Annotated in this window: 43 protein-coding genes (1 of these 43 only partly in view); 24 read left to right on the top strand and 19 right to left on the bottom strand. The window is 50.6% G+C overall.

Annotation, left to right across the window (positions count from 1 at the left end):
• The 7 genes from recJ to nhaC all read right to left on the bottom strand — a co-directional run.
• Nucleotides 1–441, bottom strand: the beginning of a protein-coding gene (gene recJ, locus ACO6VE_RS08670) for a single-stranded-DNA-specific exonuclease RecJ (RefSeq protein WP_422460842.1). 1,296 nt of this gene lie to the left of the window's left edge; the window shows 441 of its 1,737 coding nt (coding positions 1–441); the start codon lies at nucleotides 439–441; its stop codon lies beyond the left edge, outside the window.
• A gap of 381 nt (nucleotides 442–822) precedes the next feature.
• The gene (gene thrC / locus ACO6VE_RS08665; RefSeq protein ID WP_422460840.1) at nucleotides 823–2,211 is read right to left on the bottom strand and encodes a threonine synthase; all 1,389 of its coding nucleotides are present in this window, start codon (nucleotides 2,209–2,211) and stop codon (nucleotides 823–825) included.
• 77 nt (nucleotides 2,212–2,288) lie between these two features.
• A complete protein-coding gene (locus ACO6VE_RS08660) occupies nucleotides 2,289–3,593 on the bottom strand; it encodes a homoserine dehydrogenase (protein ID WP_422448400.1) in 1,305 nt (434 codons plus the stop codon).
• Nucleotides 3,594–3,684: 91 nt separating this feature from the next.
• Nucleotides 3,685–3,942, bottom strand: coding sequence for a hypothetical protein (locus tag ACO6VE_RS08655; protein WP_422448398.1), 258 nt, complete (start codon nucleotides 3,940–3,942; stop codon nucleotides 3,685–3,687).
• A gap of 396 nt (nucleotides 3,943–4,338) precedes the next feature.
• Complete coding sequence (locus ACO6VE_RS08650) at nucleotides 4,339–4,509, bottom strand: hypothetical protein (RefSeq protein WP_422448396.1); 171 nt, start codon at nucleotides 4,507–4,509, stop codon at nucleotides 4,339–4,341.
• A 642-nt stretch (nucleotides 4,510–5,151) separates the two neighbouring features.
• Nucleotides 5,152–6,165: an asparaginase gene (ansA, locus tag ACO6VE_RS08645; RefSeq protein ID WP_422448394.1), complete on the bottom strand. Its 1,014-nt coding sequence runs from the start codon at nucleotides 6,163–6,165 to the stop codon at nucleotides 5,152–5,154.
• A 175-nt stretch (nucleotides 6,166–6,340) separates the two neighbouring features.
• On the bottom strand, nucleotides 6,341–7,771 hold the full coding sequence (gene nhaC, locus ACO6VE_RS08640; RefSeq protein ID WP_422448392.1) for a Na+/H+ antiporter NhaC: 1,431 nt from the start codon (nucleotides 7,769–7,771) through the stop codon (nucleotides 6,341–6,343).
• A gap of 281 nt (nucleotides 7,772–8,052) precedes the next feature.
• On the opposite strand from nhaC, the gene ACO6VE_RS08635 reads away from it, so the two are divergent.
• Nucleotides 8,053–9,282 (top strand): cation:dicarboxylate symporter family transporter, encoded by a 1,230-nt coding sequence (locus ACO6VE_RS08635; protein ID WP_422460838.1) that lies wholly within the window; start codon nucleotides 8,053–8,055, stop codon nucleotides 9,280–9,282.
• Between the two features lie 82 nt (nucleotides 9,283–9,364).
• Here the strand turns inward: ACO6VE_RS08635 and recD are convergent, their stop codons facing one another.
• From recD to ACO6VE_RS08615, 4 genes are all read right to left on the bottom strand, one after another.
• Nucleotides 9,365–11,368 (bottom strand): exodeoxyribonuclease V subunit alpha, encoded by a 2,004-nt coding sequence (recD, locus tag ACO6VE_RS08630; protein ID WP_422460836.1) that lies wholly within the window; start codon nucleotides 11,366–11,368, stop codon nucleotides 9,365–9,367.
• The gene (gene recB / locus ACO6VE_RS08625; protein ID WP_422460834.1) at nucleotides 11,362–15,099 is read right to left on the bottom strand and encodes an exodeoxyribonuclease V subunit beta; all 3,738 of its coding nucleotides are present in this window, start codon (nucleotides 15,097–15,099) and stop codon (nucleotides 11,362–11,364) included. The genes recD and recB overlap by 7 nt, the downstream gene beginning before the upstream one ends.
• Nucleotides 15,096–18,407: an exodeoxyribonuclease V subunit gamma gene (recC, locus tag ACO6VE_RS08620; protein ID WP_422460832.1), complete on the bottom strand. Its 3,312-nt coding sequence runs from the start codon at nucleotides 18,405–18,407 to the stop codon at nucleotides 15,096–15,098. Before recC ends, recB begins: the two co-directional genes overlap by 4 nt.
• A 79-nt stretch (nucleotides 18,408–18,486) precedes the next feature.
• On the bottom strand, nucleotides 18,487–18,774 hold the full coding sequence (locus ACO6VE_RS08615; RefSeq protein WP_422448382.1) for a hypothetical protein: 288 nt from the start codon (nucleotides 18,772–18,774) through the stop codon (nucleotides 18,487–18,489).
• 133 nt (nucleotides 18,775–18,907) lie between these two features.
• Here ACO6VE_RS08615 and ACO6VE_RS08610 point away from each other — a divergent pair, with 133 nt between their 5' ends.
• Nucleotides 18,908–24,715 (top strand): response regulator, encoded by a 5,808-nt coding sequence (locus ACO6VE_RS08610; RefSeq protein ID WP_422460830.1) that lies wholly within the window; start codon nucleotides 18,908–18,910, stop codon nucleotides 24,713–24,715.
• A 56-nt stretch (nucleotides 24,716–24,771) separates the two neighbouring features.
• Here the strand turns inward: ACO6VE_RS08610 and ACO6VE_RS08605 are convergent, their stop codons facing one another.
• The gene (locus tag ACO6VE_RS08605; protein ID WP_422460829.1) at nucleotides 24,772–25,818 is read right to left on the bottom strand and encodes a YgfZ/GcvT domain-containing protein; all 1,047 of its coding nucleotides are present in this window, start codon (nucleotides 25,816–25,818) and stop codon (nucleotides 24,772–24,774) included.
• A 122-nt stretch (nucleotides 25,819–25,940) separates the two neighbouring features.
• On the opposite strand from ACO6VE_RS08605, the gene ACO6VE_RS08600 reads away from it, so the two are divergent.
• Together ACO6VE_RS08600 and ACO6VE_RS08595 are read left to right on the top strand one after the other, a co-directional pair.
• Nucleotides 25,941–26,207, top strand: a complete 267-nt coding sequence (locus tag ACO6VE_RS08600) for a succinate dehydrogenase assembly factor 2 (protein ID WP_422448376.1) — start codon at nucleotides 25,941–25,943, stop codon at nucleotides 26,205–26,207.
• Complete coding sequence (locus ACO6VE_RS08595) at nucleotides 26,179–26,646, top strand: protein YgfX (RefSeq protein WP_422460827.1); 468 nt, start codon at nucleotides 26,179–26,181, stop codon at nucleotides 26,644–26,646. Before ACO6VE_RS08600 ends, ACO6VE_RS08595 begins: the two co-directional genes overlap by 29 nt.
• Nucleotides 26,647–26,768: 122 nt before the next feature.
• On the opposite strand, the gene nadB is transcribed toward ACO6VE_RS08595, so the two are convergent.
• The gene (gene nadB / locus ACO6VE_RS08590; RefSeq protein WP_422460825.1) at nucleotides 26,769–28,394 is read right to left on the bottom strand and encodes an L-aspartate oxidase; all 1,626 of its coding nucleotides are present in this window, start codon (nucleotides 28,392–28,394) and stop codon (nucleotides 26,769–26,771) included.
• A 581-nt stretch (nucleotides 28,395–28,975) separates the two neighbouring features.
• Here nadB and rpoE point away from each other — a divergent pair.
• The 13 genes from rpoE to acpS all read left to right on the top strand — a co-directional run bounded on the left by rpoE (nucleotide 28,976) and on the right by acpS (nucleotide 40,379).
• Nucleotides 28,976–29,563, top strand: coding sequence for an RNA polymerase sigma factor RpoE (gene rpoE / locus ACO6VE_RS08585; RefSeq protein ID WP_101746214.1), 588 nt, complete (start codon nucleotides 28,976–28,978; stop codon nucleotides 29,561–29,563).
• Between the two features lie 59 nt (nucleotides 29,564–29,622).
• The gene (locus ACO6VE_RS08580; RefSeq protein WP_422460823.1) at nucleotides 29,623–30,327 is read left to right on the top strand and encodes a sigma-E factor negative regulatory protein; all 705 of its coding nucleotides are present in this window, start codon (nucleotides 29,623–29,625) and stop codon (nucleotides 30,325–30,327) included.
• On the top strand, nucleotides 30,314–31,333 hold the full coding sequence (locus ACO6VE_RS08575) for a MucB/RseB C-terminal domain-containing protein (RefSeq protein ID WP_422460821.1): 1,020 nt from the start codon (nucleotides 30,314–30,316) through the stop codon (nucleotides 31,331–31,333). Before ACO6VE_RS08580 ends, ACO6VE_RS08575 begins: the two co-directional genes overlap by 14 nt.
• A gap of 86 nt (nucleotides 31,334–31,419) precedes the next feature.
• On the top strand, nucleotides 31,420–31,908 hold the full coding sequence (locus tag ACO6VE_RS08570) for a SoxR reducing system RseC family protein (protein ID WP_422460819.1): 489 nt from the start codon (nucleotides 31,420–31,422) through the stop codon (nucleotides 31,906–31,908).
• Between the two features lie 123 nt (nucleotides 31,909–32,031).
• Complete coding sequence (locus ACO6VE_RS08565) at nucleotides 32,032–33,474, top strand: DegQ family serine endoprotease (RefSeq protein ID WP_422448364.1); 1,443 nt, start codon at nucleotides 32,032–32,034, stop codon at nucleotides 33,472–33,474.
• A gap of 252 nt (nucleotides 33,475–33,726) precedes the next feature.
• Complete coding sequence (gene lepA / locus ACO6VE_RS08560) at nucleotides 33,727–35,526, top strand: translation elongation factor 4 (RefSeq protein WP_422460817.1); 1,800 nt, start codon at nucleotides 33,727–33,729, stop codon at nucleotides 35,524–35,526.
• A gap of 32 nt (nucleotides 35,527–35,558) precedes the next feature.
• Nucleotides 35,559–36,368, top strand: coding sequence for a signal peptidase I (gene lepB, locus ACO6VE_RS08555; protein WP_422448360.1), 810 nt, complete (start codon nucleotides 35,559–35,561; stop codon nucleotides 36,366–36,368).
• Between the two features lie 21 nt (nucleotides 36,369–36,389).
• Nucleotides 36,390–36,764, top strand: a complete 375-nt coding sequence (locus ACO6VE_RS08550; RefSeq protein WP_422448358.1) for a DUF4845 domain-containing protein — start codon at nucleotides 36,390–36,392, stop codon at nucleotides 36,762–36,764.
• On the top strand, nucleotides 36,761–37,447 hold the full coding sequence (gene rnc / locus ACO6VE_RS08545) for a ribonuclease III (protein ID WP_422448356.1): 687 nt from the start codon (nucleotides 36,761–36,763) through the stop codon (nucleotides 37,445–37,447). The genes ACO6VE_RS08550 and rnc overlap by 4 nt, the downstream gene beginning before the upstream one ends.
• A gap of 15 nt (nucleotides 37,448–37,462) precedes the next feature.
• Nucleotides 37,463–38,434, top strand: coding sequence for a GTPase Era (gene era, locus ACO6VE_RS08540; RefSeq protein ID WP_422460815.1), 972 nt, complete (start codon nucleotides 37,463–37,465; stop codon nucleotides 38,432–38,434).
• Complete coding sequence (recO, locus tag ACO6VE_RS08535) at nucleotides 38,431–39,201, top strand: DNA repair protein RecO (RefSeq protein ID WP_422460813.1); 771 nt, start codon at nucleotides 38,431–38,433, stop codon at nucleotides 39,199–39,201. Before era ends, recO begins: the two co-directional genes overlap by 4 nt.
• A 53-nt stretch (nucleotides 39,202–39,254) precedes the next feature.
• Entirely contained in the window at nucleotides 39,255–40,004 is a 750-nt protein-coding gene (gene pdxJ / locus ACO6VE_RS08530; protein ID WP_422460811.1) for a pyridoxine 5'-phosphate synthase, read from the top strand.
• Nucleotides 40,005–40,379, top strand: a complete 375-nt coding sequence (gene acpS, locus ACO6VE_RS08525; protein ID WP_422460809.1) for a holo-ACP synthase — start codon at nucleotides 40,005–40,007, stop codon at nucleotides 40,377–40,379.
• 67 nt (nucleotides 40,380–40,446) lie between these two features.
• On the opposite strand, the gene ACO6VE_RS08520 is transcribed toward acpS, so the two are convergent.
• Nucleotides 40,447–43,245: a response regulator gene (locus ACO6VE_RS08520; protein WP_422460807.1), complete on the bottom strand. Its 2,799-nt coding sequence runs from the start codon at nucleotides 43,243–43,245 to the stop codon at nucleotides 40,447–40,449.
• Nucleotides 43,246–43,313: 68 nt separating this feature from the next.
• Here ACO6VE_RS08520 and cysM point away from each other — a divergent pair, with 68 nt between their 5' ends.
• The 4 genes from cysM to mazG all read left to right on the top strand — a co-directional run bounded on the left by cysM (nucleotide 43,314) and on the right by mazG (nucleotide 48,931).
• Entirely contained in the window at nucleotides 43,314–44,204 is an 891-nt protein-coding gene (gene cysM, locus ACO6VE_RS08515; RefSeq protein WP_422448344.1) for a cysteine synthase CysM, read from the top strand.
• A gap of 135 nt (nucleotides 44,205–44,339) precedes the next feature.
• Entirely contained in the window at nucleotides 44,340–45,677 is a 1,338-nt protein-coding gene (gene rlmD / locus ACO6VE_RS08510; RefSeq protein ID WP_422460806.1) for a 23S rRNA (uracil(1939)-C(5))-methyltransferase RlmD, read from the top strand.
• Nucleotides 45,678–45,794: 117 nt separating this feature from the next.
• Nucleotides 45,795–48,047 carry a GTP diphosphokinase gene (gene relA / locus ACO6VE_RS08505; protein WP_422460804.1) on the top strand — a complete coding sequence of 751 codons (2,253 nt, stop codon included), beginning with the start codon at nucleotides 45,795–45,797 and terminating at the stop codon, nucleotides 48,045–48,047.
• 77 nt (nucleotides 48,048–48,124) lie between these two features.
• Nucleotides 48,125–48,931 carry a nucleoside triphosphate pyrophosphohydrolase gene (gene mazG / locus ACO6VE_RS08500; RefSeq protein ID WP_422460802.1) on the top strand — a complete coding sequence of 269 codons (807 nt, stop codon included), beginning with the start codon at nucleotides 48,125–48,127 and terminating at the stop codon, nucleotides 48,929–48,931.
• Between the two features lie 48 nt (nucleotides 48,932–48,979).
• Here the strand turns inward: mazG and ACO6VE_RS08495 are convergent, their stop codons facing one another.
• Complete coding sequence (locus ACO6VE_RS08495) at nucleotides 48,980–49,780, bottom strand: type IV pili methyl-accepting chemotaxis transducer N-terminal domain-containing protein (protein WP_422460800.1); 801 nt, start codon at nucleotides 49,778–49,780, stop codon at nucleotides 48,980–48,982.
• A gap of 57 nt (nucleotides 49,781–49,837) precedes the next feature.
• Here ACO6VE_RS08495 and ACO6VE_RS08490 point away from each other — a divergent pair, with 57 nt between their 5' ends.
• Nucleotides 49,838–50,098, top strand: coding sequence for a S4 domain-containing protein (locus tag ACO6VE_RS08490; protein WP_422448334.1), 261 nt, complete (start codon nucleotides 49,838–49,840; stop codon nucleotides 50,096–50,098).
• Here ACO6VE_RS08490 and ACO6VE_RS08485 read toward each other — a convergent pair.
• Complete coding sequence (locus tag ACO6VE_RS08485; RefSeq protein ID WP_422460798.1) at nucleotides 49,989–50,435, bottom strand: GNAT family N-acetyltransferase; 447 nt, start codon at nucleotides 50,433–50,435, stop codon at nucleotides 49,989–49,991. The two genes, ACO6VE_RS08490 and ACO6VE_RS08485, sit on opposite strands and share 110 nt — an antisense overlap.
• On the bottom strand, nucleotides 50,428–51,168 hold the full coding sequence (trmJ, locus tag ACO6VE_RS08480; protein WP_422460796.1) for a tRNA (cytosine(32)/uridine(32)-2'-O)-methyltransferase TrmJ: 741 nt from the start codon (nucleotides 51,166–51,168) through the stop codon (nucleotides 50,428–50,430). The genes ACO6VE_RS08485 and trmJ overlap by 8 nt, the downstream gene beginning before the upstream one ends.
• A gap of 181 nt (nucleotides 51,169–51,349) precedes the next feature.
• Here trmJ and cydD point away from each other — a divergent pair, with 181 nt between their 5' ends.
• Complete coding sequence (cydD, locus tag ACO6VE_RS08475) at nucleotides 51,350–53,164, top strand: heme ABC transporter permease/ATP-binding protein CydD (RefSeq protein WP_422460794.1); 1,815 nt, start codon at nucleotides 51,350–51,352, stop codon at nucleotides 53,162–53,164.
• Nucleotides 53,154–54,848 (top strand): heme ABC transporter ATP-binding protein/permease CydC, encoded by a 1,695-nt coding sequence (cydC, locus tag ACO6VE_RS08470; protein WP_422460792.1) that lies wholly within the window; start codon nucleotides 53,154–53,156, stop codon nucleotides 54,846–54,848. Before cydD ends, cydC begins: the two co-directional genes overlap by 11 nt.
• 172 nt (nucleotides 54,849–55,020) lie before the next feature.
• Here the strand turns inward: cydC and ACO6VE_RS08465 are convergent, their stop codons facing one another.
• Entirely contained in the window at nucleotides 55,021–56,670 is a 1,650-nt protein-coding gene (locus tag ACO6VE_RS08465) for an HAD family acid phosphatase (RefSeq protein WP_422460790.1), read from the bottom strand.
• A gap of 211 nt (nucleotides 56,671–56,881) precedes the next feature.
• Entirely contained in the window at nucleotides 56,882–57,625 is a 744-nt protein-coding gene (locus ACO6VE_RS08460) for a YciK family oxidoreductase (RefSeq protein WP_422448322.1), read from the bottom strand.
• Between the last annotated feature and the right edge of the window lie 46 nt (nucleotides 57,626–57,671).

Genomic DNA, 57,671 nt, shown 5'->3' with positions numbered 1-57,671 from the left:
TGCTGCCAGGACACCGGTAAGGCTGGAGATGCCATTATCAACGGTGATTAATACATCCGGTTGAAAGGGCAGGGCGGCTTCAACAATTTCAGGGGTCAGGCCATAACCATAGTCAAAGCGGTTGGGCACCAGAAAATCAGCATGGCCACCCATGCTTCTCAACGCCAGAACCGCGAGAGCACTGCTGGTGGCACCATCACAGTCGAAGTCGCCAACAATGAGCATGCGCTGCTGGTTGATAATAGCCTCAGCCAGAATGTCAGCGGCTTTATCGATATCCCTGAGTTGCCGGTAGTCGCTTAACTGTTGCAGCTGACGTGGCAGTTCATCCTGAGTTTTAACGCCCCGGGCACTGTATATTCTGGCCAGCAGAGGATCCATCTCGGGCGTGAAGCAACAGGTTGAAAGGTCGTAGGTGCGGCGGATTATATTCACAGGCATAAATGAAACAACAGGCGATGAAGCGAAAGGAAGTGTCAGGGTAACACAGTTTCCGTTTAGCGGGGGCGATAAATAGAGAGCCTGCAAAGTACCGTAATGGATTACTTTAACGCGTTTATCTTCCGTCTCAGTTCAGCCATATAATGCACATGTGACCGACTATGACGGCCATACAATGTATTTTTTCCCGTGGCCTTATGAGCGTGAATTATGGCCCGTCGACCAAGGATGGTTGGAGCCAGACGTTTATGCCATCGCTTATAGCCAAATCGGGTTTCATTGGTGACAGTTTCCAGAACACTCCCTGTTCTGGATCGGCAGAATCACAACTGCTTGAAGGCGACACCAGCATGCACTTTGCAGGTGTGATGGTTTTGAACGTCAGGTGCTTTGGATGAAAGACTTGAGAGATGAAAGTTCGTTGTCAAGAATATCGTAACGCTCCTCCCGCTCAAACAAATCAGCCATATAAGCTGGCAGTGCGGGTGCATCCAGGCCCGCTTTGACGATCGCCTCAGGGAATTTCACCGGGTGGGCGGTTGCCAGGGTTACCACTGGCGTTTCTCTGGCCAACCCAACTTCTTCCGTTGCCCGGATACCGGTTGCTGTATGGGGGTCCGCAAGATACCCGGTGTTATTATACAGGGCACTGATCGTATCGCAGACCTGCTGATCATCAGAACGGCTGCTATCAAACAGTGCTCTGATGGCCTGCCACACATCATTATCAACACGGATATTTCCTGTTTCCCTGAAACCAGACATCAATTCCGCCAGGGTGTCGCCATTACGGTTATGCATATCAAACAGCAGGCGTTCAAAGTTACTGGAAACCATGATGTCCATACTGGGCGACAGTGTCTGCTGCAGTGCTTCCTTGCGGTAGTCATTGTTCTGGAAGAAACGGTGGAGAATGTCATTGTGATTGGTGGCAACAATCAGTTTCTCTATGGGCAGGCCCATTCCCCGGGCGATATAGCCTGCAAAGATATCGCCAAAGTTGCCGGTAGGCACTGCAAAGCTGACAGGCTGATCCGGCGCACCAAGGGCCAGGGCCGCGTGAAAATAATAGACAATCTGGGCCATGATTCTGGCCCAGTTGATGGAGTTAACGGCAACGAGCCGGGTGTTCTCCGGCAGGAACGACTGGTCGGCGAAACATCTTTTCACCATATCCTGGCAGTCATCAAAATTGCCCTGTATGGCAATGTTGTGAACATTGCTGTCCAGAACCGTCGTCATCTGGCGACGCTGAACTTCTGATACCCGTTGATAAGGATGAAGAATAAATATATCCAGATGATCGCTATGGCGACAGCCTTCGATGGCTGCCGATCCGGTATCACCAGACGTTGCACCCAGTACTATGGCCTTTTCATTACGATCTGTCAGTGTGTGGTCCAGAAGGCGACCAAGCAGTTGCAGTGCAAAGTCTTTGAAGGCCAGGGTTGGGCCGTGGAAAAGTTCCATAACCCACTGATTGGCACCCAGTTGCTGAAGTGGTGCGACAGCCTGATGGCTGAACCCGGCGTAACTGTCATCAATCATCTGCCTGAGTTTATCATCCGGGATGGTTCCGCCGACAAAAGGCTGGATGATTTCAAAGGCAAGCTGATGGTAGGGGAGTCCCTTCAGTGACCGAATGGTCTCAGCGCTGAACTGTGGCAGGGTTTCTGGTACGTAAAGACCACCATCATCCGCCAGCCCGGCCAGCAGAACATCCTGAAAATCTTTGGTGTGTCCCTGTCCTCGGGTACTGATGTATTTCACTGGGAATTCCGTATATCTGTTTATTACTCTGACAGCACCGCTTACCCAGCAAAGAGTAAGCGGGTGGGCAAATAGCTTCAGGCCATGGTTTCAACACGAATTCGGGTGATGGGGGATTTAATATCCTCCAACGCCTCGAGTTCAGAGATAGCTTTGTCCATGGTGCCTTCAAGAGTACGGTGGGTAAGGATAACGATATCCGCACAACCATCATCTTCACGAGTGACTTTCTGGGTAATGGCATCGATATTAATGCCGTGGTTGCTCAGCACCCGGGTAACGGCATTCATTACTCCGGGGTGATCGTCGGCATGGATGCGCAGATAAAAACTGCACACTGTCTCGGTAATCGGCAGTACCTGCAGGGTATCGCTCAGACTTTCCGCTGAGAAACCCAGGGCATGAACAGCAGCGTCTGGAGCGTCAATGGTTCTGGCAATATCGACGATATCGGCGATTACGGAAGATGCCGTGGGCTCAGCACCAGCCCCGGGGCCACTGTACATGGTCTGGCCAATCCCATCTCCCTGAATCACAACCGAGTTCATCACACCATTGATGTTGGCCAGTGGACGATCAGAAGGAATCAGGGTCGGGTGAACCCGCAGTTCAATGCCATTGGCTGCCTTGCGGGCAACACCAAGGTGTTTGATTCTAAAGCCAAGGGAAGCGGCATACTGAATGTCACTGGGCGTGATTTTGCTGATGCCTTCGGTATAGGCTTTGGTGAATTGCAGAGGAATACCAAAAGCGATGGACGCCATAATAGTCAGCTTGTGACAGGCATCAATACCTTCGACATCAAAGGTTGGGTCTGCTTCAGCGTAGCCCAGTGCCTGTGCTTCTTTCAGAACATCGGCAAACGGACGGTTATGGTCACCCATTTCCGTCAGGATATAGTTGCCGGTACCGTTAATAATACCCGCCAGCCAGCTGATGCTGTTTGCCGACAGCCCTTCCCTCAGACACTTGATGATGGGAATGCCACCGGCAACCGCTGCCTCATAGGCGACAATGACATTTTTATCACGGGCAGCCTGAAAGATCTCGTTACCATGTTCGGCAATCAGGGCCTTATTGGCAGTGACCACATGTTTTCCCTGGTCGATTGCCGTCAGAATCAGCTCTTTGGCGACATCATAGCCACCAATGGTTTCTACCAGAATATCAATCTCAGGGTTGTGAGCCACTGCAAAAATATCCCGGGTGACGTTGATGTCCCCGGTGTCGCAGTCAGAATTATCCCGGCGGGCACCAACCTGCTCAATAATCACAGGACGGCCGACCCGGGCAGTAATAATTCTGGCGTTACGCTGAAGTACATTGAAGGTGCCACCACCAACAGTACCAAGTCCACAGATACCTACTTTGACCGGTTTCAAGGTGTTCCCCATATTCATTGTTATGATCATTCCCGGTAATACCGGTGGGGATTATAACCTTAAACAGTTTTTTGATGCGATATGGGCGGTGTCATTCGCGGGCACTGTCTCGCAGTAATTTCATGGCTTCTTCATAATTGGGGGGATCCGGGAACAGGTCTTTGTAGGATGGTGGAACGTTAAGGGGATCCATTGAGTCCGAAGATGCACAACCAGCCTTGTCAGGCAGGGACTTCTTGTCAATCATTCCAGTGGCCGTAACCGGGGCTGTTGTTACCGGTTGTGTTGTTTCCTGGTCTGTTGTGCCGGTAATGTCTCTGGCAGGTGTATCGTCCTGATCAGGTGGCAAATTGTCTTCCTCGGAGTCATTATTAGCAAGACATGATGATCCCTGCAGATGTTTCGCGCACAAATATCCTACACCACCGAAAGCCAACCCAGTGACAATTGTTATTGCCACAGTGGTTAGAGAACAGAAGCCTGTTGCTGTAATACATTTTTGGCAATCAATTGTATTTCCACGTAGCAGGCAGTGCATGCATTGTGCACCGCTACAATCGGTGACTTTGGTCCCCAGGAAACTACCAGCGACAAGGCCAGCAGTGGCCCCGCAGCCTGTGCAATTATGACAGTTGGCTTTCGGGTTGGTGATAGATCTGGTGATGGTTTGTGGTATGGGTGCATTAAGCATTTTGCGATTTACTCCGTTTAACGGTTTTAAAAACAACAGGCAATGTAAGCGCTGTCAGTCAGGGTTATTGGATTGGACACCATCGGCCAGCGAGTTAATGGTTTCTTCATAATTGGGGGGGGCATGATTGGGGGGATAGTTCAGGGTGTTGTAGGGTGGCGGAGCCATTGAGCCCGCAGGTGCAGGCAAATGGGTATCGTGCAGCAGGGGCTCAACATCAATCACAGCAGAATCCTTACCCGGTGCTGATTGCTCCTGCTGTTCCGGATGACTACAGCGACTGTCAGAGAAAGGGCCTAGATAACAACACAGAAATTTGGCTAGCGTGGAGCATGCACTGGGAAGGCCGCTAGCACTGGCACAGTAGCGAGATCGCTGTTCCTTATTTGCACACGCATACCCCAAAGAGCCCATAGTCAATACCCCAACCAGACCCCCGGCGACTGTCATTCCCGAGCATATGCCAAAGGTAGCGCATACTTTGCCCGTCATTAGACCTAATTTAAGACAGCGGTCTGCCTGATCTATATTTCCGAGACAGCAGCAACAGTCTTTGAGAAAGTTTGTGCAAGTACAGGATGTGACTTTGACCCCTGTGAAAATACCGGAACCTAAGCCCGCAGCAGCTCCGCATTGGAAACCTCCATAGACACAGACTTTTGGCTCGGTCATTTGTCTGCTGATAGTTTGTGGAGTAGGTGCTGTCAGCATTATCCTGTTTCCTCATCGCAATTCTGAATTTAATGTCCATGTAGACAGAATTTTTTGGCAAGAGTTCACTGATATTTTTGAGGAGAAGGAGATAGCTGAAAAGGCAGGAAAGAATAAGGGTGGTCTGGACACCCTTATCACAAGAAGAAATGGCAATCAGATAGAGACTTCACCAGCCAGACTGACACTGAGCATGGCTTTAACCGCGTCGGTGCCGAGACCCAGAGAGTAAAGGTGATGAAGTTTACAGAACATGGCTTCGGTAGTGGTATCCAGGCCTCCCACAATACCTGCTTTGGCCAGTGCTGAGCCTGCTGCATAGCTACCCTGATGAACTGTGCCCCGGTGACACTGGGTCAGGTTAACAATCAATTTTCCTGAAGCGGTTGCCCTGGCAAAGGTGTCCAGCAGGGCGTGGTCAGCATCAGGGCCATTGCCTGTACCATAAGTGCGCAGAATAAAGGCATCCATGGGTTGATTCAGCGCTGACTCCATCCACCTGGCAGTAATGCCAGGGAACAGCTGCAGAATGCCAACATGGGTTTCACCGTCGCAATCAAGCTGAAACTTTTCAGCTTCCTTTGGCCGCCACAGGAGCGTTTCATTGAGTTCTACATGGATATCTGCCCGGCCAAGCCAAGGGTAGTTGGGGCTGTCAAAGGCATCAAAGAGGTAGGCGTTCAGTTTACGGGCACGGTTGCCGCGCAACAGGCGGCCGTTGAAATACAGGCAAACCTCTTTGATTCGGTCATCAGTCGCCACGGTCAGGGCACCAACCAGATTTTCCAGACCATCGGTGCGGGCTTCACACAGAGGAATCTGGGAGCCGGTAAAGATGACCGGCTTCTGCAGGTTTTGCAGCATAAAAGAGATCATGCTGCAGGAATAAGCCATGGTATCGGTACCGTGCAGAACGACAAAACCATCAAACTGCTCATAGCGGCTGGCGATATCAGCGGCGATTTGCTGCCAGTTACCCGGGCGAATATTGCTGGAATCGATCAGCTGAGGGTATTCAAACAGTTCGAATGCTGGCAGGCTGGCCATCACATCAGGAGAAAGTTTCTCTTCCAGCAGCCCCATCAGGTTATCCCCGGGCGCATAGCCGGAATCTGAATGGCGCATACCAATGGTTCCACCGGTGTAGGCAACGTAGATTTTCTTGCTCATGAATGTTCCTGATTAAGATCAGCCTCACAGTATAAACGGCGATTGTCATTGGGTGATGGGCTTTGATCAAGTCTATCACTGCAATGCACGGTCAGGTGGGGCAGAGGCTGAAAAAAAACGCCGCCCTGTTGATAGCAACCCGGGCGGCACTGGGAATGAATGATAAAGAGAGTAATCAGGCGGTAGCCATCTGGCCGTGGACTGAATGATCTTCCACTTGTTTCACATACTTGTTATCCACCGGGCGGAATTTACCCAGGTAAGCAAAGGCAACAACCAGGCCGATACTGATGAAGCTCATCCACATGTAAGGCACGTAGGCGAAAGTAGATACTCCCAGCAGGCCCGCCATGAAGATACCGTTGTCAGACCATGGCACCATACCTGAAGTCAGAGTACCGCCAAATTCCGAGCTGCGGGAGAGCATACGACGGTCAACACCCATACGGTCGTAGTTTCCGGACATGATCTTGGGGGTCAGGATCAGTGATACGTACATGGCAGAACCGAATACGTTGGCCAGGAATGCAGTAGCCACAGTGTAGGCAGTCAGGTTGCCTTCATTGGTGATACGGTTTTCAAAGGTGCGGGCGATGGTTTCCAGGATGCCCACCTTATCCAGCAGGCCACCAAAGCCCAGGCCGAAGATAACAACCGCAACGGAACCCAGCATGTTCACCATACCGCCCCGGTTCAGGATGTTGTCCAGAAAAGCGTTGCCGGAATCAACCGTCAACGGTGCCCACAGGGCGTTCACAGCGTCGATGGGCGTGCGGTCCTGGAACAGAACTGCCCAGACCACACCCAGGCCAGCACCCAGCATGATAACCGGGTAGGACGGGAACTTTTTGGCCAGCAGGAAAAGAATGATAACTACCGGAACAAAAGCCATGAAAGAGATGCTGAAGTTCTCATCCATCAGGTTCATAACTTCCTGCACCTGGGCCATATCAGCACTGCCGCCAAACTGGAAACCGTACACGGTGAAAGCGATGGCCGTCAGGACATAAGCAGTCAGGCTGATGGGCAGCATGCCCTTGATGTGGTCAACAATTTCAACCTCGGACATTGAGGAAGCCAGGATAACACTGTCCGACAGGGGAGAGAGTTTATCACCGAAGTAAACACCGGACAGGATGGCACCGGCAGTAACCGGGGCAGGAACGCCGAGACCCTGACCAATTCCCATCATGGCGATACCCGCAGTACCGGCTGCACCCCATGAGGTACCGGTTGCCAGGGCGGTCATGGAACAGATCACCATGGTGGCCAGCAGGAAGATGGAAGGATGGATAGTTTTCAGGCCGTAGTAAATGATCGATGGAACAATACCTCCGGCAATCCAGGTGCCCACCAGTGCGCCTACGGCAATCAGAATCAGGATCGCACCGGTGCCTTTGAAGATACCTTCTGCGGCAGCCGCTTCAAGATCTTTGTACTGGTGGCCCAGTTTGACACCCAGTCCCATGGCCAGGAACCAGCCGATGCAGAGCGCCAATTGAATAGGAAGGTTCAGTTTGGCGGTAAACGCAAAAGCGAGAACCAGAAAGGTACCTAATACCAGGGACACCTGTCCCATAGAAGGTAACGTGATCTTCTGCTCCATGAATGAACTCCGAGGGGTTATTAATTTAATCAATGCGCTATCGAACGCGCATATCCTAATGATTTGGCAAGTATATTTTTTGATCTGTGTCAGAAAATGACAGCGAATCCTTACAGTCCCCTCGGAAAAGCGAAAAATAATGAGCTGGGACAATTTTTTCTTGGAACATATGTTCGAAATTGTGAGTTTTCAGGCTGAGAGAGCGGTCACATTTTGACGATGCAGAAAAAAAGTCTATGTTTTCATCACAGTCAGTTTTATTACCGGGAAAGAGGAGATTCGTGAAAATTATTGAGCATCTTGCCAACATTAAACTGCCGACCACACTTCTGTTGGTGTTGTTGATCCCTTTTCTGACAGATCCCTGGATGAGCTATGACGTTAAGTCATTTTTTTTCACCCTGAGCCTGACCATTAAGTCACTGTTGGTTTTTGTCCTGCCATTTATTGTGTTCAGCTTTGTGGTCTCCTGTCTCGCCAGAATGGGTAAGAATGCTCTGCTGTTTGCCCTGTTGTTGATCATGATGGTATTTGCTTCCAATATCACGGCCATTTTCACCGGGTATACCATTGGCAGTGTCATGGTGCCGCTGATATCCATGCCTATCACCCTTGATGCTCTTGATGGCAGTGGTCTGGCGACCATGTGGGTGTTTGAATTACCCCCTCTATTCACAAATATGAATGCCTTGATTGTGGGATTCATTGCAGGCCTGCTGGTGAATCTGCTGGATATGCAGCCGCTAAGGGCACTTTGTTTCAGAGCCGGTGATGTTTCCAGCGGGTTCCTGAAACATTTCTTTATCCCGATACTGCCTTTTTTTATCCTCGGATTTGCTTACAAACTCCATGCTGATGGAATTTTGAGCCAGGCTATCTCGGCTTATGGCAGGATTTTGCTGCTGGTTATTGTTTCGCAGCTGGCTTACCTCTTTATCTACTTTTTTGTGGCTGCAAAGTGTTCATTTCGGGCTTTTATTACCTACGTGGGCAACGTATTTCCTGCGTGGTTAACGGGTTTAAGCACGGTCTCCAGCGCCGCCACGATGCCTGTGTTAATCGACAGTACTGAAAGAAATATCGGTAATCCCATCATGGCAAGAACCATCGTACCTGCCACAGTCAATATTCATACCATTGGCAGTGCAATAGGTTTGACCATTCTGGCGCTGGTGACACTGAATACTTTCAATATGCCACTGCCTGATCTGGCGGGTTTTGCCATCTTTGGCTTTTATTACGCTTTGGCCAAATTTTCGGTAGCGGCTGTGCCCGGTGGGGTCATTCTTGTGGTAGGGCCAATCTTGCAGAGTTTGATGGGCTTTTCAGATGAGATGCTGGGGTTAATTACCGCCGTCTATATGATATTTGATCCCTTTGGTACCGCCATGAATGTTAGCGGAAATGGGGCTTTCGCCATTATATTTTCAAGGCTGTGCCAGAGGCTTGGCCTTAACGGTGATGATGGCAATGAGGATGGTAAGCAGGAGCCTGAAAGTAGTGTGGCTTGATGGAGCCGCAGAGATCATGAAGCACATTGTGAAAAGCTTGTCTCTTGCTTTTCGGGTTTTGTGATCTCTGTGGTTTTGGTTGTTATTGAACCAGCCGCTGATAAAGGCCCGACTGCCTCTTGGTGGGCGACTTTGCAGCTTTGATCAGGATATCCATTTCGGCGAAGAGCGTAAGTCTGGATTTGGCCCGGGTAATCCCCGTATAGACAAGCTCACGGGTGATGATCGGGCTGTCTTTATCCGGTAACACCATGACAACATCCGCAAACTCAGAACCCTGGCTTTTGTGAATGGTCATGGCGAACACGGTTTCATGCTCAGGAAGTCGGCTGGGTAGAAACTGCCGGACCTGTTTATCGGGCAACTGAAAAGCGATCCGGAGCTGGCCATCAGGGCCTCTGATGGTAATCCCGATATCACCATTGTACAGGCCAAGCCCGTGATCATTGCGGGTGATCAAAACAGGGCGGCCTTCATACCATTGTCCAGTCACGTCGATCAGGCCTTTTTCTTGCAGGGCTTTTTGTATTGCTTCGTTCAGCCCTGAAATACCGTAGGGGCCTTCCCGCAAGGCACATAACACCTGAAACCGGTTAAAGGCATCAAGAATATGGTGAGGGGCTGATGTCTGTTGAATGAGTTCCAGGTAGTGTCGGTAGGAATCAACGGACTGCTGTATCAATTGCTGATAATCAGAGTCCCCGGCGATGGAAAAGCGCTCAATATCGTCAAAGCCTGAGGTAAATACCGACTGCAGAGATCGCAGATCATTGTTGTTCACGGCTTTGGCCAGACTCCCTATACCGGAATGGGCATCAAAGCGGTAGCTTTTGCGCAGCAGGCAAAGGCTGTCGGAAACGGCAAGATTTGTCCTGGTTTGTGCAGGCTCCATTTTAGCAAGATCATGTCCGGTTAACCTTTCCAACAGATTGCGTTGTTCATTTGAGTAACCAAAGCTGGCGGCTGCACAGATATCACCGAGGACACTGCCAGCTTCCACTGACGAAAGCTGATCACGGTCACCTAACAGAATTAACCGGGCATGATCTGGCAATGCTTCCAGCAGGTGGCTCATCAGTGGCAAGTCGATCATGGAGGCTTCATCCACTACCAGAATATCCAGGTGCAACCGATTGTTTCTATTGTGGATGAAACCGGTTTTTCCGGGAATGACGCCCAGTAAACGGTGCAGTGTTCCGGCTTGAGTCGGGATTTTTTCTCTTACCGTGTCACTGCAGTTTATTTTTGCCAGTGCGCCGCCAATGGACTCGGTTAAACGGGCTGCTGCCTTACCCGTTGGGGCAACCAGTTTGATGTCCGGAGGGGATTGGCGTTTCAGGCCCAGCTCTGTAAGCAGGGCAAGCAGTCGGGTAACGGTTGTGGTTTTGCCGGTTCCAGGGCCACCACTGATCACGGAAAATGAGCGACTGGCGGCCAGTGCCGCAGCAATTTTCTGCCAGTTCAGGCACGCCGACTCGGGAATCAATGAATCAAGGGTGTCGGTATCAGCGCCGTGGTTAACCGAGTTTAGAATGGCTTGCCAGTCAAGCGTATCAACGGACTCAATATCCAGCCACTTGATGAGTTCAGCTTTCTGAGCGGCTTCGGACTTCCCTTGACACTGTTGCAGGACAAAGTGGTAATCCCTGTGAAAGAGTCTCTGCAAAATCGACCGGGCTTCATCGGTATCCAGTGTTTCGGTGCTTCTGCTGTTGAGAAAACCGGCGACACTGCGTTCGTATTGCCAGTACCGATAAAGGTACAGACGCCCATCATCCAGAACCAGGGGTGTTGGTTCACTGCCTTCACCCACAACCTGAGTCCGTTTGAGGCGGGTCAGCCACTGGTCTTTTGGAATGGCAACGGTATCCATCAGTTCGGAACATTCCTGCCCATCCAGACCAAAAAGGCTGAAGTCCGATGCCAGAGACATGCAGACATTGCCCTGGCCCAGTTCAAAGCTGACATTGGCGGCGGCCAGAGTCAGCAATGGATCGGGATTCAAGGAGTGGATCAGTTTGGCGAACTGGTAATCCAGGGCTCGAATAATCCCCTGTTGTTCCAGTATCTGCAGCTGATTTAACATCTTATCAGCTCCTCTTTTTGATTATCTTTGCCATCTTCACCACGGAAAAGCCGATCCAGACCATTAATAAGCTGAAATGAGGGCTTATGGCTGAATATGCCGTGTTGCTCAGGATCATTCATCTGCACGCCGCGCAGAAACAGATAGATAACGCCACCGAAATGCCGGTCATAGTCATAATCCGGTACACGTTGTTTGAGCAGTCGGTGCAATGCCAGAGAGTACAGCTGGTATTGCAGATCGTAACGATGCTCTATCATGGCTTTCTCCATGGCTTCCCTGGAATAATCACTGATGTTATTTCCCAGCCAGTTTGATTTGTAATCGAGCACATACCAGCGCCCCTGATATTCAAAGGTCAGGTCAATAAAGCCTTTCAGCATGCCTTTCATACGGTGGAACTGCAGCTCTCCGGCCCTGGCGCTCAGTGAATCGTGTTGAGCAATCAGCTGGTTAAGGCTCTGGGGATTAAGCTGTTCGATAGGCAGATAAAACTCCATTTCAACCCGTCGAGCGGAATCTGGCAGATTTATAAGGCGAAGATTGTCTTTATCCAGCGGCGCGTTGAGGCAAGTTAACAACATACCTTTGGTAGCGGGCAGCCACTCTTCGCCATAACCGGCCCGGGCGTGGCTATCCACCAGAAAGCTGTCGAGATAGGCGTCACTGTCTGCAAAGCGCAATGCGTTCATATCCAGCTCTTCAAACAGACTGTGCATAAACGTTCCCGGTTGAGCCCCCTTAGGAAAGTTAAACAGGCTTAAAGGGGCGGCTTCAGACTGCGGGTTATCCGGGGCCGTATGTTGTTCATTGATGGCATCAGTATCAAACCCTGGCGATTCATTACTGGCAACGGCCGGTGTCTCAGCGCGATGTGATGCATGCCGTGAGAGTGCTGAGTAGCTGGTGGTCCACCAGTTTCTTTCAATATTTCCTGTGAAATTCCGTGCGCTTAACGACGCTTCTTGTGTATTCACTGAAGCATAGGGTGGGAGAGTGTCGGCTGGTGGTGCAGAAATCACGATCTGTTGATGATCACATTGCCCGGCCACTTGCTCCAGCAACAGATTCAGATCCTGACTGATGATCTCTGAGCCCTGGTTGAGCAAGTAACCAATCGCGCTCTGATGCAGATCAGTTTTACCCTCTTTACCGGCTTTCCCCGATTTGTAGGGAGCCATCCCCAGGTAGCAGCAGTAGACCGAGCGGGTCAGGGCAACATAGAGCAGGCGCAGGTCTTCCGCCAGACGCTCTTTTTCGGAAAGGGCTGAGGCTTGTTCCGAGGGGGTTAATGCCAGCCAGGTTTCACTGGTTTGCGGGTCATGGTACAGGGGGGAATCCGCTTTACGCAGATGGCATGGAAAGGGGATAAAGACCACCTTGTATTCCAGCCCCTTGGATTTATGAATGGTAATGATCTTGACCAGGTTCCGCTCGCTCTCCAGGTGCAACTGCTGATCATCGGCGTTTTGATTGGGTCTGATGACCTGTTCGGAAAACCAGCGAGCCAGGGCGGATGCTCCCTGCTGTTCCAGGCTGGCGGCCGCCAGCAGCTCGCCCAGGTGTAACAGGTCGGTCAGACGCCGTTCCCCATCCTGGAATGAGAGCAGTCGTTCGGCGATTTTCCGTTGGAAGACAAGCTGGCGCAACATGGGCAGGATGCCTTTTTTCTGCCAGAGTTCGCCATAGTGAGTGAACTCTTCCACCGCGCGTTCCCAGGCTTGTTCATCCACATTGAGTGCATTCAGGGCCGGGGCATCAAGATGGAAAAGCGTGGTGGCCAGCGCCGCTTTCAACACCCGTTCGCTGGTGGGTTGCAGGCAGGCCTGAAGGACTTTTTCCAGGTCAGACGCTTCCCGAGCAGCAAATACTGAGTCCTGGTTGCTCAGGTAGATACTGGCGATATTCTGTGCGGCCAGGGCCTCACGAATCTTCTGGCCATGGCGGCCACTGCGAACCAGTACGGCAATATCACCGGGTTGTAGAGGTGTTTGCCGGTCGCCGTTGTGAATCTGGCAGTTGCCCTGGTCTGCGGCGGTGAGCAGGCGGTTGATCTCGGTGGCGGTTGCCTGGCTCATGGTATCCAGATAGCGCTCGGCATTGATGGTGGGTCCATCAACGGGCTGCTGCAGCCACAGGGTCATTGCCGGTAGTGCTTCTCCCTTATGATAAAGGCGCTTCTGCGCAGCACCCGGGGATGGGTGAACGGGTTCAAAAGGGATGCTGTCGTTGTAGATAAAGGGGGACGGTGAATGCTGGAATACCGTATTCACCGCAGACACCATGGCATCGCTTGAACGCCAGTTGGTCGCCAGCGTGTAATGGCTGTGTACCTGTTGCCTGGCCTGCATGTAGGTGAAGATATCGGCACCACGGAAGGCATAGATGGCCTGCTTGGGATCGCCGATCATAAACAGGCCGACGCCGGGGTCACCGCCTTCCATGTAGATCTTGTTGAAAATGCGATACTGAAGAGGGTCGGTATCCTGAAACTCATCAATCATGGCAATGCGATACTGGCTGCGAATTGCCTGGGCCAGCAGCTCGCCGTCACCGGCCTTCTCTTCGCAATTGCCTTCAGGATTACCTTCAGGAAACAACGCACTGGCCAGGTTGGTCAGCAGGTCATCAAAGGAGAGTTGATAGCGGCTGGCTTTCAATTGTGTCAGCTGGTGTTTGATATGTTGCAGTGCATCCCGGGTAATCAGGCCCTGAAGCGCCTCCTTGAGAGAGAGTGGCAAATCCAGGAATTCATCAATTTTCCGAAAAATGGGGTGCTCGGGCAGTTTGCCGGTTTTTAACAGGCTCTTTTGTAATACTTCGGTGCCGTAGATCTCCCAACTGTCTTTTTCCAGATTGGGAATCAGATCGTCAGAGGCAAGAAAACTGTTCATTTGGCCAAGACGTTTCAGCGGTTTGCGGTCTTTACGCAGGCCACAGTTACGCAACAGGTCTGCGATGGTGTCCTGATCGTTTTGCCAGAGTGTCTTCAACTCCCTGGCGGGTGACAGATAGACCCTGTTGAACTCCTCCATGGATTCCGGCACCTGGTCTCCGGCCAGTTTCAGATCTGACAGGGGCAGCCAGCTGCGCAAATGACTCAGCAGGTCGTTGGGTGTTTTCCAGAGGTTGCGGATCAGTTTCACCAGCGGTTTTTCCAGGGGATAGAAATGCCGGCGCCAGTAGTCCGCAGCACTCAGCTGCAACATGGGCTCGGTATCGGTAATCAGCTCACTGGAGAAGAGTGTGCCACTTTCAAACGCATGCTGTTTCAACATGCGCTGACAGAAGCCGTGGATGGTGAAAATCGCCGCCTCATCCATCTGCTGTTCTGCGGCCAGCAGCAGTGCCTGACACTGTTCTGGCTGATCCATATCTTCAATCAGCTGCTGAATAAACGGGTCGCTGGATTTTCCCGCAATAAAGTCATCCCGTGTCTGGTGAATTCTGGCCCGGATACGATCCCGCAATTCGCCGGTGGCCGCTTCGGTAAAGGTAACCACCAGTATCTGATCAACGGTTAACGGGGTTTCATGTTGTGTTTTATCGCTGCCATGGCCCAGCAGTATGCGAAGATAGAGATTGGCAATGGTATAGGTTTTGCCCGTGCCGGCACTGGCTTCGATCAGGCGGACGCCGTGCAGGGGCAGGGCGTGTGGGTCCAGTGTTTCCGGAACCAGGTGGTTCTGGTCAGTTGCTGTTGACTGGCTCAAGGCTGTTGACTGGCTCATGGCTGTTCCTCCTGCAAACAGTCAAACGCAGGAGCCATAATCTCTCTGGTAAGGCTGGTCATTTCAGTAAATACCGGCGTCAGCTCTGGGTAGACCCGCTGTATATAGTCATCACTGCACTCCCCCCGCACATGGAAGTCATCCCCGGCAAAGGCTTTTTCGGCGGCTTTTTCTGCCTTGTCCGGGTTATCATCCGGATCGGCCTTCAACCAGCTATAGGCCGTTTCAGGGAACCAGGGCAGCGGCAGGTTCTGACCAATCTGGAAGTAATGGATCAGTGTGGACAGGTGTTGTTCTGCTTCCTGTTTTGGGATGACCGGCAACAGGCGCTCCTTCTCCGGGTCATGAATACGGGTCACGGTTGGATTTTCGGTCGTGCACTGACACAGGTGCTCAATCCAGCTCCTGATCAGATCTTTACCTTTAAAACTGGCGGGGCGGTAGCGAAGCATACCGGACGCAGAGAAGCCGTTCAGCCAGCCGGTCAGAAGCACCGGAGGGTGTTGACGTTCGAGGTGGGGGAGCTGCTGGTTCACTTCCCGGTCTTCAGCACTATTTTCCAGCTGTGGGCTTAATCTGTCAGCCATTGGGGTAAGGTCTTTTATCTGCTCATCCAGCAGAATCTGGCCAAAAGCGGAGTGTGGCAGCTTGCCGGAAGAGTGCAGCCGACTGACCAGGCGTTCGGGTGCTTCTTCGTTAATCAGACTGTCAAGAATCCCGGCTTTCAGCTGGTAATTCTCCAGCGGCTCCATGGCGAATGTTTCGGTCTCCTCCAGGGCTTGGGCCTGAACGGAGAAATAGACTTTCAGGCGGCGATTAAAAAAGTAGCGACTGGGGTTGCTGTAAAATCTCAACAGCTCGGCAAGCTCAACGTCATTGAGGTTAACTCCCTCTTCATCCGGCAGGCGCGTCTGAATAAACTGGCCTGGCCTTTCTTCAGTGCGACTGGCTGCCGGTAACCACTCTTTAATGTAACTGTGAAAAGTGTGCCCTCGCTGGCCTGACTCAGGCTGATTCAAGAAGTTTCTGTGGCTGAACGGCTGCAGAGGGTGTTCGATAACCAGCTGCTCTGATTTCAGGTCAAAACCCTGTTCGCAGTAGTTGAGCAGTTCGGTGACCAGTACGGAAGGTATGCGCTCACTGTTATCCTGTATCCGTCGGCCAACATAGCTGATGTATAAGGTATCCTGGGCAGACAGCAGAGCCTCCAGGAACAGGTAACGGTCGTCTACCCGACGTGAGCGGTCACCACGCCTGCCATGGCGGGCGATCAGGTCAAATCCGGCGGGGGCAATACTGCGGGGATAGGCACCGTCATTCATACCCAGCAGGCAGACAACCCTGAACGGGATGGAGCGCATGGGCATTAATGTGCAGAAATTGACCTGGCCAGCGAGGAAGCGCTGACTGCTGCGCTCCTGAGTCAAACGTTCGGTCAGATAACTGATAAAGACTCTGCGTGATAATGTTTGCTGGTACCCTGCCTCCTGCAGCTGTTCATAGAGGTGAGACAGGGTATTCCTGACCAGTGTGAGCGCTGCTTCGTCCTCTTCCGAGCGGGTAAGGAAAAAGCGATCCAGCAGCTGATGAGTGAACTGGATCCATTGTTCAATGGTTCGTGTGTTATCCAGTTCATTGAGTAATTGCTCACTGCTATCAATAAAACTGGCCAGATAGCCTGCCAGCACTGCAGACATGCCCTGAACCGCATCCATCGGCAAAATATCATCATAGACGCCGGTATTTTCCGGCATGGCATAGCCCAGCAGCATCCTTCTGAGCCCGAATGACCAGGAGTTAGCCTGCAGCTCTGGCAGGTCAAACCGGGTTTGGTGGGCAGGGGTTAAACCCCAGCGTATACCTGACTCATGGGTCCATTGTCTCAGAATGTCCAGGTCACCGGTGGTCAGGTTGAAACGGTATTGAATGGCGGGCACTTCCAACAGCTCCATAAGCTCCGGGGCGGAGCAGCGGCTTTTGTCCAGCTCCAGCAGTTTAAGGAGTGCTGACAGGACAGGGTGCTCGTTTTTTGCACTGACATCTGAAATGGCCCATGGGATACGACGCTGGTCATCCATGCTGCCAAATATGGCTTGAATCCACGGGGTATAGCTGTCGATGTCCGGTAGCATGATGACAATGTCTTTGGGTGTCAGTTCCGGGTTCTGTTCAAACATATCAAGCAGATGGTCATACAGTATTTCCACCTCTCTGAGTGGGCTATGGCAGCTATGGAATTGCAGAGACTGATCGTTTGGTATCGCCGTTTTCTGGCCCTGGGCGGTCCGGTCGTGCAGCTCGAAGATGTCCTTTTGCAGATTGCCCAGCAGGGTATCCTTGTGATCGCTGACAAAGACATCAATATCAAACGCATCCAGGCCGTGGAGCTGGTGGAAGTAGTCTCTGCCAAGCTTGCCCATTGAGCCCAGCAGCGGATTGCCAATGGCGTCCAGGTTGTCCAGAGACAATCCCTCTTTACTGAACCAGCCTTTATCCTGCTGCTTCTTTTGATCCAGCAGTTTACGGGCTGCCAGCTTGCGCAGATATTTTGGATCCCGTTCATCTCCCCAGTAGTGCTGGCAGGGGTTAGCGACCATTAAATGCACATCGCACTGGCTGGACATTGCCTCGATGGATTCGACAAAATGCGGTGGCAGGGCAGAAATACCAAAGACAAACAACCGCTGTGGCAACTGTGAGCTGCAATCATTATCGGCCATAGCCTCAAGAAAGCGGTGGTGCATATTGGCCCTGTGCCAGTGGGATTGTTCCAGTTCAGCTGTTCTTGAGACCAGGGCACGCCATAGTTTGGGCTGCCAGGGCTGGTCAGAGGTGATTGTGCTGGTGTCATTCCCCTGTTCCCAGTCCAGAATCCAGTCAGGGCGATAGACAAGATATTGGTCAAAAATATCAGCAATTTTTCCAGACAACTGAAACTTCCGAATGTCGTCATCATCACTCGCCAGGTATTGGGTTAATGAATAGAAGTCCGGGTCGTGTTTCAGGGAGTCAAGGAGATCCATCAGCTTCCAGGTCATTGAGTCCTTATTGAACGCGGATCGGCGTGGAACGTCCGGCAGGATGCGGGTATACATTTGCCAGAGGAAACTGGCCGGCAGAGGAAAGTTGACACCGGCAGCTATACCCAGCCCTTTCGCCAGTTCCAGTCTGAGCCACTGGGCCATTCCGGGGCTTTGTACCAGAATCTGTTCATCTTCCAGGGGGTTGCTCGGAGGGGTTTGGCGAAAAAGCTCGACCAGAAGGTCTTTAAGCACATCCAGATGATTGGAATGGTATATGGTCAGCACAGGGAAACGTCGTCATTAACCGATAGATAAGGCTACTGTCGGCGCTATCCACCGTGCTGTCAACCGGATTGGTGGAAACTCAGGCCTGTCCCCTGCGGAGAATATTGTTTAACAACCCCGTTTTATTTTTTGAGCTGGTCGGCCGACTATTCCCCGGTTTGCCGCTGTAGGATTGATTAATTTCCTGTTCGGCTTTTTGTAACAGCGCGAGGTCAGGATTGGTCTTTTGCAGGAAGCGTTGCCCGCAGCCTTCACTGAGATGCAGTTTTTTCTTCAGCATTTTCATTGAATCCATCAATGATTTAGCCCGGGCAATGGCTTTTTTACTGGCATCAAGTTGTTCGGTGGAAAATTGTTCGGTTGCCATGGTATTTACCTGATAGTTATTCTCACGCTTATTTTAGCAAATAACCGAATTTACCTTTTCTCTGATAGTTGATTGTCTGGATACAGGGTAAGATAAGCCCGCTTTCCGGTTCCCTGACTTATCCCGAATTACTATGCCCTTCGCACTGAGCCGTTATTCCCGAACGATTTCCCGGACTTTGATATCACTCCTGCTGTTTTTCCTGATATTGCCCATCAGCACGGGGCTTTATGCAGAGGATAATAAAAAGCCGATCAGAATTGCTTATTTTGCCGATGATGCGCCCTGGATGTTTACCAACAGCGAGGGAGAGGCCGACGGTGTGTTTCATGACCTCTGGGAACTGTGGTCGGAAAAAAGCAACGTTGATATCCAGTTTGTGGTGTCTTCTCCGGAAAAAATTGAGGCCCAGCTTAAGGGGTCTGAAGTTGATGTTCTGGCTTACCTGCCACCGGGCATGGAGGATCAGTTGCGCAAGAACGGTCTGGAGAGTGTACCGATTCACTCGTTTGTTCCTGTTCTCTTTGTCAGAAAAAGCAGTCAGATAAGCAGCTTTGAGGAGGTAATTGCGAAACTCCGGGTTGGCTACATCAAAGGTTATAACTGTCAGCCCTGCCTCAAAAGCTTTAATGCAGAAGCTGTTGTCGTGCCCTTCACTTCAGGCTCATCTATGGCCACAGCAGTATCCAAACGTGAGATCGACGCGATACTTGGCGGTCGTTCAAGCTTGAGCTACTACTTGCATAATCTGGGTGTTAAAGATGAATTTCAGGTGGTGCCAACGCCTTTGCCACCCGTTGAAGTCAAGGCCATTGTTGCCCCGGGTCGAACGGATCTTGTGCGTGTTATTGAGCATGGGGTGGCGAAAATTTCTGATCAGGACAAAGCAGATCTTATTGAAGAGCTGTTCAGGTTTACGCATTGTCACCCTGAAAGTCTGGTCGTTGCCCTGGAGACCGACCTTTCCCCGCTGTCTTTTATCAATGCACTGGGTAAACCCTCAGGCCTGTTTGTTGATATCTGGAACTTATGGTCAGAAAAAACAGGAACACTGATTAAATTCAGAGTGGGTCTTATTGGTGAAAACATAGCTGCTTTGCAAAAAGGTAAGGTCGACGTTATTGCTGCCGTGTCTCCGACGATGGAACGAAGCCAGTGGATGGCGCTGTCAAATCCTTACTATGGATTGAATACCCGAATTTACTTTCGCCCTGACAGCAACCTGGGTGATCCCGGGGCGGATTTAAATGGTAAAAAGCTGGGTGTGATCGGTTCTTCAAGCCCTGAGGAGTTCGTCCGGCGCTGGTTGCCGGATGCTTATCCCATTGAACATGGTACTGTCTCCGAGATGATTGAGAGCCTGTTCTCCGGAGAAATAGATGCATTTCTTGGCGAACCGGTGATTGTCCGGTCTGCCCTGAATCGCCATGGTCTGGTGGGGGAGGTGAACTCCAGCGAGTACTTTAATCTGAATGAGGCGGTTGGGGCCGGCCTTTTGCTGAACAGGTCGGCAGACTTATTGCCGGAGTTGAATAATGGATTTCGGGCCATCACACCGGATGAGTACCGTGCCATTGAAAACCGTTGGATTATCAGTAGTCGAGATCGCTATTTTCGCCACAGCGGCTCAGTGGTTGAACTGAGTGATTCCGAGCGCCGCTGGTTAGCTGAAAATCCGGTGATCAGTGTTCTGGTTGATAATAATAAACCGCCATTTTCTTATATTGATAGAAGAGGGCAATGGCAGGGAATGACCATAGCTTATCTCAAGCTGTTGGAAGACAGGCTGGGCATCACCTTTCAGCTTCATCAGGACCCCGTATGGACCAATGCCTTGATTCAGGCTTATCGCCATGATGTTGATGCCGTTGCGATGTTACAGAAAACGGAAGAGCGCAGCCGTTATCTGAATTTTACCAAACCATTTGTCAGTGTGCCGGCCGTGATCCTCGCCCGTGATTCCGATAAAAGCATCCGTTCTCCGGGCCATTTAAATGGGAAAAGGGTTGGTTTTACGCCAGGTTATGTCACTTATGAAATCTTTCAACAGAACTACCCGGGTATCAATTTTGTCAAGATGCCGGATATTGCCACAGGCTTGAATCAGGTTGCCAGTGGAGTTCTTGATGCCATAGTGGTCAACCTGGCTTCTGCAAGTTATGAAATAGAGCGCATGAAAATAACCAACTTGCAGGTGGTTGCTGAAGCGGGTTTTAACTATGACTTCAGTATGGCATCAAGAAACAACTCTCCTGAACTGGCCTCTATCCTGGAAAAAGCGGTGGATACCATTACTCCGGAAGACCGGGAGGCTCTTGAAAGCAGCTGGCTGTCGATTCAGGGAGGCATGTGGCGGCCTAATAAAGAGTTGTTTATTGGTCTGGTATTGATTCTGGTGACATTGATTCTCATTGTTTACTGGAATCGTCGTTTAACCATCGAGATTGCTGACCGTGAAAAAGCAGAAGAAGGGCTGCGGGTTCGTTCCGAACTGGACCGCCTGCTGAGTGATATTTCCAGGCATTTCATGGACCAGCCGGTGCATCGGGCCAATGACTATTTTCTGAGTCGGCTTGGGCGCTATCTCAACGCTGAAGCCGTCTGCATCTTCTCCTGGGAGCCCAAGGCCCGTATTGAGCATTACTGGTCATGCCGACCTGATCCTGATCCCGCAGCTTTTGAGCCACTGTTTGACCATGACTTTTCCGGTGTTTATGGCGAGGTGAAAAAACATCAGGGCAACATTCTTATTCGTGATGAAATATTGCAGAAGGGGGACCTTGAAGGTGCTGCCATTCTGGATGATTTGGGGGTTTCCATCGCGGTCTATGCCCCTATGTTGCTGTTTGGTCGTGTGGTGGGTGGTATTGGATTGATCAATACGCCGGAAAAATATCAGGTCTATATCCATGAAATGGATTTGCTGCATCGAATGGGTGAGCTGGTGGCGGTTGCCCGTGATCGTCAACATGCGGAAGATGCCTTAAGAGTCAGTGAGGAACGTTACCAGCTGGCAATGGATGCGGCTTCCGATGGTCTCTGGGACTGGGATGTCCTCAGGGATAACATGTATTTAAGCCCCCGATATCAAACCATGCTGGGTTACCAGCCCGGGGAACTGTTGGGCAATATCAGGACCTGGCGACAGCAGCTTCATCCAGAGGATAAAATTTCCACCATTCATTTTTTTGAACAACAGCTGGAGACTTCCGATAAATCGTTTCAGTTTGTTTACCGTATCCGCAGGAAAGACGGCAGTTATTGTAATGTTCGCAGCAAAGGGAAGGTGGTGTTCAGGGATGAGCTGGGGAAACCCCTTCGGGTCATTGGTACAACCGTGGATATTACTCACCAGATTGAACGGGAACGTGAGCTGTCGATGGCCCGTTTCTCCCTCGATAGTGCCGGTGATCATATTCACTGGTTCAGGAGGGATGGTTACCACAAGTATGTCAATGAGTCTGCCTGTAAAGCCCTGGGATTTTCCCAGGAAGAGTTGATGAAACTGTCCATCATGGACATTAACCCGGCGGTTACCCGGAGTTCCTGGAAAAAGCTCTGGGAGCAGCTGGAGCTGAGAAAAGGTATGACCTATGAAACGCTGCGAAAAACATCCGATGGCACTGTTTTTCCAGTGGAGATTACTGCGAACTATATGGAGTATGAGGGAGAAGGGTACCTCTTTGCTTCCGGGCGCAATATCACCGATCGAAAACAGACTGAAGAAGCGTTGCGCAAGGCGAAAGAAGTGGCTGATCAGGCCAATCAGGCAAAAAGTAATTTTCTGGCCAATATGAGCCATGAGATCCGTACGCCGATGAATGCCATTATTGGCTTGAGTCATCTGGTTCAGGAAACCAGGCTTTCTTATCAGCAGCGGGATTACATCAGTAAAATTCAGTCATCTGCCCATGACCTTCTGGGTATCATCAACGACATTCTTGACTTCTCAAGAATTGAGGCAGGCAAACTCAATATGGAAAATATTGAATTTGACCTTGGGGGCGTTTTTGACAACGTCTATAACCTCAGCAGTATCAAGGCCAGGGAAAAGGGCCTGACACTGACTTACGATATTCAGTCGGATGTGCCCAGACATCTGCGGGGTGATCCGCTCCGGCTTGGGCAGATACTGATCAACCTGACCCATAATGCCCTCAAGTTTACCAGTGAAGGCGAAGTCAATGTGTCTGTCAGGCTGGTCAGCAGCAGGCAGGATGTGGTCAGACTTCAGTTCTCGGTGGCCGATACGGGCATTGGTATCAGTAAACAGCAGCAGAATAAGTTGTTTCAGTCATTTTCTCAGGTTGATGGGTCAACAACCCGGAAGTTTGGTGGTACCGGGCTGGGGCTGGCTATCTGTAAAAACCTTGTGTACATGATGAATGGGGATATCTCTGTTGCCTCAGAGCCCGGCAAGGGCAGTACTTTTTGCTTTACCGTTGAACTGGGTGTTGCCCATCAGACTCAGGTTCTGGAGCGGTCACTTGCCGGGGTTCGTGTGCTTGTGGTGGATGATAACCCGACAGCAAGAGCACTTCTGATCAGTCATTTGCAAACATCCGGGTGCGAAACCCTGGAAAGTAACCATGGTGACGAAGCGCTGGCGTTGCTGAAAGAGAAGAATTCCGGTGCTGATAAGGCCGTTTCTCTGGTGCTGCTTGACTGGAGAATGCCGGATATGGATGGCATTGAACTGGCAGAACGCATTCATAAACTCAATCTTGCCCCGGAACCCAAACTGATGATGGTTTCGGCCTATGGCCGGGAAGAGCTGATGGCAAAAGCCTCAGGTACAGTGGATGCTTTTCTGATTAAACCGGTCAATCACAGCGTTTTGATAGAGACTATTTTGCGCCTGTTGCAGTGTCAGAATAATCCGAAAACTGAAATCATCGAAGAAGCTCGATTTTGTGAGATTATGCCTAAAGGCCGCATACTGCTGGCTGAGGATAATGAAATCAACCGGCAGGTTGCCCGTGAGCTGTTACAGGGCATGGGGCTTGAGGTCGTCATGGTCACGAACGGTGCCGAAGCGGTAGAGCGGGTGAAGCACGAAGACTTTGACCTGGTCTTTATGGACATTCAGATGCCTGAAATGGATGGGTATCAGGCAACACGGAAGATCAGGCGAAAGCTTGGCAAGGATAAGCTGGTAATTATTGCCATGACTGCACACGCCATGACCGGTGATCGGGAGCGCTGTTTGCAGGCTGGAATGAATGATCATATTTCCAAGCCATTAAGTCCTGCTGCTCTCAAGCAGATGGTGCGTCACTGGTTGCAGGCAGGAGAAACCGATGTGCATCAGACTGTTGCTTTGCCTCAGGCATCAGAGAATACGTCCTGCCTGAAACTGCCGGGAATAGATGTAGACGATGGTTTGCAGAGGCTTCAGGGCAACCGGGCGCTTTATGAAAAGCTTTTGACAGACTTCTATCATGGCCAGCGGGAAGATCTGATCCAATTAGAAGGGCTTCTGGAAACCGGCAAATGGCATGAGGCTTGCCAGTTGGTGCATGCATTGAAAGGGGTTGCCGGTAACTTAGGGGCAAGCAGCCTGCATGATCAGGCTGCTCAACTTGAGCATAGTTTACGCAGACAATTTGAAATGCCTGACAACAGCTTGATGGACTCGTTTGTGCTGGCCTTTGAACAGGTGATGGAAGGCCTTGAACATTTGCCTCCGGTAAAAGAAGGTTTGGAACCCGCCGGGGAGGGGGCTATTGCCGTTGGTGAGCTGAATGAACTGCTTGATGAGATGGAGCAAAAGCTCAGTGAAGGCGATGTGGATGTGGTTTCTCTGCTGCCAACGCTTATTCATGGACTGAATGATCAGATTGACCACAAAGAGCTGACGTTATTTCAGGATGCGGTTATCAGTTACGACTTTGACGAAGCCTATGGGGTGCTGGTGGAAATCAAAAAGAAAATCAGCTGATAGCTTGCCACTCACCCAGAGTCATGACTCTGGGTGAGTGGCATTGGCTGGGGCGACTATTTTTGCAGTTCGGCCTTTGGATCTATTGCATAGGGTATTTCATGAACCTGCAGCTGATGGCTTTTTTCTGTATCCAGAAAGACATCGTTGGCTTCAGCCGCTTCAATCCGAATAACCGCCAGTAATTCAATGTTGCCGTTTTCGACATTGCAGGCACGCTGGATGACTTCACCAACCGGTTTACCATTACTGCTGTAAAGTCGGGTGTTAATGTCAGGTTGTTCGGCGCTTTCCAGACTCAACCAGTAACACCGGCTTTTCTGCTGACCAAGGTTTTGCATTCGGGTCACAATTTCCTGCCCGGTATAGCACCCTTTTCTGAAGCTGACCCCGCCAAGGGAGGGTTGATTGAGGTGTTGGGGAATGTATTTATCGATGGTTTCCTGACAAAGCTCTGGAATGACTGACTCAATATTCAGTAACGACCAGAAATCTTCCGTTGCAGGTGTAAGCTCTTTGGTCAGTTCTGGCCATAAAAGAGGAAGGTCATCCTGATGAAGCCAAAGCTCATAGCGAGTCCTGACACCAGCGGCTTTTATAAGGTAGCCATTGCCGGAGACTTTGATAACTTCGTTTTGCTCTGGAAGTGATGAGTCGGGGAACATTTTGCTCAGCAGGGTGTCGATATTGGCTCCGGACAGGCCGAGAACCACGTGCTCAGGTTGACTGGTGAGATTAACCTTAAAGAAAACCGCGTACTTTTTCAGAGTGTCGAGAGTGGTTTCAGTCAGACCTGAGTTCATGGTCAACAGGTAGTCTTCACCATTGTCCATGATTTTGAAACTGGTATACATCCGTCCTTTAGGGGAGCATGCCACCCCGGTGCTGTATTGATGAGCAGCCAGCTGAAGCATATGTGTTGAAATCTGTCCCTGCAAAAACTTCTGGCGATCGGTGCCATCGATTTTGATAATGCTGTGGCCAGAGAGTACTGAGACAGAATTTTCATCCAGTGCCTGTGGTGTTTTGGCAAAGCCTGTCAACCGCTCTTCTTTATAAACAGCGCCCTGAGTTGTTAAGTAGGTCTTCCAGTCGGTGGCCATCTGATTACCTTGTTATCTGGTTGCCGCAATTGCATTTAATAGTTGCTGGCATAATAGAAGATTATTGCTGCGAATTTAAAGGTATAATAACCGGCAAAATCCATAATAGGAGTTATTCTAAGATGCTGGGTGAAAATGAGCTGAAATGCCTGCAGTGGCGAAGTCGTCGTGGGATGCTTGAGCTTGACGTGCTTTTGGAACCTTTTACCAGGGAGGCGCTGTCTGAGCTCAGTGAAGCTGATCAGCTAACCTATGTTCGCCTGTTGGAGTGTGAAGATCCGGACCTCTTCAGTTGGTTTATGAGTGGTACAAGGCCTGAAGATCAGGCTCTTAGCTGCATGGTTGACAGAGTATTGGAGCGTGGGCGCTACAAAGGCGAGTCTTTGTGAAGTTAATGTAAGAAGTTCCCGTTACCACCTTGTTTTGATGCTTATCTGCCATGGTGCAGCTTGTATTGCACTGTGGCTTTGTTCAGTCTGGCCTGTTGTCAAGTTTGCCCTGGCCATGGTTCTCGCCTTGCATTTCTATCGACGCTACCTTCAATTTATTGCTCAGAGTCTTCCGACCAGTATTTCTGTAATTCGTTTGCTGGAAGACCAGTGGCGAGTGAATCTTGGCGGTGCCTGGTATCGCGCCTGGCCCGAGGGTGAAATTGTTGTCACCTCAATATTGATTTGCTTTAAGTTGAGAGTTGAGGGTAAGCGGCACCCTTCCTGCCTGATTCTGTTTCCAGACAGTGCTGACCCGGTTGAGCTGCATGGTTTCAGGCTGAGGCTGATGCTTGAGTCTCACTCTCTGTTTGGTGGCAAGGGCGAGGGGCACGTATAGTTCATGCCCATCGTGTTCGGCCTGAATGTCTTCATTGTGACATTGCTGCCTCTATCAACTAAGGCCTCTGTAATCCCTGAAGTTATTCTTCAGGATCGGATTCGGTGAACATCCACAAAACGTCAACAGCCCCTGAAGTTCTCTGGAACCAGAATCGTGTCTTCAGGAACAGGATTCGTATGAAGGTAATCCAGCGTGTAGTGTAAACCGCGGGACTCTTTTCTGGCCATGGCGCATCGAATAATCAGCTCAGATACCTGGGCAAGGTTGCGCAGCTCTATCAGGTCATTGCTGACTTTGAAATTGCTGTAGAACTCATGAATTTCCGATTGGAGCAGCTCAACGCGATTCATTGCTCTTTGCAGACGTTTTGTGGTGCGGACAATACCCACGTAATCCCACATAAAGCGGCGAAGTTCATCCCAATTGTGAGAGATAACCACATTTTCATCGGAATCTGTTACCTGGCTTTCATCCCAGTTCGGCAGAGAGGGTGGTTGTGGGTATTGATCAATGGTATCGCGTATCATCCGGGCGCAGCTTTTGGCAGTGACAAAGCACTCCAGCAGTGAATTGCTGGCCAGCCGATTAGCACCATGCAGGCCGGTAAAACTGCACTCACCAACGGCAAAAAGGCCTTGTACGTCGGTTTGACCGTTTTTATCAACCAGTATTCCACCACAGGTGTAATGGGCAGCAGGAACAATAGGGATTGGGTCTTTGGTGATGTCGATATCGTAGCTGAGGCAACGCTCGTAAATGGTTGGAAAATGAGAGCGAATAAACTCCGCCGGCTTATGGCTGATATCCAGGTAAAGGCAGTCTGACCCCAAACGCTTCATTTCATGGTCAATGGCCCGTGCCACAATATCCCTGGGAGCCAGCTCTTCCCTGGGGTCGTAGTCTGGCATGAACCGGCTGCCATCGGCCCGTTTGAGCAGGCCGCCTTCGCCCCGAACGGCTTCTGAAATCAGAAACGACTTGGCATTTGGGTGGTAGAGGCAGGTCGGGTGAAATTGATTAAACTCCATATTGGCAACCCGGCAGCCTGCCCGCCAGGCCATGGCAATGCCATCTCCGGACGCACCATCGGTGTTACTGGTATAAAGGTAGGTTTTACTGGCACCTCCGGAGGCAAGCACGGTACAGCGGCTCTTGAAGGCATGCACCTGGTCTGATAGAAGGTCGAGTATATAGACACCAACGCAGCGCGGTTCATGGTGGTGAATGTGAGGTTCCAGTTTGCTGGTGGTGATCAGGTCTACAGCCAGGTGATGGTCGTAAAGGTCTATGTTCGACTTTAACCTTGCCTGTTCCAGTAAGGTATCTGAAATAGCCCGGCCAGTGGCATCTGCGGAGTGAATGATTCTGCGGGAGCTGTGCCCACCTTCCCGTGTCAGGTGGTAGTCGAAGGGCCGGTCAGCGGTATTATCCGGTGTGAATGGTACGCCCTGGCTGATCAGCCACTCAATACTCTCTCTGCCATTCTCCACGATATGTCGAACAGCCGACTCGTTACACAGGCCTGCACCTGCGGTCAGGGTGTCTTTCACATGCTGGTCGATATTGTCACCGGTCTGGTCCAATACCGCCGCCACGCCTCCCTGCGCCCAATAGGTTGAGCCAGCGCTTAATGAGTCTTTGCTGAAAATGGCTATTCTGGCATCATCAGGCAGCTGCAGTGCCGTGGTCAGTCCGGCTGCGCCAGAGCCAATGATGATTACATCGTAATTATAGGGCTGTTGCATAAGGCTCCCCGGTCATCAAGTCACTCTGACATCTTTTATCCTTCCTATAATCCACAGGAAAATGAATGCAGTGTGGTTTTAATGTGCTAGCCTGTGGAACTGTACATGTCTGGATAAGTAACATGATGAGTTCTTTATTGAGTGGCTTAGCTATTTATCGGTATGATTAATGACAGTTACTGGTTATGTGCATCAGGCTAAAGAGGCTATTTTACGGGTCGATGTTAAAATTGCTGCTGACCTGAATCAAGAGGCCCGAGTAAACTTGTCTGACCTGTGTATTTTCTCAACCGGGCCAGCCGGGTACCTGGAATGTTCATTGTCAGGGCATTATATAGAATGTCTGGAAGTTACTGTAGTGTCGTTGACGTGCTAAAAATAACCTGTCGGTTTTCCAATATAATTACAACACCCGGATAAACCGGGTTGTGGTGGACAGATACCTTTTGAAGTAAAAAATTGAAAATATCAGGAACTTTTCTTCATTTTGATGGTCTATATACTTGCTGCTGAGCTAAACCCTTTATTGCACGATGGTGCCTTTTATGGTGTTCCTGCCATGCATGGGTGGAGATGCCTGAATGGTTGATAGTCCGGATACTGATCAGCAGTTGGTTGATCGTGTAAAGCAGGGTGACAAGAGAGCTTATGATGTGTTGGTTATTAAATATCAACACCGTATTCTTGGGCTGGTTGGTGGTTATCTCAGTGACTTTCAGGAAGTTCAGGATGTTACGCAAGAGGCTTTTATAAAAGCGTACCGTGCACTGGATAAGTTTCGTGGTGACAGCTCTTTTTATACCTGGTTGTACCGTATTGCTGTCAATACAGCCAAAAATCATCTGGTATCCAAGGGGCGAAGATTGCCAGAGTCTGATATCGATGTTCATGATGCAGACTTCCTGGAAACAGCGACTACCTTGAGGGTCGTTGATACCCCTGAGCGCAACCTGTACTGTAATGAAATCGAGCAGGTTATCCATGATGTCATTCAGCGTTTACCCGATGAACTGAGAACAGCGGTAATGTTGAGGGAGTTTGATGGCCTCAGCTATGAAGAAATTGCCGATGTTATGGATTGCCCGGTAGGTACTGTACGGTCCAGAATTTTCAGGGCTCGTGAAGCCATTGATCGTGAGATCAGACCGTTATTAGGGCAAAGTGGTTAAACAGGGTTTAACTCATGTGCGACAGAGTGAAGGTCGGCATGAATACCAGAGGTTTGTCTATGAGTGAAAAGAGTTCTCAAAACAGTGTCAGAGAACATTTGAAAGAATCTTTATCGGTTTCTCTGGATGGGCAGGCCAGTGAGCTGGAATTGCGTCGAGTGATTGATAGCATCGGCAAGGACGATGACCTCCGGGCGCTTGCGGGTCGTTATCAGCTGATTGGTGAGACACTCCGTGGTAATAGCAGCAAATTTGCCAATGTCGATATTTCCAGGGGCGTGATGAATGCCATAGAGCAGGAAGAGGCCGGTACTACCGGTGCGCAGAATGTCTCTGAAACAAAAGGTTCTTCCGCGATCAGTCCCGTACCCGGTCGCTTTTTTGAGGATGTATGGGCTTCTTTGGGTAAGGTTGCGGTTGCAGCCTCGGTGGCTTTTGCCATTGTTGTCGGGGTCAGAAACAGTAATCCGTCTCCTGATTTGCAGGTTCTGGCTGAAAATGAACCGGTTACCCTGACTCAGCCAGTGCAGCTGGCGCAATCGGGTCATAACGATTACGGTGCATTGGGTATTCGTGCCGGGTACAACTCAAGGCAGCATGACGGTATTACCCCTGAACAACTTGCTTATGCCCAGAGTCTTGCTGACAGGGCAACCAGGGAGCGTTTTCATGCCTATGCACTTCAGCATGCAGAGCTTTCTGCAATGGGAAGTGGCCAGAGTATTTTGTCATTTGCCAGATTGACCAGTTTTGACAACCAATAAATTTATGAAACAGATGCAATGGATTACCGGAAAGTTACTGGTTCTATGTTTTTTTGTCAGTGGCTTTGTGTCTGCGGAAACATCACCCGATGCAGGTTACCTGCTTGAAAGAATGGCTGCTTCCGCCAAAAGTCTGAGCTTTCAGGGAGAGTTTGTTTATCAGCAGGGAGCACAGTTGCAGACATTAAGTGTTGTTCATCAGGCTGAAGCTGAGAATATATCGGAAAAAGAACGCATTCTCTATCTGGATGGTGCTCCCCGGGAAGTCATACGCTCCGGAAATGAGCTTTTCTTTTCCAGTTATAACGAAGGGGTGACCAGGTTTCAGCATGGTTCATTGATGCCGGTAGTAAGCAAGTTCCAGTCTGGTGTATCTGAGCGTTTCTATGACTTGAAAATTGTAGGTATTGACCGCGTTGCTGGTCGAGAAGCCGTGCTGTTGCTTGTGCTGCCGAAAGATCGTTTCCGTTATGGCTATCAGCTATGGCTTGACCGAGTATCCTCACTGTTGTTGAAATCAGTGCTGGTTGATGATCAGGGTAAAATAATTGAGCGACTGCAGTTCACTTCCCTGAATATTGGTCAGCTGTCAGATGATGTTCTGGCACTTCTGGACCGCAAGCCCTCCGGTGTCGATGAAACTATTCAGTTAAAAAGCAACCCGGAACACTCAGAGAAACCTGATGTGCCCCCGGAATGGGAAACGGGCTGGCTGCCTGATGGCTTTGTGCTGGAAAACAGCACCGTCCGTCCTTCTCCGGTCAGCAAGCACGATGTAGATGCTTTGATTTTTTCTGATGGAATTGCCAGTTTCTCTGTCTTTGTTGAGCAGGATGATACTAGGGTGCTAAGTCAGGCTTCTGAACAAATCGGTGCTCTTTCGGCGGTTTCAAAGATTTACAGAGAGGGTAATCAGTACTTCCATGTGACGGTTGTTGGTGATATTCCTCTGGGGACGGCAGAGAGGGTGGCTGTATCTGTTCGTCCGGTAAAAATAAAGCCTTGATGTAATGATCAAGTAAGTTTGCTGGACTTGAAGACTGGTTTTTTTTGTATTATTTCGTTACCGATCTATATCAGGTTTTCAGGAATATGATAGAAGAGCAGGGACGAGTTGTGGCTGTAGAGCGTGATTTTGTCTGGGTTGAAACAATCAGACAGTCCGGTTGTTCAAGCTGTAGTGCCCGAAATGGTTGTGGGCAGCATCTCTTTGAAAAGTACAGGGTCGGCTCATCCTTTTCATATATCAAAGCGGTTTGTCCCTGGGTAGTGAAAGAGGGTGACATGGTTGTGGTCGGTATTCCGGAAGGCTCCTTGCTAAAGGCTTCTTTTCTGATTTATCTCTTCCCGCTTCTGCTTATGATGGCTGGCATCTGGTTGTCCTCTGTAATGGGGGCAGCAGATTGGTTGCTGCTTGTCTCAGCTGGTTTGCTCCTGGCATGTGGCTTTGGTGCAGTAAGGTTATTTGGGAAGAGGTCAGCTGATATGTGCCGTGTTGATGTGGTAAGGGTATTACCCTCTGACAATTTGTCGTTATCAGGCAGCTCCTCCGGGCGAACGCTTTCTTCCAGGCAGGAATGAGTTTTCTTGTTTTATTTCTGATGCTGCCGGGTCGCCTTGTTATCACGTAATTATAAATAATATCGCAGGAGCGTATGGCTCCGGTGAGTTTTTTCAATAGTCGAATACTGGAGAAAACATAATATGAGTAGGGTGTTTTTTCTCTGCAAAAAGTCACTTTATAACGTTGGGTTTTCCCTGCTTTTGTTTTACGCAACACTGGCAAATGCTTCAGTCAGGGGTTCCGGGCTGCCAGATTTTGCGGCATTGTTTGAACAGGCATCACCAGCGGTAGTGAATATCAGTACTCTGGCCACGCCAAAAGCGAGACCGTCAATATATGGGCCGGGCGGGGAGGAGATTCCTGAAATTTTCCGCCGTTACTTTGGTATCCCGCTGCCTGATGAAAACCCTTCCGGACGTTCTCAACCGATGTCACTCGGTTCTGGCTTTATTATCTCGTCAGACGGTTACATTCTGACCAATAACCATGTTATCGAAGGTGCTGATCAGATTATTGTCAGACTCAGTGACAGGAGTGAGCGTTCTGCAGAACTTATCGGTGCCGATAAGCGTTCGGATCTGGCGCTGTTAAAAATTAACAATGACCGCAGTCTGCCCGTCGTTAAACTTGGTGATTCCGAGAGTGTTAAATCTGGTCAATGGGTAGCAGCAATTGGGTCTCCGTTTAATTTTGAATACTCGATTACCAAAGGCATTATCAGCGCTCTGAATAGAAGCCTGCCCAGCGACTCCTATGTCCCGTTTATTCAAACCGATGTCCCTATCAATCCGGGTAACTCGGGTGGTCCGCTGTTTAATATGAATGGCGAAGTCATCGGAATTAACTCCCAGATTTTTACCCGCTCTGGCGGTTTTATGGGGCTGTCATTCGCCATACCGGTTGATCATGTTATGTGGGCGGTTGATCAACTGAAAGAGAAGGGTTATGTCACCCGGGGATGGCTGGGGGTCGCCATTCAGGATGTGGATCGGGATCTTGCCGAATCGTTTGGTCTGGAAAAACCCATGGGGGCGCTGATCAGTCAGGTGGTTCCCGGTGGTCCGGCTGATAAGGCAAGGCTTCATCCCGGCGACATTATTGTCAGATTTAATGAAAGAGTCATCAGCAGCTCAGGCGTATTGCCAATGTCGGTGGGGGTGATAAAACCCGGCGAAAAAGCCAGGCTTGAATATATCCGCAATGGCAAGCGCAAGACCGTAGATGTTGTAGTGGGTGAGCTGCCGGATGAAAACAGTGGTGCCCCTGAACATAGGGGAGATAAGACGCCTTCTGATAAAAACCCTCTGGGTGTTCAGGTAGCTGAGCTTGATGAGAATTATCGCAGTAAGCTGCGCCTGGATGAGGATGTTCAGGGGCTGGTGGTGATTGGAGTTAACCGGGGTGCTGGCCGTTCCATTGGATTGCGTCAGGGCGATGTTATCACGGACCTGAATAATAGCAGTGTGACAACGGTAGCGGAATTCAAAAAAGTGGTAGCCAAACTGCCCAGGAACCGCTCAATTTCAATGCGGGTTATTCGCGGTGGGAATCCCGGCTACATCACCTTCCGGTTACAGGGGTGATCAAATGTGGATAGCACGGTATATGACCATGGAGTAGTGTGCTGACATGTTATAGAATATTATGGAATCATTTATGCAGGTCAGACACGTGTTAATTGCTGCCGGAGCTTTAGCCACAGGCATGAATAAAATCAATTCATGCTGTTTAACAGCCGGTAAGTCAGTTTGATCCGCAGGCCAATTCCCTAATTCAAGACGGTCCCCGCGATTGCGGGGATCGCTTTTTGTGACGTTTTTACAGTAGATACTATCGTGAGCGACCTAAGCTTAATCAGGAACTTTTCCATCATTGCCCATATTGATCATGGGAAATCAACCCTGGCTGACCGTTTTATCCAAACCTGTGGTGGGCTCAGTGATCGTGAAATGCAGGCCCAGGTGCTTGATTCCATGGAGCTTGAGCGTGAACGTGGCATCACCATCAAGGCCCAGAGTGTGACGCTGGATTATCATGCCAAAGATGGTAATACCTATCAGCTGAATTTTATCGATACACCAGGACACGTTGACTTTTTCTATGAAGTTTCACGTTCCCTGGCGGCCTGTGAAGGTGCGCTTCTGGTGGTGGATGCGGCCCAGGGTGTTGAGGCACAATCCGTTGCTAACTGTTACACCGCCATAGAGCAGGGGCTGGAAGTCATGCCCGTGCTGAATAAAATGGATCTGCCCCAGGCAGAGCCAGACCGGGTCTCCCAGGAAATTGAAGAGATTATCGGTATTGACGCAACCGATGCTGTCCGCTGCTCTGCCAAGAGTGGTTTGGGCATTGAGGATGTTCTTGAGCGACTGGTGTCCACTATTCCTGCTCCTGAAGGTGACATCAATGGGCCATTGCAGGCACTGATCATCGATTCTTGGTTTGATAACTATCTGGGTGTGGTGTCTCTTGTGCGGGTGAAAAACGGTACGTTGCGCAAGGGAGAAAAGATCGTCGTTAAATCCACCAAACAGTCTCATGTTGTGGATAATGTCGGTATTTTCACGCCCAAGCGGACGCCCACCGGAGTTCTTAAAGCCGGTGAGGTTGGTTATGTGGTTGCCGGTATCAAAGATATTCAAGGTGCTCCCGTCGGTGACACCCTGACTCATCTGAAAACCCAGGATGTTGCAGCGCTGCCAGGCTTTAAACATGTTAAGCCGCAGGTCTATGCCGGCTTGTTCCCGGTCAGTGCGGATGACTTTGAAGATTTTCGTGATGCGCTGGAAAAACTGAGTCTCAATGATGCCTCCCTGTTTTACGAGCCGGAGAGCAGTGACGCGCTGGGCTTTGGTTTCCGTTGTGGCTTCCTGGGCATGCTGCACATGGAGATCATTCAGGAGCGACTTGAGCGGGAATATGACCTGGATCTGATTACCACGGCTCCCACGGTAATCTATCAGTGTCATATGAAAAACGGCAGTGTGGTGGAAGTTGATAACCCTTCCAGACTGCCTGACCCTGCAGGTATTGACGAAATTCGTGAACCCATTTCCCGGGCCAATATTCTGGTACCCCAGGAATATCTCGGTAATGTGATTTCTCTCTGCGTTGAAAAGCGCGGCGTACAGAAAGATATGCAGTTCACGGGTGGTCAGGTCTCACTGACCTACGATATTCCGATGAACGAGGTGGTGCTGGATTTCTTTGACCGACTGAAATCGGTGAGCAGGGGGTTTGCTTCTCTGGACTACTCTTTTGATCGTTTTGAAACCGCTAAAATGGTTCGGGTGGATATTCTGATCAATGGTGAAAAAGTCGATGCACTGGCGGTTATTGTGCATAAGGATCACGCCGTTTCCCGCGGACGGGTGCTGACGGAAAAAATGAAAGAGATCATTCACCGCCAGATGTTTGATGTTGCCATTCAGGCGGCCATTGGTGGGCAGATTATTGCCCGGACCACGGTAAAAGCGCTCAGAAAGAACGTCACTGCGAAATGCTATGGTGGTGACGTGAGTCGTAAGCGTAAACTGCTGGAAAAACAGAAGGCCGGTAAGAAACGGATGAAGCAGGTTGGGCGTGTGGAAATTCCTCAGGAGGCTTTCCTGGCAGTTCTAAAGGTCGACAAATAATTCACCATTGATTACATAAGAGAAAAACAGCCATGGATTTTAACTTTCCGCTGCTATTGGTACTGTCGGTTGTTGTTACAGGTATCATCGCACTGATTGACCGACTTTTTTTGTTACCAAGGCGAAAGGCTGCTGTTGCCATGCTCGGTGCCGAGGGCGGAGACGATGACGCCCTTGAGAAGCTGGCCAGGGAGCCTACCGTGGTTGAGACCTCCAAGTCTATCTTCCCGGTTTTGCTGTTTGTTCTGGTGATTCGATCCTTTTTGTTCGAACCTTTTCAAATTCCATCTGGCTCCATGATTCCGACCCTGGAAGTGGGTGATTTTATTCTGGTTAATAAATACAGTTACGGTTTGCGTTTGCCCGTGTCAGGTACCAAGGTGCTTGCCATCGGTGAGCCTGATCGTGGTGATGTGATGGTGTTTAAACAGCCAGGGAAAGAAAATATCAACTTTATCAAGCGTGTGATCGGTTTGCCTGGCGACGTTGTGCAATATATGGACAAGCGGCTGACGGTGAACGGCCAGGCGGTTCCTGAAGAGTTTGTGGCACAACTCAGTGATGCCCGATCCATTTATCGTCTCTATAACGAAGGTGATGAAGGCAAGCGCTACCAGGTTCGTAAAGAGCTGACCAGTCATGATTTCCGGGCTGAAGGTGAGTGGGTTGTGCCTGACGGCATGTACTTCGTCATGGGGGATAACCGTGACCGAAGCAATGACAGCCGGTATTGGGGCTATGTTCCTGAACAGAATATTGTTGGTAAGGCGGTTTACATCTGGATGCACTGGCCGAGCTGGACTCAACTTCCCGGCTTTAAGAACAACGGGGTGATTGAGTAAGCTGTCCAAGGAGAGAATCTTATGTATGGTATGAAGAGCCGACAACGAGGCAGTAGTGCAGTCAGTTGGCTGTTTTACCTGTTAATTGGTGGACTATTGTTGTCTTTTGCGGTTAAGGTTGTGCCCTTTTATATGGATGATCACTCTGTGAAGCAGGTGGTATCTTCATTAACTGACCGGCCAGGCTCTGCCACTGCATCCGTTACCCAGGTGAGAACCTGGATAAATAAAGGGTTGCAGCTAAACCTGATCAAGCTTGATCGCAATGAGGTTAAGGTCACCCGCGAAAACGGTGTTGTCGTTGTCGATATTGACTACGAGCGACGGATTCATTTTTTCCATAACGTTGATCTGGTATTAACGTTTGAACATAACTGGAAAGCTGGAACTCAGTGAAAACGCTTGAACTTGCCCGACTGCAGAAAAAGTTAGGGCATGAATTTTCCAATCAGAGCCTGTTGGCGCTGGCGCTCACCCATCGCAGCTTTGGCAGTCGTAACAATGAGCGATTGGAGTTCCTTGGCGACTCGATTGTCAACTTTGTTATTGCTGAAGCCCTCTATGAGCGCTTTCCCGATGCCAAAGAAGGGCAGTTGAGCCGCCTGCGGGCTCGAATGGTGCGCGGTGTAACCCTGGCCGAGCTTGGCCGGGAGTTTGAACTGGGCGACTTTCTTCGTCTTGGCTCCGGTGAGTTGAAAAGTGGTGGCTTCAGGCGGGAGTCCATTCTTGCGGATGCGGTTGAGGCCATTATTGGTGCGATTTACCTGGATGCCGGTATGGCCGTTTGTCACCAGCGAATTCGCATCTGGTTTACCACTCGTCTGGATCAACTGACCACGACGGATGAGCAGAATAAAGATCCGAAGACCCGCTTGCAGGAATATCTGCAGGCGCGGCAGCAGTCACTGCCAAAATATCAAGTGACAGATATTCAGGGGGAAGCTCATGACCAGCACTTTTCAGTGATTTGTGAACTGGAATGTCTGGATGAGCCGTCGAAGGGGGAAGGGTCGAGTCGTCGTGGTGCTGAACAGCAGGCGGCTCGCAATGCATTGAAGTTGCTTGGCGTTGATCATTAAGAGCGCAGAAAACAGATGACATCTGATGTAAATCGAGAAGAGCCAGCTGCTCATGAACTTAGCCTTTCCGATACCGTTTCGGAACACAGCCGCTGTGGCTACGTCGCCATTGTTGGCAGACCCAATGTTGGCAAATCAACCCTGTTGAATCACCTTCTCGGCCAGAAGCTTTCCATTACCTCCCGCCGCCCCCAGACTACCCGCCATCAGGTTCTGGGTATCAAGACGGAGCAGGGGGTTCAAACGGTCTATGTTGATACGCCGGGCATGCACAAGGTGCAAAAAAAGGCGATCAACCGCTATATGAATAAAGCGGCCAGCAGTGCCCTGGCGGGTATTGATGCCATTGTTTTTGTGGTTGACCGCCTGACCTGGAATGAAGAGGATCAGATGGTCCTTGAAAAGGTACAGGGTGCCCGCTGTCCGGTTATTCTTGCGATTAATAAAGTGGACAAGATCACGGATAAGGGGCAATTGATCCCGCACCTTGAGTCTCTGTCAACAAAAATGGATTTTCATGGGGTGGTGCCCATCTCTGCGCAGCACGGCCATAATCTGAAACAGCTGGATGAAATGATTACCCGGCTGATTCCGGCAGGCGTCCATCATTTTCCTGAAGATCAGCTGACGGACCGCAGTTCCCGTTTTCTTGCCGCTGAGCTGGTGCGGGAGAAGGTCATGCGTCAGCTGGGTGATGAGCTGCCTTATGAAGTGACGGTGGAGATTGAAGAGTTCAAGCATGAGTTGCGGCCGAAAGGTCCACTGTTGACCATCAGCGCCTTGATTCTTGTGGAGAGAGCGGGCCAGAAAGCCATTGTTATTGGTGACCGGGGAGCACGACTGAAAAAAATCGGACAGGAGGCCCGCAAAGATATGGAGTACATGTTCGACTCAAAAGTCATGCTGAACCTTTGGGTTAAGGTCAAGGCAGGCTGGTCTGACGATGAGCGTGCCCTGAAAAGTCTGGGGTATGATCACAACCTGTGATTGGTAATGAATTCCATAAAGCCTGGTTGCTGCATCGGCGCTCTTATAAAGAGCGCTCAGTGATTGCTGAGTTTTTAGTGGAAGGTCATGGCCGTGTGGCCATGGTGGTTCGGGGAGTCAGGCAGTCAAAGTCCCGGCTGGCTTCGCTGTTACAGCCTTTTCATCAGGTACTGGTGCGCTGGAAAGGGCGAAGTGAGCTGAAAACACTGGTTGACCTGGAGCTTGACCGCTTTACCTTTCTGACCGGCGAACGGCTTTATTGTGGGTTCTATGCCAATGAGTTGTTGATGCGATCAATGATTCCGGGGCAGCTGGTGGATGGCGTGACGGATTTATACCGGGACCTATTGGCCCATCTTCATCAGAGCGTGCCTCTTGAGCCATTGCTCCGTTCCTTTGAACTGGATTTGCTGGAACTCTGCGGCTATGCCCCGCCGCTTGACTGGGACGTGGTCAGTGGTGCGCCTTTAAAAGAAGGCATGGTTTATCGCTTTGAACCTGAGCATGGGCTGGTACCGACCCATGGACAAGTCAGCTACCATGAGAGACCGTTTTGCTACACCGCAGAGTTGCTGCAAGCACTCTCGGCCAGGGATTTCACCAATGCTGATTTCTATCCGGGTTTCAAGCGTTTTACCAGGCAGGCCATGAAACCGCTTATCGGAGACAGGCCAATGCAGAGCCGCATGCTGTTTACTAACAGAAAACCTCAACCGCCACCGGAGAGGCCATTAGTAGAAAATGGCGCACTCTCCAAACCCCGATAACGGTCGCACAATTCACTGCGCCATTTTCTACATTTTCTACAACAGGTGTATTTATGATTCCTCATCAGCGTATTTTGCTGGGTGTCAACATTGATCATATTGCAACCATCCGGCAGGCCAGGGGGATTCGTTATCCTGATCCTGTTCAGGCGGCAATTGAAGCTGAAGAGGCCGGGGCAGATGGCATCACATTGCACCTGCGTGAAGACCGCCGACATATTCAGGACCATGATGTATTCCGGATTCGTGACGTTCTGCAGACCAGAATGAATCTGGAGATGGCAGTGACCGATGAAATGGTTGGCATTGCGGAAAAGCTCAAACCTGAACATGTCTGCCTGGTTCCGGAGAAGCGGGAAGAAGTCACCACTGAAGGCGGACTGGATGTGAAAGGCCTGTTTGACAGTGTGGCTCCCGCCTGTGAGCGCCTGGGAAAACAGGGGATTGAAGTCTCGCTGTTTATTGATCCTGATCTGGATCAGATTGAGGCCGCTGTCAGGGCCGGAGCGCCAGCCATTGAATTGCATACCGGTGCTTACGCTGAAGCTTCGACGGCTGAAGCCATGCAGGATGAGCTTGACCGTCTTAGAAATGCGGTGGTGTTTGGTCTGGAACAGGGGCTGGTCGTCAATGCCGGCCATGGCCTTAATTATCAGAATGTTGAGCCTGTTGCGTTGATCGCTGGTATCAATGAGCTGAATATTGGTCACTCGATCATTGCCCGTGCCCTGTTTACGGGATTGAAACCAGCGGTGCGTGAGATGAAAGCCCTTATGTTGGCAGCTGCACGGACTGCGTTTTAAGTGATTGTTGGAATAGGGACAGATATTGTCCGTATTGATCGGATTGAGCGCTCACTCAGTCGGCTGGGTGAGGCGTTTGCCAAGAGGATTCTCACGGACCATGAGCTGTTGCAATGGCAGCAGCGTTCATCCTCACCGGCCTGGCTGGCCAAGCGCTTTGCGGCGAAAGAGGCCGTTGCCAAAGCGTTTGGTACAGGAATCGGAAAACTGTCATTCCGGCACATAGAGGTAAGAAATAATGCCTCAGGTGCTCCTGAGTTGTTTTTATCGGATTATGGTCTTGAATTGCAGCAGCAAAGAGGGGTTAAGCGGCTTCACCTCAGTCTTTCTGATGAGCAGGATAATGCGATTGCCTTTGTAGTACTGGAGAGCTGAATCAGCTCTCTTGCTCATCACAATAGCACCCGATTCACTACCCACATAAACGGCTTTGAACGTGATATCATGCTTCCTCAGCCGTTTCCAGACTCTCCATTTCCCACTGATTGAGACGGGTGATGGACTGAAGCAATAATTGAAAGTCTTCGGTGACTTGATGATGGTCCAGGGTGTTGTATTTCTTCAGTCGTGTTTCCAGCCGGTTGCAAATACGCTCCAGTTCCGGCACTCCACAATAACGACAGGCACCGTGTAATCGGTGTACCCGTTCCAGTACAGCCGAATAATTATTGGCAGCCCAGCCATCTTTGAGAGTTACAAGATCGTCATCAAGTCCCTCTTTCATCATCACCAGCATCTCCTGAGCCAGTTCCCGGTTTCCGGCAGCCAGTTGCGTCGCCAGGTTGATATCTACAGGACTTTCCGATTGATCCATTGCCGGATGTAAAGAGATGCCGGGCTTTGATGGTGGAAAATATTCTCTATGCTCTATTGTCTCGGTAGGCATCTTTGCCCACTGATTGATCATGCTGATGACGTGTTTCTCACTGACCGGTTTACTCAGGTAGTCATCAAAGCCACTTTGCAACAGCGTCTTTTTCTCCTCGGGCAGCGCATGGGCAGTCACTGCAATAATTGGGGTGCGCTGGTGGTTCGGGATTTCACTGCGAATTCGCCCTGTGGCTTCGAGTCCATCAATGACCGGCATCTGAACATCCATGAAAATAATGTCGAAAGTGAACTGCCTGCACAGTTCAATGGCATCAAAACCATTTTCTGCGGTTTGCAAATCTTGCCCCAGGTTGCCAAGAATGGTTTTCAGCAATTTCAGGTTAACCGGGTTGTCATCAACGACCAGAATACTCAGGGATTTGTTGATCTGTTGTTGGATTTTTTTGCCTTCCTGATTCCCGTTTATACGGGTCAGCAGTGCTTTCAGCCGGTTCAGTCCAACGGGTTTCAGAAGCGTATCAGTACCGTCAGGAAGAGCAGGATCCATAGCCCCTGTTATTCCTGATGAACTGAGTACAATAATGCTGGCGTTGCTGTAAGAGGCTGTTAACTGCGTGATTCCCTGAACCGGTTCGATATTATCAGGGTTGATGAAAATATAGTCGTAGGAGACATTTGTCTTGTTTGCTGACATTCCCTGCTGGATGCTGGCTGCTGCGGTGATATTTGCACCCAGTTTATCCAGTAAGTGAAAAATCGATAACCGGGTCAGCTCATGGGGTTCGATAAGCAGCACTTTCTGGCCGTGCAGCGGTGTCGGTACCAGGTCTTGCTGCTCACAACCATCAGCAACAGCCGGTTCACCATTTTTGTTATTCAGGGTTGTTTTAAAGGTAAACCAGAAGGTTGCCCCCTGACCCAGATCGGACTCAAGGCCAATTTCTCCACCCATTTGCTCAACCAGGTTTTTGCAAATCGACAGGCCAAGCCCGGTTCCCTCTGCCTTGCGTGTTCTGCCGGAGTCTGCCTGGGCAAAAGCCTGGAACAGTTTGTGATGTTGCTCCCGGGTAAGGCCAATGCCGGTATCCGCCACTGAAACTCTCAGGGTCAGGGGCTCATTACTTTCTTGCTGATCAGGTTTGCCTTCCTGATCCAGCATCACTCGCACAGCAACGGAACCATAACTGGTAAATTTAATGGCGTTGCTGATCAGGTTGGTGAGGATCTGCTTCAACCGCAGTCCGTCAATGATGATATGTTCAGGAACATCGTCGTAGATAAAGTGGACAATTTCCAACGATTTACCATAGGCGACAGGTGCCATAAATGTCATGACATCCTCAACGATCTCCCGCAGGCAGACGGGTTGGGGGTCCAGCACCAGCTTACCGGCTTCCATACGGGAAAAATCAAGAATGTCATTCAACATCGTCAGCAGTCCCTGAGAGGATTTCTCAATGGTACTGACATAGTCGTATTGTTGCGGTGTGAGCCTTGAACTGAGCATCAGGTTGGAAAAGCCAATAATGCCATTCAGCGGTGTTCTGATTTCGTGGCTCATATTGGCCAGAAATTCGCTCTTGCTTCTGCTTGCTTCAAGTGCTTCCTTTCTGGCGAGATCCAGCTCGACATTTTGAATTTCAATGGTTTCCAGTGTTTCCCGCAGTTCATCATTGTACTGGGCAATATGACTGGTCATCTTCTGATGTTTGCTCTGCAGGCCATTGAGCATAACGTTGATAGACGATTCCAGTTCATACATCAGGCTGCCCCGGTTGTCCGGCAGTCGGGTATCGAAGAAGCCATTCTTGATGCGATCAATGACCCTTGCCATACGGTCCAGGGGGCGGGTAACACCATGGCCCAGCTTCAGACTAATGATCAATGCCACCAATAACCCCACGGAGACAACAATAATGCTGAACGCCAGAGAGCGGAATTGGGTCAGATGAGTTTCTGCATAGGCGTAATCGGTAATCAGCCAGCCAGCAATTCTGGTCGTATCCGGGCTGATGATTGGATCGGCAACCTGGATGACCTGGTCGTTCCGGAACCAGCTCTGGCCAGGTTCTAACAGTGAGGCTAAATTTCCGGTGGCCGTGAGCTTTGGGCCTGCATGAAGAGTCTCCCGGCCTTGCTCATCGACCAGGCTTACCGCACGAATATCCCTGTCATCCAGCAGCATGCTGATCAGGGCTTGCAGTTCTTTATGCCGGGTGTTATCCAGCAGCAGTGAGGCAACGGCTGCCTGCTGTCCAGACTGAGTCAATGCCTTGGCCATGAGCTGGTTGTCCAGTTCCTGATACCGCTTAACCAGATAGACAGCGCCCATCAGCAGGGAAACAATAATGCCGGGAAGAAAAGCGAGCAGAAGAATCCGTTGGCGGAATGCCGTAAGGTGCTGTTTCATGGTACTGCCTTTCCCTGTTTGGCTTTTGTTCTGTATTATTCCGGAATAATAAAGTCTACGTAAGTTATATGTCCATGGAATATCCGACAATAGAGTCGATTATTGGCAACACCCCGCTGGTTCGTCTGCAGCGCATGCAGGGGAAGAGTTCAAATACCATACTACTGAAACTGGAAGGACAAAATCCGGCCGGTTCTGTGAAAGATCGACCAGCCCTGTCCATGATCGCCGAGGCGGAACGCCGCAATGCCATCAGCCCGGGGAACACATTAATTGAAGCCACCAGTGGCAATACCGGTATAGCGCTCGCCATGGCAGCGGCCGTTCGCGGTTATCGAATGATCCTTATTATGCCGGACAATATGAGCGCCGAGCGTCGTGCAGCAATGAGTGCTTATGGAGCAGAACTGATTCTGGTCAGTAATGGCATGGAAGGTGCCCGGGATAAAGCGCTGGAAATGCAGCAACAGGGCCTGGGCAAGGTACTTAACCAGTTTGCCAATCCGGATAATCCCCTGGCGCATTACGGGACCACCGGGCCTGAAATCTGGCAGCAGACTCAGGGTACGGTCACGCATTTTATCAGTTCCATGGGTACTACCGGGACGATAATGGGGACCTCCCGTTATCTGAAAGCGAAGAATCCTGCCATTCAGATCGTTGGCCTGCAACCGGAACAGGGAGCTCAGATACCAGGCATCCGTCGTTGGAGTCCCGAATACCTGCCTGCGATTTTTCACCGTTCCGCCGTTGATGAGGTGATGGATATTGGCCAGACAGAAGCTGAAGAATGCATGAGGCGGCTGGCCCGGGAAGAAGGCATATTCTGCGGCGTTTCTTCAGGGGGAGCCGTTGCAGCTGCCCTGAGACTGTCAAAAAGCGTAGAGCAGGCCACCATTGTGGCGATTATCTGTGACCGTGGTGATCGGTATCTTTCCACGGGCGTATTTCTGCCATAGGAAAACCGTTCACCCATGATTGAATTTCCATGTATGCAGGTATGAAACCGGGTTTGTTGTACTCAATATCCAAGGTAACATTACGCTTTTAAACGGCCATGGGCCATGGTTTCAAGAGAATGTTGGAAGTACTCTATGCGCTTTAAACGTGCTGCCTCAACCCCTGTTATTATTCATGAGGATGTGCGTATTGACGGGCTTTCCCATGATGGTCGCGGGATTGCCCGCTACCATGGGAAGACCCTCTTTATTGACGGTGCACTGCCGGGCGAAACCGTTCGTGTCCGGATTCTGGAAGACAAACGTCGTTTTATCAATGCCCGTGTATCAGAAGTGCTGTCGGCATCACCCGAGCGCCGTGAGCCTGCCTGCGCCCATTTTCGTCAGTGCGGAGGCTGCAGCCTGCAGTACTGGTCCCATGAAGGGCAGCTTGACAGCAAGCAGCACATCGTTCTCGATCAGTTAAGGCGATTTGCCCAGGTTGTGCCTGAGCACATTGAGGAATCACTGGTTTCTCCCCCCTATGGCTATCGCCACCGTTGCCGTTTTGCCATCCGCTGGCGTAAAGGCAGACTGAGCCTTGGTTTTCGGGAAAAGGGCAGTAATGCCATCTGTGACATTAATGAATGCCCCATACTGGCAGAGCCTTTGCAGGAGATGCCCGTACTGATGAAGTCATTTTTGCCAACGTTAACCGGCCGGGAAGCCATTTCCCACGTGGAGTGTTTTCTGGCAGAGCAGGGGCGCGGGTTACTGCTGCGTCATATTCGTCCTCTGTCGCAAGAAGACCAAACCCTGTTGACAGCGTTTGCTTCTGCCCATCAGCTGTTGCTGTACCTGCAGGGTAGTCCAGAGAGCATCCGGCTTTTATATCCTGCCAGATCTGACGACGATGCCGCCGTCGCATTACATTACTCGCTGCCTGAATCGGGGGTGCAGCTGTACTTCCGGCCACAGGACTTTACCCAGGTCAACCGGGTGATTAATCAGGCGATGGTTGGGCAGGCTATCCAGTGGCTTGGTCCGCAGGCATCCGATAAAGTGCTTGACCTGTTCTGTGGCCTGGGTAATTTCTCTCTGCCACTGGCGAAAAAGTCAGGCCATGTCACGGGGGTTGAGGGTTCACCGGGTTCGGTTGCCCAGGCGACAAGAAATGCCGGTCTGAATGGTTTGAATAATGTAAGTTTTCACTGCGCAGACCTGTCCAGTGATTTCACCACTGAGCCCTGGGCAAAAGAGCATTACGATATAGTGGTTCTCGACCCCCCCAGGGCCGGTGCGGATTTTATGATTGAGCAACTGGCCTGCTTATTGCCTGACCGACTGTTGTATATTTCCTGCAATCCGGCGACCCTTGCCAGGGATGCCGGCAGTCTGGTCTCCCATGGTTTCAGGCTTGAGCGTTTGTGTGTAATGGATATGTTTCCGCAAACTTCTCATGTTGAGTCCATGGCGCTTTTTGTCAGGTCATAGTCAAAAAGTAATTTATTGGAAAGTAGCCTGTTAATGGCTGCTTTGGGGTAGTAGTCTTGGAGCCTGTCCGACGCCTGACAGGGCATCATTTTTAAATAAAGAGATGGAATGGAATAGATGGTCAAGGTCAGAGAGGATCAGCCCCAGCTCTTCGACGGCAGTGTCGACCTGGGTGCCTGGCTGAATCGCCTGCAGGAACGTTACGGCGTTGGTGATACGGATAGTCTGAGGGAGGCCTGTGAGCTGGCCCAACAGGCTGAGCTGCTGGCATTGCAGCGGTCTCTCGAATCTGAAGAAACAGTCTGGCCTACGGGAAAAGGGTGTTTCCGGACCGGTCTGGAAATGGCCGAGATTCTGGCCGAGCTGAAACTGGATATGGATACCCTGGTTGCTGCGGTCCTCTATCGGGCTGTCCGTGAAACCAAGCTCTCTCTTGACCAGGTGGAAGAGAATTTTGGCAAGGTGGTTGCCGGTCTGATCAAAGACGTTCAGGGCATGGCGGCCATCAGCAATATCCAGAACCCGAGAAAGCAGGTTCTCGATCATCGTCAGGACCAGCTGGAAAAAGTTCGCAAGATGCTGGTGTCCATTATTGACGATGTCCGTGTTGCCCTGATCAAACTGGCTGAGCGCACCTGCGCTATCCGGGCTGTTCAGCATGCCAGTAAGGAGAAACGTCAGCGGGTTGCCAGGGAGGTGTTTGAAATTTATGCGCCGCTGGCCCATCGGCTGGGTATTGGTTATATCAAGTGGGAGCTGGAAGATCTCTCCTTCCGTTACCTTAAACCCCAGGACTATAAGAAAATTGCCAGGCTACTGGATGGCAAACGACTGGATCGCCAGAAATACATTACCAACGTCGTAGATGCCCTGAAAGCGTCGCTGTCGGATGCACGGATTGAGGGGGATGTCAGTGGCCGGGTAAAGCATATCTACAGTATCTGGCGGAAGATGAAACGGAAAAACGTCGATTTCCGTGATCTTTACGATATTCGTGCGGTCCGTATTCTCACCAATGAAGTCCGTGACTGTTATGCGGCACTGGGGGTGGTGCACTCGCTCTGGAATCATATTCCCAAAGAATTTGATGATTACATTGCCACTCCGAAAGAGAATGGCTACCGCTCCCTGCATACGGCGGTGTTTGGCCCTGAAGGCAAAACCCTTGAAGTTCAGATACGTACCCATGATATGCATGAGGAAGCAGAGCTGGGTGTTTGCGCACACTGGAAGTACAAGGGCACTGACGTTAATAGCCGCAGTGACAGCTACGAGGAAAAAATTTCCTGGCTGCGTCAGGTGATGGAATGGCATGAAGACCTTGGTGATCTGGGCGAGCTGGGTGGTCAGTGGCGTGCGGATGTCGAGCCAGACCGAATCTATGTGTTTACCAAAGATGGGCATGTGGTTGATCTGTCGGTAGGAGCCACCCCGATCGATTTTGCCTACCGGATTCACTCAGAAGTGGGCAGCCGCTGCAGAGGCGCGAAAGTTGCCGGTCGTATTGTCCCGTTAACCCATAAACTGAAAACCGGCGATCAGGTGGAAATCCTTACTGCTCCCAATGCCCATCCCAGCCGGGACTGGCTGAACCCTGATCTTGGTTATGTCACCACCAGTCGTGCCCGGGCCAAGATCACCAGCTGGTTCAAAAAGCAGGATCGGGACGCCAATATTGCCGATGGTCAGAGCCTGCTGGAATTGGAGCTTAAGCGTCAGGCGTTGCAGAGTGTTAATTACCCGGAGCTTGCCCAGGCGGTTAACTGCCTGTCACCGGATGATATGTTTGCCGGTATCGGTGCCGGTGACATAAAACTTCGCCATGTGGTTTCCCTGGCACAGAAGCAGGTTGCGCCGGAAGAGGAGAAGACGTTTGAAATTCGCACCAAACCACAACAGGAACGGTTATCGGACAGCACCATTACCATTGATGGTGTTGGTAATCTGCTGACTCAGATGGCGGGTTGCTGCCAGCCGGTACCGGGGGATCCGATCATCGGTTATATCACCGTTGGCCGTGGCGTAACCATTCACCGGGAAGACTGTAACACGGCGCTCTCTTTGCGTAGTCGTGAGCCGGAGCGCCTGATAGAAGTTAACTGGGGAACCCGTCCGGACTACAGTTACCCGGTTGATGTTATCATTACGGCTTATGACCGCCCGGGCCTGTTAAGAGATATTACCGTGGTATTGGCTAACGATAAGGTGAATGTTCTGTCTATGCAGACCCGGACCAGCAAGGAAGAGCATTTAGCCAGCATGCTGCTGACCATGGAAGTTCCGAGTCTGGAGAGCCTGGGACGCATCCTTGCCAAGGTCAGTCAGTTGCCCAATGTTATCGATGCTGTTCGTCATCGTAAAATGAGTTAAGTTATTCTGCTGATTCCCGCGCCTGGCGTGGGAATCCCCTTCTTTTTCATCCGTTTACATTCTTCCAGGAGCCGGGTTTGTCACATTCCATTGATGATCTGATTACTTTGATGGCCAGACTCAGAGATAGAGAACATGGTTGTCCATGGGATCTGAAACAGACCTTCGCCACCATTGCCCCCTATACACTGGAAGAGGCCTGCGAAGTTGCCGAAGCCATTGAGCAGGAAGATTACGACAACCTGAAAGAAGAGCTGGGTGACCTGTTATTTCAGGTGATTTTCCATGCCCAGATGGCCAGAGAAAACGGCTTTTTTGACTTTGCCGACATCAGTGAGGGGATATTGGCAAAATTGCTGCGCCGACATCCCCATGTCTTTCCTGATGGAAGTCTGGAGTCGTTTGCTACCGGGCAACAGCTGACGCCTGAACAGGTCAAGCAGAAGTGGCAGGAGATAAAGGCCGAAGAAAAAAAACAGAAAGGCCCCAAAAAGAGTCACTCAGCCATGCCTGATGATTTGCCGACAATGCTGCCAACCTTGCAGCGTGCCGAAAAAATTCAGGCAGCAGCGGCCAGAGTGGGTTTTGACTGGCCGGAGCCAGAGCCGGTGTTTGACAAGATTTACGAAGAGCTGGATGAAATCCGTGCCGCCAGAAGTGAAAGTCAGGAGCGTATTTCGGAAGAGGTGGGTGACCTGTTATTTGCCTGTGTCAATCTTGCCCGGCACCTCGGTGTTGATGCCGATATGGCATTGCGTAAGGCCTGCCATAAATTTGATCATCGGTTCCGGAAAATGGAAGCTCTTGCTACCGAACATGAGGAACGTTTTGAACAGCTGACGCTGGAAGAGATGGAGAACTACTGGCAGCAGTGTAAACAATGACTTTGGAGCAGCTGCCTCCGTTGTTAACCGGAGGCACGTTATGTTCTGTCAGTCATTGGATTTTATCATTAGCTGTTCATAGTCGTAGGTCAGGTCGTTCATTTTTTTCAAAATCGATTCGGTTGTTACTGAGACCATGGTGGGAACAAAATGGCCCTGGTGACTGATTTTGAATCCGGCATTGGTAAAGTCCCACTGGCTCTGGACTTTCGCCAGCTTTTGTTTGATATCGCTGGAGTTCAACTCTGATTGACGGAGCGTTGTCAGTGCGCTGCCAAATTCATCAATGGCCAGATCCAAAGATTGAACAACCGACGGATCCTTAACGCCCCACGCCCGGGTAATATAGAGTTTGGCGATACGCTGACTGAGCATGCGCTGTCGGCCGGAAATATTCACCAGTTGACCGGCTTTATGTCCGGCGTGTTCAGTAATGGCTTTAACCACGGTTTCACTGCGGGCCAGAAGTTCATCACTCAGTGCCAGAATGGTCAATGCTTTTTCGCGCGTTGGGGTCTCAAGGACTTTTAAACGGAACTCCTGCCAGGTGATGGCGGCATCATTCAAGCTGTTGCGAATCTTATCGTCAGGGGCGTAATCCATAAGTTCAAGAAATTGCTGCTCGAACAGCGCCATACTGGTATCCAGGTCAGCTGTCGCTTGATCCGGATTTACATCGGAGCCAATCATAATGTAACTTTTAGCGATCCTCTGACTGAGCATTCGCTGGCGACCTGCCTTGTTAATGGCTTCTGCATCATTGATGGTTGCCGCTGCAGGCAGTGAAGTTATGACCAGAGTGAACAGGATGCTGAGTAGTCCTGAAATCTTGAAAATCTGATTTAACATATCCGTATCTATGAATTGTTATTGATTTAAAAGGCGGATAATACCCGAAAATTACTTATGATTCGCCTTTCCATGTTTATTGCGGATGCTGGTTATTGCTCACGGCGGGAGGCTTCACGACTGATAGAAAGCGGGTGTGTGCTGGTTAATGGCAGGCCGGGATTGCATATTGATCAAATAGCATCGATTGCTCCGGGACGAAGAAATTTCAGGCCTGCTTCGGGCAACGGGCCATCAATAAGAAAGTGTGCCCCTGTTGCCGGTACCGCAGGTAAGGATCCAGGATATCAGAAGGTACACTGGTCGGCTCCGGGCTGAAAAAGCCTGCTCTCTGGTAAAAAAGTTCAAGGTGAGCATAGGGGTAGCACCAGCAGTTGACAGCGTTTAGATCCTTCAGGACTTCGCTCAAAAAGAACGAGCCAATACCCTTTCTTTGGGCATTGCTGGCGACCTGGACGCTTCTCAGCAGATAACCGTCGGATTTTGGACTGGCCCTCAGGCCAGCGATAATGTTTCCCTTTGCGCAGCGGGCTACCCAGACCCGCTCCTCACTCGACGCTTTTCCCTTGTGCCCGTTCTCTTTAAAAAAGCGGTTAACCAGGGGAAAGGCAATGGGGTTGAGTTCCTCAACGGTATGCACAGCACACTCAGTCACGGCTGTTTCCGGATGCTTTCTGGGCGGCTCCCAGAATACCCCGCAACATATTCAGCTCTTTGGCTTCGGGGCGGGCACGGTTGAACAAGCGACGCAGCCGGGTCATGACCAGTCCCGGGTGCTGTTGAATAATAAAATCGATGTCGGTCAATGTGGTTTCCAGGTGCTCGTAGAACTTTTCCAGCTCCTGATTCAGAGGGTATTCCTGTTCCGGTGTTTCACCGTGCCAGTGGTTCTCTTTATTCAGCGACGCCTTGAAGATCTCATAACAGAGAATCTGAATGGCTGATGCAACATTAAGTACCGGGTACTCCGGATTTGCATCAATACTGGTATGGAAGTGGCACTTTTCCAGTTCGCTGTTGGTCAGGCCCATGGTTTCCTGGCCAAATACCAGGGCAGCGGGTGATTGGCGGGATTCACAGAGCAGTTTCTCAGCGCACGCTTCAGCCCCGAGCATCGGGCGTGAAAACGAATGGGTGCGTGTTCTGGCACTGGTGCCGATGACCAGGGCGCAATCGGCAATGGCTGCATCCAGTGAGTCAAAGACCCGGGCGTTTTCCAGCACATCCAGGGCACCGGCCGCCATGGAGTCTGCCTCCGGTGCGGGAAATCGTTGCGGTGTTACCAGGCAGAGGTCACTCAGGCCCATGGTTTTCATGGCCCGGGCAGCGGAGCCTATGTTGCCGGGGTGGAAGGTATTGATAAGGATGATGCGAATATTTTGAAGCATGGTGACCAATGGTTGAGTTACTGAAGAGACTGTCTTGTTGCACAGCTCTGAACCACACAGTGAATTTGACCCGTAATTATAGGGGGCGGAAGTACTTGAAAACCAGTCTTCGTGGTGAGTACCGATCGAGTTATGTACAATGCGCCGCAGTGGTCAGTAGTCCGGGAAATACATTGAAAAGATGAGTCAAACTACACAAAAGCAAGCCTATCGCTGGTTGTTACGGCAGATCGGGTCGGCCCGGCACTGGCTGCTGATCTCCATGGGCCTGGGTTTGCTCAATGGCGTCTTGCTGATTATTCAGGCTTCAATCATGGCAGGAATGATCCATCAGCTGGTGATGGAGGGGGCCACCCGGGAGATGCTGACGGACGATTTTTTCCGGGTTCTGGTGTTGGTTGTTGCCCGTGGTGCCTGCACCTGGGGGCGTGAGTTTTGTGGTTTTCGGGCAGGTGCCTGTGTTCGGGTAGAAGTGCGTAAACTATTGCTGGATAAGTTACGTCGCCTTGGGCCGCTGGTGATTGCTGAGCGGCCTGCCGGTAGCTGGTCGGCAATTGTTGTTGAACAGGTGGAAGAGCTTCAGGAATTTATTGCCAGATACCTGCCTCAGATGGCTCTGGCGGTAATGTTACCGGCCATTATGCTGGTGGTTGCTTTCCCACGAAGTTGGGTAGTGGGCATTATTTTCCTGGGAACAGCGCCACTGATTCCGGTTTTTATGGTTCTGGTAGGAATGAAAGCCGCACAGGCTAACCGGAAAAACTTTCAGGCACTCTCACGCCTGGGGGGCTTCTTTCTGGATCGGCTGCAAGGGTTGGAAACGCTGAAACTCTTTCAGCGAACAAGTTTTGCACAAACACAGTTAGCCGATGCCAGTGAAGACTTTCGAATTAAGACCATGCAGGTACTCCGCCTGGCTTTTCTGTCATCAACCGTGCTGGAGTTTTTTGCTTCGGTGTCCATTGCGTTGGTGGCGGTGTTTCTGGGGATGAGTTTTCTGGGTCATATTACCTTTGGTGGTGAAGTGACACTGTATACCGGGCTGTTTCTGTTGCTGCTGGCTCCTGAGTATTATCAGCCGCTGCGGGAGCTGGGAACCTATTATCATGCCAGGGCCAAAGCGGTGGGTGCGACGGAAGAGATTCTGGACATATTATCCCGGAAAGAATCGGAGGCACACCATGGCGGGTTGTCTTTGCCAGAGGCAATGCCGCTGACTCTGGAGGTAAAAGAGCTATCCGTGTCGGCAACCATAAAGTCCACAGTTAACCCGCTGCCGACAAACGCATCAGACAACAGACAGCCACTGTTACTGGATCGTCTGTCGTTTAAGATCGAACCCGGAACCCGGGTCGGTATTATTGGCAGCAGCGGTGCCGGTAAAACAACGCTGATCAATACGCTGATGGGCTTCTGGAACTACCGGGGTGAAATAAAGGCAGGCGGGCAATCGCTGGCGGATACCCGGCTTGACAGCTGGCGTAAAGCGATTGCCTGGTTGGGCCAGCAGCCATTGATTATCCATGGCTCCGTCTATGACAATATTTCCTTTGGACGCGCAGTTTCCCGTGAACAGTGCCTCGACGCCCTGGCCAGGGCCCAGGGTATGGATATTCTGTCAAACCTGCCGGATGGGCTGGACAGTGTCCTTAAAGAGCAGGGCGGTAACCTGTCGGTTGGTCAGGCCCAGCGGATTGCCCTGGCAAGAGCCCTCGTATTGCCGGTGCGGTTATTAATTCTGGATGAACCGACAGCCAGCCTGGATTCGGTCAGTGAGAGCCTGGTGCTGGATGCCCTGGATGCCATACCTGACGATTGCACGGTCATCACCATTACCCATCGAATCAGCCAGCTCAAGGCGATGGATCAGATCCTGCTGCTGGAAAAAGGGAGGCTGGTGGCTGACGGCTCTCCGGCAACGCTGGCGAGGGAAAGTGCTCAGTATCAGCAGTTTATCAGTATGCATCGTAATCAGGGGAGTCTGGATGATGAATGACCTGTGGCCTTTCCTGAAATTGTACCGTCAGCACCTGGGGATGCTGTCATTGGGAATTCTGCTGGCAATCGTTACCCTGCTGGCGAGCCTCAGCCTGCTCTCACTGTCCGGCTGGTTTATCACTGCCACCGCCATCGCCGGGTTGACCTTTACCACGGCCCAGACCTTTAACTTCTTTACTCCGGGGGCAGGCGTTCGGGGCTTTTCCATTGCCCGTACCGCTGCCCGCTATGCAGAACGTCTGGTCAGCCATGATGCCACGTTCCGGCTGTTGTCAGGCCTGCGCAGCTGGTTTTTCAGTAAATTGATTCCGCTCTCCCAAGAGCAGCTCGGACAGTACCGTAAAGGTGAGCTGCTTGATCGGCTGGTGGCTGATATTGATGCCCTGGATCAGCTCTATCTGAGGCTGGTCAGCCCATTGCTGTCTGCTGTGAGTGTTGCTCTGTTGTTTTCACTGTTTATCTCTTTTTTCAGTGTTGCGGTGGCCATGGTGGTGTTGCTGGTGATGATGCTCTGGATTATCTCCATGCCGTTGCTGTTTTATGTCCTGGGTCGCAGGACCGGGGAGTCAATGGGTGTCAGGCAGGCACGTTTGCGTCAGGAGGTACTGGATTATCTGCAGGGTATGGCGGAACAGCAGATCTATGGCAGTGATGCCAGTAGCCGTACCACGATGGCTGAATCGGAACAGAAACTGGTTGCCGACCAGTCCCGCATGGCAGTGATGGAAGGCTTAGGTTCCGCCCTGTTTGTTTCCGGCTCCGGTGCGGCGGCATTACTGGTGTTGTATATCGCCAGTGGTGAGATGAGTGCAGGCCTGTTCAGTGGGCCGGTTATGGTTATGATGGTGTTTGGAATGCTGGCCAGTTTTGAAGCGCTGATGCCATTGCCTGTTGCTTTTCAGTTTCTCAGTCATACACGACAGGCGGCCAGTCGTTTGCGCCAGGTGGTGAAGTCGCCGGTGGTTGTATTTCCAGAAAAGGCAACCGGAGAAGTATTAAAAGGTGAGATTCAGTTTACTGAGGTCTCCTGTAGCTATGTCAATAACAGCGATGCCAATAATCAGCCAGTCATTAATAAGCTGTCACTTCACATTCCTGCAGGCAGCCATATTGCTCTGCTTGGTAAAACCGGATGCGGTAAATCAACGCTGATCAAGTTATTGAACCGTGGATTGGAGCCCTCTGGTGGCAGGATTTTACTGGATGGGCAGCTGATTCAGGAATTGTCAGAACAGGCACTTTACCGGGCCATCACATTTGTTCCCCAGAAAACGCACGTGTTCAGTGCCACGCTCAGGGAGAATCTGCTATTGGCTGCACCAGCAGCAACGGATGCGCAGCTGTTAACAGTTGTTAACGATTCAGGTCTGAATAGGCTTGTTGCTGCCAGGGAGAATAATGGTGATTTGCTGGATGTCTGGCTGGGGCAGGGCGGTATTGCCTTATCCGGTGGAGAGCAGCGTCGTCTGGCCATTGCCCGGGCTTTGCTGAAACCGGCCCCGGTACTGGTGATGGATGAGCCGGGGGAAGGGTTGGATGTTCACAGTGAACAGGTATTGATGGATACCGTTTTAGGGCAATTCAAAGACAGTACCATCATTATGATCACCCATAAGCGAACGGCCCTGGGAAAGATGGATCAGGTCTTGCGAATGGAAAATGGCAGTTTGATTAAATGGTAATGACAAACCCTGGTCGATGAGTTTGATGTGTACAATCTCCGCTCACCCTGACACGGTCGAAGGGTGATTGGCACAGTATTCAGGGTATGGAGTTTAGGCCTTTCGACTCCGCTCAAGACGAACGGAGTTTGGGAGCCAATAAAGGAACCATCAATTACATTGAAACCATGTACTAGCGCTGTGCCGCTTTATGTAGATCTTTTTCAGGCCAATCTTTTATTAAGCTTCTGCGAATATCAGAACGTTCCTGATCACTCAACTGGCAAATATCTTTTCCTGCAATCTGTGAATAGTAATGCCGCATCCAGGTTTTGTTGACCGGATTGGGAATAATAAAATATTTTCTTCCGTACAGGTTTCTGGTTTTTTCAACGGAAGCCCGGTCAAAAGGGGATAACCCTTGCTCTTTTAAATCAAAGTCATCCAGAAGGTCACCGACAAACAGTCTGACATCGTATTTTTTTCCATTGATCCTTCCGGACATAATGGCTTTTCGCTGGTGCTCCTTATCACAGCTTTTTTTATTGACCGGACAATATTTGGAGCGGTTCAGCAAATTGGTCTGAGTAACTTTGGGGAATCCATTGGCAGCCAGTTGTTTTAAGGTGAAGTTTTCTACATCCCCTTTATGACCCGGACGGCCGGAAGAGTGCTCCCGGGCCGTTAGATAAAAGATTTCATAACCCAGGGCTGCCGCTTTGTTTAAAAACTCTCTGGCACCGGGAATGGAGGTGGATTGAAGCTGCTTTTCGTAGTTCCTCATCTTCGCTTCAGGTTCAGGGAATGCTTTGCAAAGAGGTGGGATTAAATGATTCGGAGGGTAGTCTATCAGCGTGCCATCAATATCAACAATAATTGCCCGATCAGTGGCGTAGCGGTTTTCAGGGGCTTCAAGAGCCTTGCTGGCCAGGTTATAAGTTTGAATAGCGGTGGCATTGAAATCAGCAGATTTCCTGACCCAGAGATCGGCCATGATAATATGCTGCCGGTAGCTCTCGGGAATAGGCACTGGTAACTCTGTGTCGTTAACCTGGCGGATGCGAACCCGGTGTTTTTCTGCCGGGCTCAGTGTTCGGTAGTCTTTGCTGATGGCTTCTTCCCAGAATCCATAAACGGTGTTTGGCAGAATAAACCACTGGCTGCCAAGTTTATCCTGATGCTGACTGACCCACTTTTTCTTTTCAGGGTAGAGGCCTTTAACTACCTCACCAAGATCGTCCAGCTGGTCACCAAACAGCATGATCGGGTGGTAGCCCGCTGTTATGATCTGCTGGCGCTTGTCCTCTTTGCTGAGGGTAATGTTTTTTTCTGCCTGGAGAATCACATTTATTTCACTGATGACCGGAAAACCCAATTGCTTCAGTTTATTAATAGTAATGGTTTTTACATCGTTAAAACGGCCGCTGATATAGAAAATTTCAATGCCCAGACTATTGGCTTTTTGCAGGAATTCAACGGACCCTGGCAGTGCTTTCGTCTCTTGATGATTCCACCAGAACCTGGACCGCTCGATACTTCGGGATTCATGGGTGTCAACCATACTGGTAAAATAACGGGTGCCTGATATCAGAGTATCATCAATATCGGTGATTATTGCAGGCTTTTTACCTTCAGGCGTTTTTGTCAAAAGCGCTTCCAGTTGATCGGTTGCGCCGTTAAAACTCTGGTAAAAGTAAGCGCGGTATTCCCCGGAATGCTGTTGCCAGTTTGCGGCAATGATAACTTCGTTGTTTAAAGCTTTCTGATCAACGCTATCAGCAAAGAGGGGCTGTAAGCTGAGTAATGGTGAAAGTAATAGAGCGGCCAAAACTTTCATGTCCATTTTCTTTTCTTTAAAACGTCGAATTTTCATAATTCTGATTGTGATAATTCTATTTGAGATAAGAATGACCGCATCAGAATAGACGAAAAGAAATAAAGTCTATGGAAGTGTTTGTTCTCAGTGTACTGATGAATAAGTTCTTTTTTATTGACAACGCCGTTGAAACAGTTGTTTGAGCCCCGACGTTCAGTCAGGGCCAGTGGCTGCATTGTTACTGCTGGGCATGAAAAGCCAGGCCGTTGATGTCCCGGCTTTCGTCCCCCATCAGGTAAAGGTAAACCGGCATTATGTCTTCCGGTGTGGGGAGTGTTTCCGGGTCTTCTCCCGGAAACGCCGCCGCTCTCATTGAGGTACGGGTGCCACCGGGGTTGATGCTGTTGGCACGCACAGAGCTGATACCGTCTTCCTCATCCGCCACGATTTGCATCAGACCCTCAGTGGCAAATTTTGACACACTATAGGCTCCCCAGTGCGCCCGTCCCTGGTGACCCACGCCGGACGAGGTAAAAATGATCGACGCCTTTTCTGACAGGCGGAGCAGGGGCAGCAGTTCCCGGGTCATGATAAAGGCTGAATTCAGATTAACCTGCATGATGCGCAGCCAGGTTTCTGTGGGAAACTGGCTGATGGGTTTCAGTTCACCTAAAAGGCTGGCGTTGTGTAACAGACCGTCAAGCCGACCAAATTCGTTCTCAATGGTTTCAGCCAGATTACTGAAATCGATATCACCCGCGCTTTCCAGGTTTAGTGGATAGATGGCTGGTTGCGGCCACTGATTGAGTTCAATTTCATCGTACACCGCTTCCAGTTTTTCAGTGCTTCTGCCCAGCAGAATGACGGTGGCACCGTGGCGGGCATAGGTAAGGGCGGCGACCCGGCCGATACCACTGCCGGCTCCGGTTACCAGTATGACTTTATCCTTCAGCAGGTCTTTCGGAGCCTGGTAGGAAAACATGATGTTACTCCCTGGTTTTTAGTTTGCTGCGCGATTTTCAAACTGC

The sequence above is a fragment of the Endozoicomonas sp. ALB115 genome, from assembly GCF_049310245.1.
Classification (GTDB): domain Bacteria; phylum Pseudomonadota; class Gammaproteobacteria; order Pseudomonadales; family Endozoicomonadaceae; genus Endozoicomonas.
This window is presented reverse-complemented; position numbering and strand designations above follow the sequence as displayed.

Excerpts from the sequence above, each read along its gene's own strand:
- ansA (WP_422448394.1), bottom strand. The coding sequence starts at position 6,165 with ATGAGCAAGAAAATCTACGTTGCCTACACCGGTGGAACCATTGGTATG.
- nhaC (WP_422448392.1), bottom strand. The coding sequence starts at position 7,771 with ATGGAGCAGAAGATCACGTTACCTTCTATGGGACAGGTGTCCCTGGTA.
- recD (WP_422460836.1), bottom strand. The coding sequence starts at position 11,368 with ATGTTAAATCAGCTGCAGATACTGGAACAACAGGGGATTATTCGAGCC.
- recB (WP_422460834.1), bottom strand. The coding sequence starts at position 15,099 with ATGAGCCAGTCAACAGCCTTGAGCCAGTCAACAGCAACTGACCAGAAC.
- ACO6VE_RS08615 (WP_422448382.1), bottom strand. The coding sequence starts at position 18,774 with ATGGCAACCGAACAATTTTCCACCGAACAACTTGATGCCAGTAAAAAA.
- ACO6VE_RS08610 (WP_422460830.1), top strand. The coding sequence starts at position 18,908 with ATGCCCTTCGCACTGAGCCGTTATTCCCGAACGATTTCCCGGACTTTG.
- ACO6VE_RS08605 (WP_422460829.1), bottom strand. The coding sequence starts at position 25,818 with ATGGCCACCGACTGGAAGACCTACTTAACAACTCAGGGCGCTGTTTAT.
- ACO6VE_RS08600 (WP_422448376.1), top strand. The coding sequence starts at position 25,941 with ATGCTGGGTGAAAATGAGCTGAAATGCCTGCAGTGGCGAAGTCGTCGT.
- nadB (WP_422460825.1), bottom strand. The coding sequence starts at position 28,394 with ATGCAACAGCCCTATAATTACGATGTAATCATCATTGGCTCTGGCGCA.
- rpoE (WP_101746214.1), top strand. The coding sequence starts at position 28,976 with ATGGTTGATAGTCCGGATACTGATCAGCAGTTGGTTGATCGTGTAAAG.
- ACO6VE_RS08580 (WP_422460823.1), top strand. The coding sequence starts at position 29,623 with ATGAGTGAAAAGAGTTCTCAAAACAGTGTCAGAGAACATTTGAAAGAA.
- ACO6VE_RS08570 (WP_422460819.1), top strand. The coding sequence starts at position 31,420 with ATGATAGAAGAGCAGGGACGAGTTGTGGCTGTAGAGCGTGATTTTGTC.
- ACO6VE_RS08565 (WP_422448364.1), top strand. The coding sequence starts at position 32,032 with ATGAGTAGGGTGTTTTTTCTCTGCAAAAAGTCACTTTATAACGTTGGG.
- lepB (WP_422448360.1), top strand. The coding sequence starts at position 35,559 with ATGGATTTTAACTTTCCGCTGCTATTGGTACTGTCGGTTGTTGTTACA.
- ACO6VE_RS08550 (WP_422448358.1), top strand. The coding sequence starts at position 36,390 with ATGTATGGTATGAAGAGCCGACAACGAGGCAGTAGTGCAGTCAGTTGG.
- era (WP_422460815.1), top strand. The coding sequence starts at position 37,463 with ATGACATCTGATGTAAATCGAGAAGAGCCAGCTGCTCATGAACTTAGC.
- pdxJ (WP_422460811.1), top strand. The coding sequence starts at position 39,255 with ATGATTCCTCATCAGCGTATTTTGCTGGGTGTCAACATTGATCATATT.
- ACO6VE_RS08520 (WP_422460807.1), bottom strand. The coding sequence starts at position 43,245 with ATGAAACAGCACCTTACGGCATTCCGCCAACGGATTCTTCTGCTCGCT.
- cysM (WP_422448344.1), top strand. The coding sequence starts at position 43,314 with ATGTCCATGGAATATCCGACAATAGAGTCGATTATTGGCAACACCCCG.
- rlmD (WP_422460806.1), top strand. The coding sequence starts at position 44,340 with ATGCGCTTTAAACGTGCTGCCTCAACCCCTGTTATTATTCATGAGGAT.
- relA (WP_422460804.1), top strand. The coding sequence starts at position 45,795 with ATGGTCAAGGTCAGAGAGGATCAGCCCCAGCTCTTCGACGGCAGTGTC.
- ACO6VE_RS08495 (WP_422460800.1), bottom strand. The coding sequence starts at position 49,780 with ATGTTAAATCAGATTTTCAAGATTTCAGGACTACTCAGCATCCTGTTC.
- ACO6VE_RS08490 (WP_422448334.1), top strand. The coding sequence starts at position 49,838 with ATGATTCGCCTTTCCATGTTTATTGCGGATGCTGGTTATTGCTCACGG.
- trmJ (WP_422460796.1), bottom strand. The coding sequence starts at position 51,168 with ATGCTTCAAAATATTCGCATCATCCTTATCAATACCTTCCACCCCGGC.
- cydD (WP_422460794.1), top strand. The coding sequence starts at position 51,350 with ATGAGTCAAACTACACAAAAGCAAGCCTATCGCTGGTTGTTACGGCAG.
- cydC (WP_422460792.1), top strand. The coding sequence starts at position 53,154 with ATGATGAATGACCTGTGGCCTTTCCTGAAATTGTACCGTCAGCACCTG.
- ACO6VE_RS08465 (WP_422460790.1), bottom strand. The coding sequence starts at position 56,670 with ATGGACATGAAAGTTTTGGCCGCTCTATTACTTTCACCATTACTCAGC.
- ACO6VE_RS08460 (WP_422448322.1), bottom strand. The coding sequence starts at position 57,625 with ATGTTTTCCTACCAGGCTCCGAAAGACCTGCTGAAGGATAAAGTCATA.